Genomic DNA, 55,603 nt, shown 5'->3' with positions numbered 1-55,603 from the left:
ATCGCAGCACTCGCCGCTGCAATTGCCCAGCGAACTGACTCGCCCGGCAACGCGCAGCGAGCAGGGGACGCGCCTCGAACTGAGCATCGACCGGGAGCTGGCCACCGGGTTGCGGCAGTTGGCGCAACAGCACAACGTCACGCTGTTCATGTTGCTGCTGGCCAGTTTCCAGACCCTGCTGCATCGCTACAGCGGCCAGTCGGCGATCCCTGTCGGCGTGCCGAATGCCGGACGCGGACGGATCGAAACCGAAGGCCTGATCGGCTTCTTCATCAACACCCAGGTGCTGCGTGCCGACATCGATGGCCAGCAGTCTTTCGCCAGCCTGTTGCAACAGGTCAAGGCCACCGCGCTGTGGGCACAAGCGCATCAGGATCTGCCCTTCGAGCAACTGGTCGAGGCCCTGCACCCCGAGCGCAGCCTGAGCCATAGTCCGTTATTTCAGGTGCTGTTCAACCACCAGCGAGCGATAGGTGAAAGCGTTGAACGCAGCTTGCCGGGCCTGCGTGTCGAGCGTATGGACTGGCAGCCATCCACGGCCCAGTTCGACCTGGCGCTGGATACCGAAGAGCAGGGCGAGCACCTGCATGCCAGCCTGACCTACGCCAGCGAGGTGTATGACGCCGCGACGATTCAGCGTCTGGCGGGGCATTGGCTGAGCCTGCTGCGCGCCGTGGTGCGTGAGCCGCAACAGCGGATTGCCGGGTTGCCGTTGCTGGAGGCCGATGAGCAACAGGCGCTGATCCGCCAGTGGAACCCGCAGATCCCGCCGCTGGCTGAAGCGTCGCCGCTTAACCTGCATCAATTGTTTGAAGCGCAGGCCGCCCTGCAACCGCAGGCCATCGCCCTGAGTTGTGCCGAGGAGACGCTGAGTTACGCAGCGCTCAATGCCCGGGCCAACCGCTTGGCCTACAAGCTGCGCGAGTTGGGGGTGGGCCCGGAAGTACGGGTCGGGATTGCCACTGAGCGGTCGATTGCGCTGGTGGTCGGGGTGCTGGCGATTCTCAAGGCCGGGGGGGCCTATGTGCCGCTGGACCCGCAGTCGCCGGCCGAGCGCCTGAGCTACCTGATCGAAGACAGCGGCATTCACCTGTTGCTGACCCAGGCACACCTGCTGGAAGCCCTGCCGCCACGGGTCGGGGTGCAGACGCTGTGCCTTGAGCATCTGGCGCTGGACGGCTTCAGCGAGCAGAACCCGGAGAACTTCACCCGGCCCGAAAACCTGGCCTATGTGATTTACACCTCGGGTTCGACCGGGCGGCCCAAGGGCGCGCTGTTGAGTCAGGGCAACGTCACCCGTTTGCTCAGCGCCACGGCGCAAGACTTTGGCTTCGGTCCGGCAGACGTCTGGACCCTGTTCCACTCCTTTGCCTTCGACTTTTCGGTGTGGGAGCTGTTCGGTGCGCTCTGCACGGGCGGGCGCCTGGTCATCGTGCCGTATTACACCAGCCGTGAGCCGCAGGCGTTCCATCAATTGTTGTGCGATGAGCAGGTCACGGTGCTCAACCAGACCCCCACCGCGTTCCGCCAATTGCTGCCAGTTGCTTGCAACAGCCCGCAACCGCTGGCGCTGCGCTGGGTGATCTTCGGCGGCGAGGCGCTGGAGGTGTCGAGCCTGCGCCCGTGGTACGAACGCTTTGGCGAACACCCAACGACCCTGGTCAACATGTACGGCATCACCGAAACCACGGTTCACGTGACGTACCGTGCGCTGAGCCCGGCGGACCTCGACGCCGCGGCCCAAAGCCCCATGGGGCGGCCGATCAGCGACCTCAAGTGGTACTTGCTCGACAGCCAGTTGCAAGCCGTTGCGCCGGGCTGTGCGGGCGAGTTGTACATCGCCGGGGCCGGCCTGGCTCGCGGTTATCACGCTCGCCCCGGACTCAGTGCCGAGCGCTTTGTGCCCAACCCGTTTGCGCCCGGGGAGCGGCTGTACCGCAGCGGCGATCTGGCCCGTCAGCGGGCGGACGGCACGATCGATTACCTGGGGCGTATCGACCAGCAAGTGAAAATCCGCGGCTTGCGCATCGAACTGGGGGAAATCGAGGCCTGCCTCAAGCAGCACGCCGGTGTCGCCGAAGCGGTCTTGAGCGTACACCACAGCGCCAACGGCCCGCAGCTGTGCGCCTATCTGGTGGCAGACGAGACACCGCTGGACCCGCTGGCCTGGCGCGAACACTTGCGCGCTGCGCTCAAGGCCGACCTGCCGGATTACATGGTGCCGAGCCATTGGTTGCTGCTCGATGCCTTGCCGCTGACCGGTAACGGCAAGCTCGACCGCAAGGCCTTGCCGCCTCCCGACGCCGATGCCTGGCAGCGCCCTTACAGCGCGCCGGTGGGTGAGCTGGAAACCCGACTCGCCGAGATCTGGGCCAGCGTGCTGGATATCGAGCGGGTAGGGCGTCACGACAACTTCTTTGAATTGGGCGGGCATTCGCTGCTCGCGGCCCAGGCCAGTGCCCGGGTCGAACTGCAACTGGGCATCGATCTGGCGCTGCGTGCGCTGTTCGAAGCTGCCGACCTTCAAGCCTATGCCGCATTGGCACAGGCACAAACGCCTGCGGATAACGATGTTCGTCTGAGCGCGCTCGAATCGCTGCTCGACGAGATGGAGATCAACTGATGGAAAACTCGACCGCCTGGCGTATTGCCAACCGCTTCGCCAGCCTGGCGCCTGACCAACGCCGCGAGTTCCTGCAAAAAATGCAGGAACAGGGCGTCAGCTTCGGCCAACTGCCGATCCCGGCCACCACTGCGGCGGATGAGCCGTGCGAGCTGTCTTATGCGCAGCAGCGCCAATGGTTTTTGTGGCAACTCGACCCCGAAGGCGCGGCGTATCACATCCCTGCGGCCTTGCGTTTGCACGGCCCACTGCAGGTCGAGGCCTTGCAGCGCAGCTTCGATGCCCTGCTTGAACGCCATCACAGCCTGCGCAGCGTGTTCATTGAAACCGATGGCCAGATTCGCCAACAACGGTGCGCGGGCGAAGGTTCGCCCGCCGTGCAACTGGCTCGCCATGACCTGCGCGACCGGCCTGAGGCCGAGCGCCTGGGTGTGGCTATGCAGCTGCTGGAACAGGACATCGCCCGGCCGTTCGATTTGCAGCACGGTCCGTTGCTGCGGGTGAATCTGATCCAGCTGGACGAAGGCGACCACGTGTTGCTGCTGACCTTGCACCACATCGTCGCCGACGGCTGGTCGATGGGGGTGCTGGTCGACGAGTTCTCGCAGCTGTACGCGGCCCACGCCCAAGGCACGGCCATTGAGCTGCCTGCGTTGCCGATTCAGTACACCGACTACGCATTGTGGCAACGGCGCTGGATGCAGGCCGGCGAGCAGGAACGCCAGCTGGACTGGTGGCGCGAGCAATTGGGCGGCGAACAGCCGGTGCTGGAATTGCCCGGTGACCGCGCGCGTCCGGCCCAGGCTTCGCAACGCGGAGCGCGCCTGGATTTTGCCCTGGACCCGCTGCTGGCCCAGGGATTGATGGCCCTGGCCCGGGAGCGCGGGGTGACCCCGTTCATGTTGCTGCTGGCCAGTTTTCAGGTTTTGCTGCACCGCTACAGCGGGCAAAAGGATCTGCGGATCGGTGTGCCGGTGGCCAACCGTAGCCGCGCCGAAACCCGAGGCCTGATCGGCTTTTTCGTCAACACCCAGGTGCTGCGTGCCGAACTGCACGGGCACCTGCCGTTTGCGCAGCTGTTGACGCAAACCCGCGACCGCTCGCTGGATGCCCAGGGCTATCAGGACTTGCCCTTCGAGCAGGTGGTGCAGGCGTTGCAAGGTGAGCGCAGCCTCAGCCACAGTCCGTTGTTCCAGGTGATGTTCAACCACCAGCAAAGCCGTCCGGGGGCGTTGAGCGGGATGCTCGCCGGGCTCACCGTCGAAAGCCTGGAATTACCGGGGCGCACCACCCAGTTCGACCTGCAACTGGATACCCACGAGGAAGGTCAGCAGCTGATGGCTAGCCTGACCTACGCCACCGATCTGTTTGATGCCGCGCGTATCGACACCCTGGCGCAGCATTGGCGCAACCTGCTGGCGGGCATCGTTGCCAACCCCGAGTGTGCGATCGGCGAGCTGCCGATGCTGGCAGCGGCACACGTCGAGTCGACCTTGCACGGGCTGAATGCTACGCAGCAGACCTATCCCGGCCCAGAGTGCGTACACCTGCATATTGAAGCGCAGGCCCTGGCCACCCCGCAGGCCTGTGCCCTGGTGTTTGGTGAACAACAGCTGAGCTACCGCGAACTGAATCAACGGGCCAATCGCCTGGCGCACCATTTGCGCGCCAGAGGCGTGGGCCCGGAAATACGGGTTGGCGTGGCCTGCGAGCGTTCGCTGGAGCTGGTGATCGGCTTGCTGGCGACGCTCAAGGCCGGCGGTGCTTACGTACCACTGGACCCGCAATACCCGGCGGAGCGTCTGACTTACCTGTTTGAAGACAGCGGTATCAGCCTGTTGCTGACCCAGGCCTCTGTGCAGGAGCGACTGCCGTTGCCCGAGGGGTTGCCGGTGTTGTGCCTTGAGCCAGGGCCGGCGTGGCTGGACGACCAGGGTGATGAGAACCTGATCAACCTGGCCTGCCCGGAGAACCTGGCGTATGTGATCTACACCTCCGGCTCCACCGGCAAGCCCAAGGGCGCGGGCAATAGCCACGGCGCGCTGTACAACCGCCTGGCCTGGATGCAGCAGGCGTACGGCTTGAAGGCGGCGGATCGGGTGCTGCAAAAGACGCCGTTCAGTTTTGACGTGTCGGTGTGGGAGTTTTTCTGGCCGCTGATGCACGGCGCCACATTGGTGGTGGCCGCGCCCGACGTCCATCGTGACCCGCAGCAACTGGCGGCATTGATTGTCGAGCAGGCGATCACCACCCTGCATTTTGTGCCGTCGATGCTGCAAGCGTTTATCCGCGCAGACGAAGCCTCGCAGTGCACGAGCCTGCGCCGGGTGGTCTGCAGCGGCGAAGCGCTGCCGATGCAATTGCAGCGCGAGACCCTGCGCTGCCTGCCGCAGACGGCGCTGTACAACTTGTATGGCCCGACCGAAGCCGCGATCGACGTCACCCATTGGACCTGTGTCGAAGAAGGCCGCGACAGCGTGCCGATCGGGCACCCGATTGCCAACCTGCGCACTTACATCCTCAGCCCCGAACTGCAAGCCTTGCCCACGGGCGCCATGGGTGAACTGTACTTGGCGGGCAGCGGCCTGGCCCGGGGTTATCACGCCCGACCGGGCCTCACCGCAGACCGTTTTGTGGTTGATCCTTTCGGCAGCGGCGAACGCTTGTACCGCACCGGCGACCTGGCCCGTTACCGCACTGACGGGGCCATTGAATACTGCGGGCGGATCGACCATCAGGTGAAGCTGCGCGGCCTGCGGATCGAGCTGGGTGAAATCGAAGCGTGCCTGCACGGTCATCCGCAGGTGCAGGAAACAGTGGTGGTGGCGCTGGACAACCAGTTGGTGGCGTATCTGGTGCCTGCCGAGCCGCAGTGGCTCGAGCAGCCCGAGGCCCAGGCAGCGTTGCGCGAAACCTTGAAGGCGCATGTGCTGCGCAGCCTGCCGGACTACATGCTGCCCACGCACTGGGTGCTGATCGAATGCATGCCCCTGAGTCCCAATGGCAAGCTGGAGCGCAGGCTGTTACCGGCGCCGCAGGTGAGCATCAGCCAGCGTGCCTTCGAGGCTCCGCGCACTGACAACGAGCGGCAATTGGCGGCCATCTGGCAAGACGTGCTGGGCCTGGAACAGGTCGGGCGCCAGGACAACTTCTTCGAGCTGGGCGGCGATTCGATCATTTCTATCCAGGTAGTCAGCCGGGCCCGCCGCGCCGGTCTGCGCTTGCAACCCCGCGACCTGTTTCAACAACCGACCCTGCACGCGCTGGCGGCAGTCGTCAGCCAGCAAACGGTGGCGCCCATTGCCCAGGGCCCGAGTGTCGGCCTTCAGGCCCTGACGCCGGTGCAGCGCTGGTTCTTCGACAACCAGACCGTGCAGCCCGGGCACTGGAACCAGTCGGTTCTGCTTGAGGTGCGCGAACCCCTGGACCTGCTGCGTCTGCAAACCGCTGTCCAGCAGGTATTGGCCCGGCATGACGCGTTGCGCTTGCAGTTCCGGCAGCAGGCCGGGCAATGGACCGCGCGCTATGCGACGCTGGACAGCGTGGCGGCCACCGATTTGTTGTGGACCGCTCAGGTGCAAAGCGCTGAGGCACTGCAAGGTTTGTGCGATGAGGCCCAGCGCAGTCTGTCGCTGCATGACGGCCCGCTGCTGCGGGTGGTGCTGATCGATCATGAAGACGGCGGCCAGCGTTTGTTACTGGTGATTCACCACCTGGTGGTGGACGGCGTGTCATGGCGGGTGCTGCTCGAAGACTTGCAAGCGGCTTACGCCGGGCAGGCGTTGCCGGAAAAAACCATCGCGCTGCAAGACTGGGCCACCCGACTCGATACCTACGCCAAAAGCCCGGAGCTGGCGGCACAGCTGGCGTGGTGGCAGGCCCGGTTGCACGGCGTCAGCGGCGATTTGCCATTGGCTCGGGCCAATGGCAGTCAGGCACTGCGTCATCGGCAGGTGGTCAGCCTGGGGCTGGGCCGCGAGCAGACCCGGCAATTGCTTCAGCAAGCCCCGGCGGCCTATCGCACCCAGATCAACGACCTGCTGCTGACGGCTCTGGCCCGCGCCTTGTGCGACTGGACCGGGGAAGCCGATGCACTGATCCAGCTCGAAGGCCACGGCCGCGAAGAGCTGTTCGACGGCATCGACCTGACCCGCACCGTGGGCTGGTTCACCAGCCTGTTCCCGGTCAAATTGACCCCGGCGGCCGATATCGCCGGCTCGATCAAGGCCATCAAGCAACAGATGCGCGAGGTGCCGGGCAAAGGCCTGGGATTTGGCCTGTTGCGTTATCAGGGGGATGCCGCTGCCCAGGCCAGCCTTGCGGCGCTGGCGCCAGCGCGGGTGACCTTCAATTACCTGGGTCAGTTCGATCAGAGCTTCAGCGAAGATGCGCTGTTTGTCCCGGCCCGTGAGGCCAGTGGCGCGACGCAAAGCCTGGATTCGCCGCTGGCCAACTGGCTTTCGGTGGACGGCCAGGTGTATGGCGGTGAGCTGAAGCTGGACCTGAGCTTTAGCCAGGAGTGTTTTGACACGCAGGCCATTCAAGCGTTGGCCGATGGATTTGCCGCGCAGTTGCAGGCACTGGTCGAACATTGTCTGGCGCCGGACAACAGCGGCGTGACCCCGGCCGATTTTGCCTTGGCCAGCCTGACCCAGGCCCAGCTCGATCAATTGCCAGTGGCGCCACGCCAGATCGAAGACCTGTACCCGCTGTCGCCGATGCAGAGCGGCCTGTTATTCCACAGCCTGTACGAACCCCAGGCCGGGGCTTACGTCAATCAGCTCAGCGTTGAAGTCACGGGGCTGGATGCGGCACGTCTTGCCCGGGCGTGGCAAGCGACGCTGGATGCACACCCGATTTTACGCAGTGGCTTTCATTGGCCTGAAGGCGCTGCGGCGCCGGTGCAACTGGTGCAGCGCGCATTGGCGTTGCCGTTGACCGTGCTCGACTGGCGTGGCCGTGCCGAGCACTCGGCAGAGCTGCAATTGCTGGCGCGCAGCGAACGCTTGCAGTTCGACCCGGCCCAGCCGCCCTTGCTGCGTCTGGCGCTGGTGCGCCTGGATGAGCAGCGTCAGCAACTGATCTACACCCACCACCATCTGCTGCTGGATGGCTGGAGCAATGCCTTGCTGTTGGGGGAAGTCCTGCAACGCTACGCCGGGGTTGACGTGGCGCCTCAACAGGGGCGCTTTGCCGACTACATCGGCTGGCTGCAGGCTCAGGATGCGATGGCTGATGAGGCGTTCTGGCGCGAGCAACTGGCGACACTGGAAAACCCGACCTTGCTGGCCCAGACTCTGGCACCGCATGCCGCCGATGAGACGGCGGACAGCGCGCATGCTGACCACCGCCAGGTGTTCGATGCGCGCAGCAGCGCGGCCTTCGCCGCTTTTGCCCGGCAACATGCGGTCACCCTCAACACCCTGGTCCAGGGCGCATGGGCGCTGTTGTTGCAACGCTACAGCGGCCAGCAGACGGTCGCGTTCGGTGCCACGGTCTCCGGGCGTCCGGTCGACTTGCCGGGGGCGGAGCAGCAACTCGGCCTGTTTATCAATACCTTGCCGGTGATCACCCGGCCGCAAGCCGCCGAAAGTGTGGTGCAGTGGCTGGGCCGTTTGCAGGCGCACAACCTGGAATTGCGCGAGCATGAATTCACCGCCCTGAGTGATGTACAGCGTTGGGCCGGGCGTACGGGCGAGCCGCTGTTCGACAGTCTGCTGGTGTTTGAAAACTTCCCGATTGCCCAGGCCTTGCAGCAGGGCGCACCGGACGGTTTGAGCTTTTCGGTGCCGGACAACCATGAGCGCACCAATTACCCGCTGACCCTGGCAGCCGTCAGTGAAGGGCAGTTGAGCCTGACGTGGAGTTTCTTGCTCAGCCATTTCAGCCCGGTCGCCATTGCCCGCATGAGTGAACATCTGGCGTGCCTGCTGCACGCCATGGTGGCCACGCCGCAGGCCAGTCTGGGTGAGTTGCAACTGCTGAGCGCTGGCGAACAGACCCGGCTCTTGCAGGACTGGAATCCGCCGCCGGGCCCCACGACGCAACACTGCGTGCATCAGTTGATCGAGGCACAGGCGGCCATTCGCCCCGAGGCAACGGCCCTGATTTTTGCCGACACCACGTTCAGTTACGCCGACCTCAACCAGCGCGCCAACCGTCTGGCCCATCGCCTGCGCGAACTGGGGGTTGGCCCGGAGGTCCGTGTCGGGATCGCGGTGGAGCGCTCGCCGCAGATGATCATTGGCCTGCTGGCGATTCTTAAAGCCGGCGGCGCCTACGTGCCGCTGGACCCGGCCTATCCGGCCGAGCGCTTGGGCTATCTGATGCAGGACAGCGGCATTGCGCTGCTACTCAGCCAATCGTGGTTGCGCGCCGCACTGCCGCAGATTGAAGGTCTGCCGGTGCTGGAACTGGACCGCGAGGCCGTGGGCCATCTGCCGGGCGACAACCCGCGCAACCTGACCGATGCGAGCAATCTGGCCTACCTGATTTACACCTCGGGATCCACCGGCCGCCCCAAGGGCGTGAGCGTGGCTCACGGCCCGCTGGCCATGCATTGCCTGTCGATTGGCGCCTTGTACGGCATGACCCCGGACGACCGCGAGCTTCAGTTCGCCTCCATCAGTTTTGACGGTGCCCACGAACGCTGGCTGACCCCGCTGGTGTTCGGCTCGGCACTGATGCCCCGCGATGACGAGGTCTGGAGTGCCCAGCGCACCTGCGAGGAGATCGAGCGACACGGCATCACCATTGCCTGTTTCACGCCGAGTTACTTGCTGCAAATGGCCGATTACATGGGCGAAGCCGGGCGCAAATTGCCCATTCGTTCCTACACCGTGGGCGGCGAAGGCATGCCCAAGCACGCCTTTGATGAAGTGCAGCGGGTGCTGCAGCCGCCGCGCATCATCAACGGCTACGGGCCGACCGAAACGGTGATTACCCCGCTGATCTGGTGCGCGTACCCGGGCAGTCAATTCGAATCGGCGTTTTTGCCCATCGGGCGTCCGGTCGGTGAACGCAGCGCCTATGTGCTGGATGGCAGCCTGCAACCGCTGCCGGTGGGGGTGGCCGGGGAGCTGTACCTGGGCGGTGAAGGGATTGCCCGCGGTTATCACCAGCGCCCGGCCCTGACCGCCGAGCGCTTTGTGCCCGATCCCTTTGTATCGGGGGCACGCCTGTACCGCAGTGGTGACCTGGCGCGGTTGCGCGAGGACGGCGTGGTCGAGTATCTGGGGCGTATCGACCAGCAGGTGAAGATTCGCGGTTTCCGTATCGAACTGGGGGAAATCGAAGCCTGCTTGCTGGAACACCAAGGGGTGCGCGAAGCCTTTGTCGTCGACCGTGAGGGGCCGGTCAGCCGGCAACTGGTGGGCTACGTGGTGGCCCGCGACCCAATGGCCGATGAAGCCGGGTTGCGCGAAGCTTTGCTGGCGCATTTGCGCAGCCGCTTGCCCGCCCATATGTTACCGGCGCACCTGATGTGCCTGGCGGCTCTGCCGCTGACCCCCAATGGCAAACTCGATCGCCAGGCCTTGCCTGCACCCGAGGCCAGTCGTCAGGCCGCGCAGCGGGTGGCGCCGACGACACCGGCGGAGGCCTTGCTGGCCGAGGTCTGGCAAGACGTGCTGGGGCTGGATGCGATTGGCGTGACCGAGAACTTTTTCGACCTGGGTGGCGACTCGATTATTTCGCTGCTGGCGGTGAGCCGTGCCGGACAACGCGGGCTGGCGTTTACCCCCAAGCAATTGTTCGAGGCGCAAACCATTCGCGGGCTGGCGGCGGTGGCCAGCACCACCGGGCGGCAGTCATTGCCGGGGCTCCAAACCCTGGCCTTTGCTCAAGTGCCGGGCGCGGTGCAGGTGGATCGCAGCGTGCTGGACGACCTGTATCCGCTGTCGCCGATGCAGCAGGGCATGTTGTTCCACTGTGTTGAATCGCCGGAGCTGAACCTCTACGTCAACCAGCTCAGCGTGGCGGTGGAAGGCTTGCAGGTGGAGCGTTTCCGGGCGGCATGGCAGGTCTTGCTCGAACGTCACGAAGTGCTGCGCGCAGCCTTTATGTGGCGCGACGGTCTGGCCGACCCGCTGCAGGCGGTCTACCGCCAGGCCCGCTTGCCGATCGTTGAGCTGGACTGGCGCGAACACGCGGCACCCGAGGCCGCCTTGCAGGCCCTGGCGGCGCAGGATCAGGCCCGTGGATTCGACCTGGACTGCCCGCCGCTGATGCGTTTTACCCTGGTGCGCCTGGGCGAGCGTCAGTTCCAGATGATCTGGACCTACCATCACTTGCTGCTGGACGGCTGGAGTGCTTCACGCCTGCTCGGGGAAATGCTGCGCCTTTACGCTGATCAGGCGTTGCCGGCATTGACCGGGCGCTATGCCGATTACATCAGCTGGCTGGCGCAACAGGACGTCAGCGTGGCCGAAGACTTCTGGCGCGAGCGTCTGAGCCCACTGCAAACCCCGACAATACTGGCCAATGCGGCCAACACCGGGGGCAGCGGGCACGGTGTGCTGTACAGCTACCTGGACAGCGACGCGACCCACCGTTTGCAGCGATTTGCCAACCGCCAGCGCGTGACCCTCAACACCCTGGTGCAAGCGGCCTGGCTGTTGCTGTTGCAGCGTCACACCGGGCAGCGCTGCGTGGCCTTCGGCGCCACGGTGGCGGGGCGTCCGACCGAACTGGCCGGGGCCCAAGACATGCTCGGGCTGTTTATCAATACCTTGCCGGTGATTCAGACCCTCGACCCGCAGCAGCCGCTGGGTGACTGGCTGCGCCAATTGCAGGATTACAACCTGGCCATTCGCGACTTTGAACACACACCGCTGGCGGACATTCAGCGCTGGGCCGGGCAGGGCGGGCAAGGACTGTTCGACAGCATCATCGTGTTTGAAAACCATCCGGTGGACCGTGCGTTGCGCGGCGAGCAGGATGGCGAGCTGAAGTTTGCCGAGGTCGGCAGCGGCGGTGTGACCAACTTCCCGATGGACCTGATGGTCAGCGCCACCGACCAAGGGCTTGAAGTGGAATACCTGTACTTGCGCGAGCGTTTTAGCGAGGTTGAAGCGCAACGCATTCGCGCCGGTCTTGAAGGTTTGCTGGCGCAATTACCGAACGATGCGGGGTGCCTGATCGGCGACATCGGCCTACCGCAGGCGCGACTGGAGTTGCCACGCGACGGCGCGCCAGTGACGGATCTGGTGCAGGGCTTCAGTGCGCAGGTGGCGCATCAACCGCTGGCCGTGGCCCTGATCTGTGAGGGGCGAGCGCTGAGCTATGCGCAACTGGAGGCTCAGGCCGATATGTTGGCGGCGCACTTACAGGCCCGTGGCATTGGCCCGGAAGCCTTGGTGGCGGTGGCGTTGCCGCGTTCGGAACAGACCATTGTGGCGTTTTTGGCAGTGCTCAAGACCGGAGCCGCGTACTTGCCGCTGGACCTCGATTACCCGGCGCAACGCCTGGATTTCATGCTGGCCGACTCTGCAGCCAGCCTGTTGTTGTGCAACAGCGATGTGGATCAGCGGGTGGCCTTGAACGTGCAGACACCGCGTTTGTGGCTGGATCAACTGAGCGAAATAGACACCGCCCCGCGTGCGGTCCAATCGCTGCCCGGACACCTGGCGTATCTGATCTACACCTCGGGTTCCACCGGTCAGCCCAAGGGTGTGGCCGTGGCACGCGAGCCGATTGCGCGGCACTGTCAGGGCATTATCGGTCTGTATGAGCTAAGCCCGCAGAGCCGCGAACTGCATTTTATGTCGTTCGCCTTCGATGGCGCCCAAGAGCGCTGGCTCAGTGTGCTGCTGGCCGGTGGCAGCCTGGTGATTCGCGAGGATTCGCTGTGGACCCCGGAGCAGACGTTGCAGGTGCTGCATCAACAGCGGGTGACGGTGGCGTGCTTCCCGCCGGCGTACTTGCAGCAATTGGCGCAAGTGGCGCTGGTGCAGGGCAATCCGCCTGCTGTCCACACCTATTGCTTTGGCGGCGACGCTGTGCCGGATGCCAGTTTTGAACTGGCCAAACGGGCGTTGCAGCCGCAGCGTCTGGTCAACGGTTACGGCCCGACCGAAACCGTGGTTACGCCGCTGCTGTGGCGTGCCGACGTCTCAGCGTGTTGCGATGCGGCTTACGCGCCGATTGGCCGTAGCGTGGCCGGGCGTGGAGTGTACGTGCTGGATGCGGACATGAACCCGTTGCCGGTGGGTGTCAGCGGTGAGTTGTATCTGGGCGGGGAATGTCTGGCCCGGGGTTACCATCGCCAGCCGGGGTTGAGCGCCGAACGTTTCGTCCCGGACCCGTTCCAGGGCGACGGCGGGCGGATGTACCGCACCGGTGATTTGGTGCGCCAGCGCGAGTGCGGGCTGATCGACTATCTGGGCCGCCTCGACCAGCAAGTGAAGATTCGCGGTTTCCGTATCGAACTGGGGGAAATCGAAGCTCGTCTGCGTCAGTGCTCCGGGGTGCAGGATGCGGCGGTCACCGTGATCGACGGGGTGAGCGGCAAACAGCTGGCGGGTTATGTGGTGGCAACCGCCAGCGCCACCCTGGAGCGTGATCTCAAACAGCAATTACACGCGCAACTGCCGGATTACATGGTGCCTGCGCACATCGTAGCGCTGGCGCGTTTCCCGCTGTCGGCCAACGGCAAACTGGACCGTCGCGCACTGCCTGAACCGCAGCTGCGCCAGGGCACTTATCGCGCCCCGCGCAATGCGCTGGAACAGGCCTTGGCAGGGATCTGGCAAGACGTGCTGGGGCTGGAGCGGGTGGGTATCGACGATAACTTCTTCGAGCTGGGCGGTGACTCGTTGCAGGTGCTCAAAGTCATCTCGCGGGTGCGCCATCAGCCTGAACTGGGCTTGAACCTCAAACTGCGCGACCTGATGCAAAAACCTTGCATCGGCGAACTCAGCGGTTTTGAACCCGCTGTTCAAACCGGGGCGCCAGACCCGTTGCTGGCACTTAATAGCCGGGTCAGCTCGGTGCCGCCGTTGTTCTGCCTGCATGCCGGTTTTGGCACGGTGTTCGATTACGAGCCACTGGCCCGTAAATTGGACGGGCGTCGCAGCGTTTATGGTGTGCAGTGCCGCATGTTGCTCGACCCGCACTGGCAGGACGGCTCGTTGCAGGACATGGCGCGGGCGTATGCCGAGCGCATTCGTCAGCAACAGGCGCACGGGCCGTATCACGTGCTGGGTTGGTCGCTGGGTGGCGCATTGACGTTGCTGGTGGCTCAGGCGCTGGAAGCGCAAGGCCAGCAGGTGGCGTTCGCCGGACTGGTGGACAGTTATGTCGCCGGCACGGCCGAGGCCACTGACGGGCGTGAAGACTTGCAAGACTTCTTGCGCTTTGTACTGGGCGTGCCCGACGCCGACGCGCAGACGTTGACGCAGGATCAGACGCTGAACGCGGAGCAGGTGATTGAGGCAGCCATGGCCGAGTCACGGGACAACCAGGCTGAACACGGCCTGCTGGGGTCGGCGGAGTTGAGCCAGATCTTTGCGGTGGGCTCGCGCCTCAAGCAGTTGGCGCTGGAGCAGCGTGCGTTGCCTCGCACCCAGGTGGCTGCTCACCATTGGTGGGTGCCCGGCCGCGAGGACGAGCGCCGGGTGCATGCGGCGCAAACCGGTACCGGGGCCAGTCACACGGTCGTGGCACGCGGTCACTACGAGTTGCTGAATCACGCGGCATTGCTGGCACAGCTCGATGAATTATTGGCGCAGGCACCCGTATGCCTGCTTGCCAGCGACTCCCTGAATTGAAGGAATTGAAATGTCAGTGTTACCCGAACTGGAAGCGTTTTTGGAATTGGTTGAATTGAGCCGCATGACCGGCAAGAGCCAGCCGATGCACGAGATGACACCGGCCCAGGCCCGCGCTGAATTTGACCAAAGCTCACAGGTGTTTGATCTGCCTGTAACCGATGTGGACAGCTACGACCTGCGGATTCCGGCGCGCGATGGGTTCAGCCTGCGGGCGCGGGTGTATCGCCGGCCGGGGCTGGAGGCGGAACTGTTGCCTGTGGTGGTGTATTTTCACGGCGGCGGCTACGTGATTGGCAGCCTCGACAGCCATGACGCGCTGTGCCGCCGGTTGGCTTCGGCGGGGCATTTTGCGCTGCTGGCGGTGGATTACCGGCTGGCGCCGGAGTGGGTGTTCCCCACCGCGGTACACGATGTCTGCGACGCGGCCAACTGGCTGCTGCGCGGCGGCACCGAGCACGGTCTGGATCCTACGCGGGTGGCGTTTGCCGGTGACAGCGCGGGCGGCACCTTGAGCACGGTGCTGTCGATACTGGCAGTCACCGATCCGCAGGAGCTGGCCATTATCCCGCGGGCTCAAGTGCTGCTTTATCCGGTTACGGACGGCAGTCGCAAGCGCGATTCCCATGTGCGATTTGCCGAGGGCTATTTGCTCGAAACCGCGAGCATGGACTGGTTCTACCAGCATTACACCCGCAACGCCGGCGACCTGAGCGATTGGCGCCTTTCGCCGTTGCTGGCGGCCGATGTCAGCGGGCTGGCGCCGGCACTGGTGTACCTGGCCGGCTACGACCCGCTGTATGACGAAGGGTTGGCGTATGCCCAGAGGCTCAAGCAGGCAGGCAATGAGGTCGTGCTGCTGCAAGAGCCGGGCTTGACCCACGATTTCATGCGCATGAGCGGGCTGCTGGAAGAAATCCCCGGCATCCATGTGCGGGTGGCCGCGTGGCTGGATCAGCAGTTGGCGGGCTGATCCAGGCCGTCTTATAGCGCTGGGTGCCGGGTAGCGGCGGGCAACTGCACCGGGGTCAGCACCGGTCGTCCGGCATAAAAGGCCTCGAGATTGTCGAGCACCAGTTGCACGGTGTCCTGTGCGGCCTGGGGCGATTGACCCGCGACGTGCGGCGTGAGCACCACATTGCTCAGTACCTTGAGGGCGTCAGGCACTTGAGGTTCGTCATCGAACACGTCCAGTCCGGCCCCGGCGATGCGGCCGTTGGCCAGCGCTTCAACCAGGGCCTGGGTGTCAACCACGCTGGCGCGAGCAATGTTGATCAGGTAGCCCTGCGGGCCCAGGGCATCAATCACGCTGCGGTCGATCAAGTGCCGGGTGTCGCCTCCACCCGGCGTGGCCACGATCAGAAAATCCACCGTGCTGGCCAGCTCAAGCGCGCTGGCGCAGTAGGTGTACGGCGTACCGGGACGGGGCTGGCGATTGTGGTAGCTGATGCTCATGTCAAAACCGTGGGCGGCTCGCCTGGCGATGGCCAGGCCTACGGCACCGAGGCCGAGGATACCCATGCGCTTGCCTTCCAGGGTTGGCAGCATGGGCTTGTTCCATTCACTGCGCCGCACACTGGCGTCCAGTTGGGGAATGCTGCGCACCAGTGACAGCAACAGCGCCATCGCGTGATCGGCGACCGTCGGGGCGTTGGCACCGGCACCGTTGGTCACGGTAATCGCTCGATTGCTTGCCGCCTGCAAATCCACCTGCTCATAACCGGCGCCGATCACGCAGATGATCTGGAGCGAGGGCAGGGCGTCAATTTCATCCGCTCTCAGGCCCAATGGGCCGCGCGTCAATACGGCCTGGATGCGGCCGCCATGTTCGGCAATCGCTTCGGCGCGGCTGGCCGGTGTCGGCGCTCGAATCAGTTCAAATCCCGCCTGCTCCAGCAGCGGCAAGTAATCGTTTACCGCTTCAACCAGCACCAGCACTACATGGGGCATCTGTGTCTCCAGCCTTGGAATGTCGAGAGGGCACGAGGTTAGCACCTCTGGTACAGGGGTTTGCGTGGGGCGGGTCGAGGAAAAGTGTGTTTTTTCGGTTTTTTCGGCTGTGCGGCAGGGGATCTGGGCTCACCGGGCCGTCCTGTGCTGGAGCCGGGCCGGGTCGGCCTGTTACCATTCGCCCTTTGTTTTATCTCCACTTCGAGACCGCCCATGACCACCGTTCGCACGCGCATCGCGCCATCGCCCACCGGCGACCCCCACGTCGGCACCGCTTACATCGCTTTGTTCAACTACTGCTTTGCCAAGCAGCATGGCGGCGAGTTCATCCTGCGGATCGAAGACACCGACCAGTTGCGTTCGACCCGCGAGTCCGAAGAGCAGATCTACGACGCCCTGCGCTGGTTGGGTATTACCTGGAGCGAAGGCCCTGACGTTGGCGGCCCGCATGGCCCTTATCGTCAAAGCGAGCGCAGCGAGATCTACAAGAAGTACACCCAGCAACTGGTCGACATGGGCCATGCGTTCCCGTGCTTCTGTACCGCTGAAGAGCTGGACCAGATGCGCGCCGAGCAAATGGCCAAGGGTGAAACCCCGCGCTATGACGGCCGTGCATTGCTGCTGTCGAAAGAAGAAGTCGCGAGCCGCCTGGCCGCTGGCGAGCCCCACGTGATCCGCATGAAAGTGCCGACCGAGGGTGTGTGCGTGGTGCCGGACCTGCTGCGGGGCGATGTCGAGATCCCGTGGGACCGCATGGACATGCAAGTCCTGATGAAGACCGACGGCCTGCCGACGTACTTCCTGGCCAACGTGGTCGATGATCACTTGATGGGCATCACCCACGTCCTGCGTGGCGAAGAATGGTTGCCTTCGGCGCCGAAGCTGATCCTGCTGTACGAATACTTCGGTTGGGAACAGCCGCAGCTGTGCTACATGCCGCTGCTGCGTAACCCGGACAAGAGCAAGCTGTCCAAGCGCAAGAACCCGACGTCGGTGACGTTCTACGAGCGCATGGGCTTCATGCCTGAAGCGATGCTCAACTACCTGGGCCGCATGGGCTGGTCGATGCCGGACGAGCGCGAGAAGTTCTCGTTGCAGGAGATGGTCGACAACTTTGACCTGTCCCGCGTTTCGCTGGGCGGACCGATCTTTGACGTCGAGAAGCTGTCCTGGCTCAACGGCCAGTGGCTGCGTGATCTGCCGCTGGAAGAGTTCGCCAGTCGCGTTCAGCAATGGGCGCTGAACCCAGAATACATGATGAAGATCGCGCCGCTGGTCCAGGGCCGGGTTGAAACCTTCAGCCAGATCGCGCCATTGGCCGGATTCTTCTTCGCAGGCGGCCTGCAGCTGGATGCCAAGCTGTTCGAACACAAGAAACTGTCCAATGATCAAGTGCGCCAACTGATGCAACTGATCCTGTGGAAGCTCGAGAGCCTGCGCCAGTGGGAAAAAGAGCCAATTACCGCCTGCATTCAGACGGTGGTTGAGTCCCTTGAATTGAAACTGCGCGATGCCATGCCGCTGATGTTCGCTTCGATCACGGGCCAGGCCAGCTCGGTCTCGGTTCTGGACGCGATGGAGATCTTGGGGCCGGACCTGACCCGTTTCCGTCTGCGCCAGGCGCTGGATCTGCTGGGCGGCGTGTCCAAGAAAGAAAATAAAGAGTGGGAAAAGCTGTTCAGCGCGATGAATTGATCCGCGTTTAATAATCCGTAGCGGCTGGCGAAGGCTGGTTTTGGGGCGTAGCCTTCGTAAAGGCTGAGTGCAGGGTTGACTGAAAAATCGCGCATTCAGGTTTTACGATGGCTTTGCAATCGAACGCAGCCGCGTTCCTTCGGCAGCTGCTACGGCATTGCGGTTGAGACTTGGGCCCGTATTTACGGGGGCAGGAGGGTAAGTGGTTGTTCTCACGGCAAATTTTTTTAAAAAACTTTTAAAATAAGTTTGACAGCCTCCCGAACCGGTCTTAATATGCGCCCCGTCCACACAGCAACACGCAATACTGACTGTTTGGGGCTATAGCTCAGCTGGGAGAGCGCTTGCATGGCATGCAAGAGGTCAACGGTTCGATCCCGTTTAGCTCCACCAAATTTACAGTTCAAGGTCTGGCCACACCGGCCTTGAATTGATCAGCGCTCAGCACTGGTCAGTTGTATAGAAGGGTTACGTCCCCTTCGTCTAGTGGCCTAGGACACCGCCCTTTCACGGCGGTAACAGGGGTTCGAGTCCCCTAGGGGACGCCAGTTTTACAGAAGCAGCACTTCGGTGATGCTCCGCCGCCAGGCGATAAATCGGGGCTATAGCTCAGCTGGGAGAGCGCTTGCATGGCATGCAAGAGGTCAACGGTTCGATCCCGTTTAGCTCCACCAATTTACAGTTCAACGTCGGGCCACACTGGCGTTGAATCGATCAGGCCAAACGCCTGATCACTGTTAGAAGGGTTTGTGTCCCCTTCGTCTAGTGGCCTAGGACACCGCCCTTTCACGGCGGTAACAGGGGTTCGAGTCCCCTAGGGGACGCCACGATTACCCGCTCTGCGGGATTTTTAAGGGTCATTCAATTATTGAATGGCCCTTTTGTTTGTCTGGCGTTTGCCCGATCCTGACCTTTTACACCCGTCTCAGCCCACCCCATGCCTTTGCGCAGGCGGGGTGCGTTACACTGCGCCCTTTATGTGTGCACACGGAGACAAGGCATGAGTTGGGATTTGGCGACACCGTTCATCATTGATCTGCAAGTGCAGGCCGAAGACATCGACGGGTTTGGCCATGCCAATAACGCCGCCTATGTCGTCTGGCTGGAACGTTGCGCCTGGCGTCATTCGCAACGACTGGGGCTCGACCTTGCCGAGTACCGCAGGCTTGACCGGGCAATGGCCGTGGGCCGGCACGAGATTGATTACCTCGCCAGCGCCTATGAAGGCGACGAGTTGCAACTGGCGACCTGGATTGTCGATTGTGACCAGCGCCTGCGCATGACGCGTCGCTTCCAGTTGGTGCGCCCGAGCGACGGCAAGACCTTGCTGCGCGCTCAAACCACGTTTGTCTGTATCGAGCTGTCCAGCGGCAAGGCCAAGCGCTTGCCTGCGGAGTTTCTCGAAGGTTATAGCCCGGTGGTCGTGACGAGCTGAACGAAGCCCCGTAAACTGCCGCACGTTTTTTATGAGAGTCACCCATGCAAATTGCTTTGGCGCCGATGGAGGGGTTGGTCGACAACATCCTGCGTGATGTTTTGACCCGCACCGGCGGTATTGATTGGTGCGTGACCGAATTTATTCGGGTCACCGAGCGGCTGCTGCCCGAAGCCTACTTCCACAAGCTTGCTCCTGAACTCCAGCACGGCGCCAAAACCCGTGCCGGTGTGCCCTTGCGCGTGCAATTGCTGGGGTCGGATCCGGCCTGCCTGGCGGACAACGCGGCCTTGGCCTGCCAGCTGGGCTCTGAAGTGATTGATCTGAACTTTGGTTGCCCGGCCAAAACCGTGAACAAGTCCCGTGGCGGTGCGGTGCTGCTCAAGGAGCCCGAACTGTTGCACGCCATCCTGCTGCAAGTGCGCCGTACGGTACCTGCGCATATCCCGGTGACGGCCAAGATGCGTCTGGGTTTTGACACGCCTGACAGTGCCAATGAATGCGCCATTGCCCTTGCCGAAGGCGGCGCCAGCCAGATTGTGGTGCATGCGCGGACCAAGATGGACGGTTACAAGCCTCCGGCGCACTGGGAGTACATCGCTCAGGTGCAAGAGGCGGTCAAGGTGCCGGTGTTTGCCAACGGTGACATCTGGTCGGTAGAAGACTGGCGCCGTTGTCGCGAAATCAGTGGCGCGCAAGACATCATGCTGGGTCGCGGGCTGGTGTCACGTCCGGATCTGGCCCGGCAAATCGCCGCGGCACAGGCGGGCGAAGAGGGGGTGGAAATGACCTGGGCGGACTTGCAGCCCATGATCCGTGACTTTTGGGCCCAGGCAGAGGCTCAGTTGACTCCGCGTTCGGCTCCGGGGCGTCTCAAGCAGTGGCTGGCCATGCTGACACGCAATTACCCTGAGGCGGCAGTGCTGTTCAACGCCATGCGTCGCGAGACCGACTGTGAGAAGGTCCGTCATCTGGTTAACAGCTCAGATTTTCAAGCGGTTTGAGCAGGGCGAATTTTTTTCAAAAAAGCCCCTTGAAATGACATTGCCGATCCTTATTTAGCGAGTACGCGATGCCGAAACCGGGTCGCGGAGACAAAATCTCGCTGAAATCAGGAGGCTAAATGATGAGCAACGCATTTTCCATGGCGCCACTGTTCCGTAATTCTGTCGGTTTTGACCGTTTTAGTGATTTGTTTGAAACAGCATTGCGCAATGAGTCGAGTGGTGGCTACCCACCTTACAACGTCGAGAAACGCGGCGAAGATCAATACCGCATCGTTGTAGCGGCAGCAGGCTTCCAGCAAGAAGACCTGGACCTGCAAGTCGAGAAAGGTGTGCTGACGGTGAGCGGCAGCAAGCGTGAAACCGCTAACGACGAAGGCCTGACCTATCTGCATCAGGGCATTGCCCAGCGGGCCTTCAAGTTGTCCTTCCGTCTGGATGACCACATCGAGATCAAAGGCGCAGGCTTGAGCAATGGCTTGCTGAGCATCGACCTGCAGCGGGTCGTACCGGAAGAGGCAAAAGCCAAACGCATCCCGATCAACGGGGAGCAACAGCCTGCACTGCAGCACTGATCCGGACCGCGTGGAACCCCGTCGTCACGGCGGGGTTCTTTTGACGGTCCGGGAGAGCAGGGAGCCTGCAGGCATGTGCCTGGACGGGCAGTACGCAGGCATTTGCTTTTGACCCTCTCCCCGGAGCAAGTGCCTGCATTTTCCTTCATGTCCTCGACCCTGCCACCGGGCGGTTACTTGGCGGCCTGTCTGGCAGTGCCCTGGCGGTTCTGCAGGTTTTTGTCGGCTTTGTAGCGCAACGCGACTTCCGGCACACTGCCGCTTTTACCGGTTTCGATCCATTTGCGAATGCGCCCGGCATCGGCAAAGTGCGTGTATTTGCCGAAAGCATCGAGGATCACCAGCGACACCGGACGATTCCCCATCTCGGTCACCAGCACCAGGCAATGTCCGGCCTGGTTGGTGAAGCCGGTTTTGGTCAGATGGATATTCCACTTCTCCTTGTTCACCAGATGGTCGGTATTGCGAAAGCCCAGGGTGTAGTTGGGCTTGCGGAATGCGACGGTCTTTTCCTTGGTGGTACTGAGCTGGCTGAGCACCGGGTAATGGCGTGCGGCGGCCAGCAGTTTGCTCAAGTCCCGGGCAGTCGAGACGTTGTGGGTCGACAGGCCGGTCGGCTCGACATAATGGGTGCTCATCATGCCCAGGCTCTTGGCCTTGGCGTTCATCGCGGCAATAAAGGCCACGTAGCCGCCCGGATAATGATGGGCAAGGCTGGCTGCGGCGCGGTTCTCCGATGACATCAGGGTGATCAGCATCATCTCCCGGCGGGACAGCTCGCTGTTGAGTTTTACTCGGGAAAACACACCTTTCATCTCTGGTGTGTCGCTGATGTTGACCGAGATGAATTCATCCATTGGCAACTTGGCGTCCAGCACCACCATGGCTGTCATCAGTTTGGTCACCGAGGCGATCGGGACAATCACGTCCGGGTTGCTGGCATAAATGATCTTGTTGGTTTTCAGATCGATCAACATCGCGCTGCCTGAGGCGATGTGCAGTTGTGAGGTATCCCGGGGGGCAGAAATGCTTTCAGCCGCTGCGGCGGTTGAAGAGGCGCCAGTGCCTGTCAGAACGAAAAGCAGGCTTAAGATGGAGAGATGAATTTTCACGCAGATTGACTCAAGGAGGGTTGGGAAGTGCCGTGTTGCAATGGGTGTTATACACATTGCGTTACATTTAGAGAGTATGGATCAATAACGTTCAAAATGCCTGACATTGCAGGGGCTTGGAGCGTGTTTTTCATGTGAATCATTGTTCGCGGATTTTCCTGCCTGCGGCAGAAGCCGCAAACGCTTGAAGGGCCGGCAATTGTGTAAAATGCCGGCCCTTGAAAATGACCGGCCCGCCCGATGACCCCTGAAGCCTTAAGTATCCTGCAACTCCATTTATTGACTGCGCTGCAGACTGCGCCAGACGAAACCCGGCGCTTGTTTCATGGTCGCGGACGTTGCTGGCCGGGCCTTGAGCAACTGACAGTCGATTGGCTGCAAGGCGTGGTACTGGTCTCGCTTTTCAAGGCGCCGGATGCAGAGCAACTGAGCGCACTGAAAGCGTTGCTGCTGGAGGTTGCGCAATCATCCGCGTGGCAAGCCAGTGGTGCCCACACGCTGGTGCTGCAGCATCGTTATACGCTGCAGAGCGATACCGAATGGCTGGTGGGTGAGGCAATCGATGAATGGACCCTGACCGAAGGCGGTTTACGCTACCGCGTGGACCTGGGCCGCAAGCAGAACAACGGCCTGTTTCTGGATATGCGCTACGGCCGCGACTGGGTGCGGGCCAACGCCGAAGGCAAGCGAGTCTTGAACCTGTTTGCCTATACGTGCGGGTTCTCGGTGGCCGCGATTGCAGGGGGTGCCGAGCATGTGGTCAATCTCGACATGTCCCGTGCGGCCCTGAGCCGGGGTCGCGATAATCATCGGCTGAACGGGCATGACATGACCCGGGTGACATTCCTGGGGCATGAGTTGTTCAAGTCCTGGGGCAAGGTCAAAAGTACCGGGCCTTACGATCTGGTGATTATCGATCCGCCGTCCTTTCAGAAAGGCAGTTTCTTGCTGACCAAGGATTATCAGCGAGTGGTGCGGCGCTTGCCGGAGTTGCTGAGCGAGAACGGCACAGTGCTGGCGTGCATGAACGACCCGTCATTGGGTTCGGACTTTTTGATCGACGGTGTGACCCGGGATGCGCCGGGCCTGCGATTTGAGCAGCGGCTTGAAAATCCGCCGGAGTTTCCTGACGCCGATGCGGAGTGCGGCTTGAAGGCGCTGGTATTCAGGCAGGGCGCCTGACAGGCAAAAAAAAGCCCGCGGGGGGAGGGTGCGGGCGAAGGGTTCAATAAATGAGCCTCCCGACTCTATAACCTGCAGCCGGCGATTTCAGTGAAATAAAATTCATCTCGACCGTAGCCGCTGTCGCAGGCTGCGATGGGTTGCGAAGCGACCCTGAACGCTTGAAGTCTCTTCGGATCTTATCGCAGCCTTCGGCAGCGGCTACAAAAGCGCCCCGGTTCGTAGCAGTTGACGAGTGCAACGAGGCTACGTGGGTTTTTGATCCCGATATCCCAGCGGCTGCTGCGCAGCCCGACGCGGCCTCGTTGTACTCGGTCATCGCCACAGATTGTGGTTACGGGAATCAGGTGCGCGACGATTCAAACAGGAACCACACGCGGCGTTCGGCTTCGTCGATCCAGTTTTCCAGCAGGCTGGAGGTGGCAACGTCTCCCAGTTCCGAGCACATGTCGTGGGTTTCGCGCATGTAGGCCGCGAGCTGGATGTTGTCTTCCCGCAGTTCAGCCAGCATGTCTGCCGGGGTGACGAAGTCGGCGTCGTTATCCAGCAGTCGCTGGAGCTTCTTGATATGGCCAATGGAGCGGATCGTGGTGCGCCCCAGCTTGCGCACGCGCTCGGCAATGGCGTCGACGGTGGCATAAATCTGGTCTGCCTGCTCGTCCAGCAGCAGGTGGAAGTCGCGGAAGTGCGGGCCGGACATGTGCCAGTGGAAATTCTTGGTCTTCAGGTAGATGGCAAAGGTGTCCGCCAGCAGCGCGTTCAGTTCGGCGGCGATATTGATGCACGCTTCTTCACTTAGCGCTGAAGGGGTCCGCAGATCGGCCTTTCTGCTTTCCTTGGCGGATTTCAGGTCTTTCATGATGGTTCCTCATGCAGTCAGTTGAAGGGGACACACCGTGTCATTGCGGCTGACTTAAGACCAGGAACAGGCTTTCGTCAAACCCGCGGCGCGGGACCAAATCCATGCCGGCGGGACAAAGAGCAAGATCATTCAAGACTTGCGCGGGTGTTGTTGCGACCCTTTGCCGCTGCTTACTGCCGGGATGTTTTTGATGCCTACTTCACTTCCTCGCGTCGCCTTCATTCGCGGCACGATCGCTTGTCTTCCACTGACGCTGGCATGTGCACCCTGGGGGTTGCTGGCGGGCTCGACCGCCATTGATGCGCAGTTGACTCCGATGCAAGCCCAGGGGTTGTCGATGTTCGTGTTTGCCGGAGCCGCCCAGCTGGTGGCGATTGGCATGATCAAGGGCGGGGCCAGCGTGCTGTCGATTTTGCTCACGACCCTGCTGCTCACATCGCAGCACCTGCTGTACGCCATGCACTTGCGTCCGGTGCTGTCGCCGTTGGCACCCAAGTGGCGATGCGGGCTGGGTTTCTTGCTCACCGATGAGTTCTTTGCGCTGGTCAGTCCGTTTGACCGGCAGACGTTCAACCGCTGGTATGCGCTGGGTGTCGGGCTATGCATGTACGTGGGCTGGAACCTCTTCACTTGCCTCGGCGTGGTGCTGGGCAAAAGCATTCCCGGGCTCGATCAACTGGGGCTGGAATTCTCGATTGCCGCGACCTTCATCGCCCTGATCACCCCCGTGGTGCGCTCCGTGCCCACGGTCGTCTGCGTCGCAATTTCACTGTTGAGCGTGGTGCTGTTCAGTTACTGGCAATGGGAGTCGGCCATTGTGCTGGCCGGGCTGGCGGGCATGACCGCCGGGTACCTGTGCAAGCGACTGGGAGGGTTCTTGGCATGATGTGGGTGATTATCGGGGGGATGACGCTGATTCTGTTTTTCAACCGCTACCTGTTTTTGGAGCCGCGGTTACCGATTCGCTTGAATCGCGGGGTCCGGGAGTTCCTGGGGTTTGCCGTGCCGGGCATGCTCACTGCGATTTGCGGGCCGATCATTTTCGTCAAGGATCATGCGCTGGATTTGAGCCCGACCAATCCGTATCTGCTGGCCGGCCTGTGCGCGATAGGGTTGATGCTCTGGAGCCGTAACGTCTTGCTCAGTGTTGCGTCCAGTGTTGCGCTGTTTTATCTGTTTCGCGGCTGGCTTTGACCTGTGCGGCGGCCCGTGACGTAAACGGGCCGCTGACGGCAACACCTTCGCTGACCACATACCAGCAGGCCAGAAGTCCGTCGGCGCGAAGCGGAGCGGGTACTGCGCTACCTACGACAGACATCACCTGAAGCTTTGACATAGACACCTCCTGTAAACAATGGCATCACTTTACGGTCTGGGCCGTCGCACAAAAAATCATTGCGCGTGATAGTCGCCATCGATAACGGTGAAGGTGTTTGGGTCGGTGGTTTAATCGACCACCTGGTCGAGCATGTGCATGACGTCCTGGTCGCTCATCAAGCCCTTGGCCACCAGATGCTGGGCCAGTAGCGAAACCAGTTTGGCGCTGCGATGGCCTTCAAGCTGCTTGAGCTCGGTCAAGGTGTTGTACACCTTGACCGACGTGCACAGGCCAGCGGTGCGATGGGGGTTTTGTGTAGGCATTGCTGTCGTCCTTGTTGTTATGTGCCGATATTCCCTGTTTCTATCAGACCTGCTATCCGCTGTACAAGCCTGCCGGCATGGCCCCGGCGACGATCAGCGGTGCCACCGGTATCCCGGGAGTAGCGCAAGGCGTGTTCACGGGCTCCTTTGGCAAGCGGGCTGGCCGGGGGTGGAACTGCAGCCTCTGCTGCGTGGTGAATCGGTGCAGTGCAGGGGGGATCAATTTAAACAGAGTGTCACCGAAGCCTGGAATTTGTGTAAGGTCTGATTCCGCTGACGCGTTTCAGCACGCGCGCGGTAACAACATCGACAAGAAACCATGACGGCGTGCGCCGTTTATCCAACAGCCTTTTGCAAGGAGATGAGCATGCAAATGAATCCGGACAAAGATACCCAGCTGTGCATGTCATTGTCGGCTCGACCGGGGAACTTCGGACTGCGTTTTCATAATCATCTGTACGAACAGCTGGGCCTGAATTTTTATTACAAGGCCTTCAGCAGCCAGGATCTTGCGGGTGCGGTCGCAGGGATCCGCGCCCTGGGCATTCGGGGTTGCGGGGTATCGATGCCCTTCAAGGAGGCCTGCATTGCACTGGTTGACGAGCTGGATGCGTCTGCCCGGGCCATTCAGTCGATCAATACGATTGTGAACACCGGCGGCTACCTCAAGGCGTTTAACACGGACTACATCGCCATTGCGCAGTTGCTCGATAGCCACGCCGTGCCCAAGGACACGACGTTTGCGCTGCGGGGCAGCGGTGGCATGGCCAAAGCCGTGGCCTCGGCGTTGCGCGATGGCGGTTACAACAACGGTGTGATTGTGGCGCGCAATGAGACCACGGGTGCTGCCCTGGCCAAAAGCTGTGGCTATGACTGGCAACCAGCGCTGGGTGCGCACAGGCCGCAGATGCTGATCAATGTGACCCCCGTGGGCATGACAGGCGGGGCGGAGGCCGATTTACTGGCGTTCGAGGCTGATGCGGTTGATCGTGCCGAGATTATCTTCGATGTCGTGGCGATCCCGTCAGAAACCCCCTTGATTGTGCGTGGTCGCGATCAGGGCAAAAAGGTCATCACCGGCCTTGAGGTCATTGCGATCCAGGCCCTGGAGCAGTTTGTGCTCTACACCGGCGTTCGACCGACGCAGGCACAGTTCCAGGCGGCAGTGGCGTTTGCCCGGGGGTAAGGCGGTGCCGGGCGAGCAGGGTCTCGCCCGGCTACGGGGTTATTCGAGTTCGGCGAGGCGGGCTTCGAGCGCTGCGATCCGGGCTTCAAGGGCCTCGAAGCGCTCCAGGGTGTCTGCTGACCCCGGGCTGCGTTCGGCAGGCTGCTGGCGAGCGGCGAGGATGGCCTCGATGTCGGCCGGGTCGCCCAGGGCATGCATGTAGCGGTCTTCGCGCTGGCCGCTCTGGCGCGGTAGCAACAGCGCCAGATCCCGGGCGATCAAGCGTTCGAGCTGATGCTGAACCTGAGCGCTGTCTTCAAAGTCGTGCATGCGTGCGCTGCGGGTCAGTAGCTCGTTCAGCGTTTGCGGTCCTCGCAAAAACAGCAATCCCATCAACACCACTTGGGCGGGCACCAGTTCCAGCGCCTTGTCGACCTTGTGCTCCCAGCGGTCGGCACGGCTACCCATCACCAGACGGGTAAAGCCACGCCCCTCAAGGGCCCGCAGACTTTGACCGACCTGACCCTGGTTGAGATTCATCACGGGCTCGCGGCTGGTTTTCTGGTTACAGGCCAGCACCAGGGCATTCAGGGTCAGCGGGTAAGTGTCAGGATGAGTGGCCTGTTTTTCAATCAGGGAACCGAGGACGCGCAGCTCGACCGTGTTCAAACGGGGCTCGCTGCCGGATTCGGCGGGTGTGGTTTCTGGAAACTGACTCACGGGGACATCCATTCTCTTCTCCATTTTCAGCAACTGTTGTCAGCGGCCATTGTGGAGTTTTTTCGCAAGCAGGGCGACTTTTGTGAGATCAGCTCATTGGTGGTGTGATCTTCCGCCGGGACTGGATACACCGCCTGCGTGATTAACCCCAGATCGATGCCTTCTTGATACGCCTGAAAATGCCGGGCAGGTCTATAATCGCCGCACATTTACTTCCCGCCCACAGACTGTCGAGACTTTCATGACTATCTCTCTGTACGCTGCTTCCATTCCCGTGTTCAAACAAATGCTCAACGCCATGAGCGGTGTCCTGACCAAGGCTGAAGCGCATGCTACGGCCAAGAACATTGACCCGAGTGTGTTCCTGCAGGCGCGTCTGGCGCCGGACATGTTCCCGCTGGTGCGTCAGGTGCAAATCGCGGTTGATTTTGCCAAGGGTGTTTCGGGCCGTCTGGCTGAAATCGAATTGCCGAAGTACGACGAAAGCGAAACCACATTTGCCGACCTGCAAGCGCTGATCAGCAAGGTGCTGGCCTTTGTTGACACCATCAAGCCCGAGCAGGTCGATGGCAAGGAAGGGATTGAAATCGTGACCCGTCCAGGGACACCCAAAGAAAAACGCTTCAGTGGCCAGTCTTACCTGCTGACCTACGGCCTGCCGCAGTTCTTCTTCCACGTCACGACCACCTACGCGATCCTGCGCCACAATGGCGTTGAAGTCGGCAAGCGCGATTATATGGGTGCGTTCTGACTGAGTGAGCATGGGCGCTGACTAGCGCCCTGCCAGCGGTTCAGGAGTCGCCCTTGCGGGCGCTCCTGGATACGCCCTGATTCAGGCGGTCTGGTCTTCTTTGGCCAGGCAGGCCGCAGCGGTAAACAACACGTCGGTGGAGGAGTTGAGTGCGGTTTCGGCAGAATCCTGCAGGATGCCGATGATGAAGCCCACTGCCACCACTTGCATGGCAATTTCGCTCGGGATGCCGAACAGGCTGCACGCCAGCGGAATCAGCAGCAACGACCCTCCCGCCACCCCGGAAGCACCGCAGGCACACACCGCTGCCACCACGCTCAGCAGGAATGCTGTGGGCAGATCGACCTGAATCCCCAAGGTGTGCACCGCGGCCAGTGTCAGCACGGTAATGGTGATCGCCGCTCCGGCCATGTTGATCGTGGCGCCCAGCGGAATCGATACCGAGTAAGTATCTTCATGCAGGCCCAGACGCTCGCTCAACGCCATGTTCACGGGAATGTTGGCCGCCGAACTGCGGGTGAAAAATGCCGTGATGCCACTTTCGCGCAGGCACAGGAACACCAGCGGATACGGATTGCGCCGCAGCTTCCAGAAAACGATCAGGGGATTGACCACCAGTGCTACGAACAGCATGCAGCCAATCAGCACTGCGAGCAGGTGCAGGTAGCCCAGCAGCGCGCTGAAGCCGGCGGTGGCGAGTGTAGAGGCCACCAGGCCGAAAATGCCCAGCGGGGCAAAGCGGATCACGACGCGGACGATCAAGGTCACGCCGTTCGACAGGTCGTTAAGTACCGTGCGGGTGGTGTCGCCGGCATGGCGAATGGCGATGCCCATGCCGATGGCCCACGCCAGAATGCCGATAAAGTTGGCGTTCATCAGGGCGCTGACCGGGTTGTCGACCACGCTCAGCAGCAGGCTTTGCAGGACTTCGCTGATGCCGCCGGGGGCTGATACCGGAATGTCCTGCGTGACCAGTACCAGAGAGGACGGAAATGTCATGCTGGCAACCACGGCCACAGCCGCTGCCGCAAAAGTGCCGAACAGGTAGAGCACCAGGATCGGGCGGATGTGGGTTTCTTGTCCGTGCTTGTGGTTGGCAATGGAGGCCATGACCAGGACAAACACCAGAATCGGGGCCACGGCCTTCAAGGCGCTGACGAACAGTTTGCCAATGAAGGCCACGGAAAGTGCCCCGGCAGGCGCGAGCCAGGCCAGCAGAATCCCGGCAATCAGTCCGATGACAATCTGGGTCACCAGGCTGGTGTGTTTTAGCCTGTAAAACAGGGAAGGGGGAGTGTCGGTCATAAAGGCGTCTCTAGTTGTTTTGGGTGGCGCATACGAAAACGTGTGGCCGGTCAGCAACAAGTGGGCAGGCTGATCGACGAGAACCAGTAAGCATAAACGTTTTGTTTAAGTAGCTGCAGCGGCCGAGTTTAGTCGTGCGTGCCGGGCACGTCTGTCTGACCAAGCTCATGGCGGGCGGCGGACTTTATCATAGAGATGCAGGAGGATTCCCGGGTAAGGGGCAATCTGCCACACCCGATGTGTATCCACGGCCCGGTCACGGATCCCTGCCGGATACTCATTCTGTTACTATTGCCCATCCTCATATTTCTTCAAGTCAGTGGGCCTTTTGGTCGTCACTGGCGTCGCTGTTTCTGGAGTTATTCATGCTGTTGCCCATCCTGCTGCTGTCTGCGGCCGGTTTTACCGTGCTTACGACCGAGTTCATTATTGTCGGGCTGCTGCCTGCGATTGCCCGGGACCTTGACGTGAGCGTGCCCCAGGCCGGGTTGCTGGTCACGCTGTTCGCCTTCACGGTGGCAGCCTTGGGGCCGTTTTTGACCGCCTACTTTGCGCGGTTCGAGCGCAAGCGCCTGTTTATCGTCATTTTGTTGATGTTCGCCTTTGCCAATACCGTGGCCGCGCTGGCGCCCAACATCTGGGTGATGGGTTTTGCGCGTTTGTTGCCAGCGTTGGGTTTGCCGGTGTTCTGGGCGCTGGCCAGTGAAACGGCAGTGGGTATCGCAGGGCCTGAATACGCCGGCCGGGCGATTGCCAAGATAGGCTTTGGCATCGTCTGTGCGACGGTGTTCGGTATCCCTGTCGGTACGCTGATCTCGGATGCGTGGGGCTGGCGCAGTGCGTTCGGTATTCTGGCGGTGGTGGCGCTGGCCAAGGCCGCGCTGTTGTGGGTGTATCTGCCGGCGATCCGGGTGGTCAATGAGCAGTCCAGCCTGAGTTCACAATTTGTCATGCTGCGCAGCCCGCTGGTCATTGGCCATATCCTGCTCTCGGTGCTGGTGTTTAGCGGCATGTTTACCGCCTACACCTATCTGGCCGACATACTCGAGCGGTTGGCGGGGTTCGATGGCACGGTGGTCGGTTGGTGCCTCATGGGCTTTGGCGCGGTGGGGTTGGTTGGCAATTCGCTGGGCGGACGCATGGTCGATCGCCATCCGCTGATTGCCTCGATCGTGTTCTGTACCTTTATGATCTGCGGCCTGCTGGCGCTGGTACCGAGCATCCATTCCACTTTGGGGCTGGCGGCGGCGATGGGGGTTTGGGGCGTGACCCAGGCGGCCATGTTCCTGATCAGCCATGTGCGGTTGATGAAAGTCGCGGCCCATGCGCCTGCGTTCGGTGCCTCATTGAACATTGCCGGTGGCAATCTGGGCATTGGCCTGGGGGCAATGATCGGTGGACGAGTGATCGACAACTACGGCCTGGGCAGTCTCGGGCTGGCGGCGGCCGGGTTCATCCTGCTGTCGATCGTGCTCGCGCTGTGGTTGATGAAGTGCAAGCCCGTGTCGCCCGCGATCAACTGCCCGGACCGGTAAACAACTCGCGCCGGGCACTCTCGGTGATGGCCACGATGCCGGGGTGCCGGATCTTGCGCTCAACGGTAATGGCGTAAAAGGATTCGGTGACCGCTTCAGTGTGCCCGATCAGCTCTACGTCGAACTGGCGCATCACTTCCTGGGCAATCACGCTGGGTGCGATAAAAACCCCGATTCCGGATTGGCCAAAAGCCTGCATCAGGGCGCTGTCATCGAACTCGCCAACAATTCGCGGCTGTATTTGCTGCTCGGCCAGCCAGCGTAGCAGGCGGCTGCGAAGCACGGTTTCGGGGCCGGGGATCAGCAGCGGGGCACCTTGCAGGCACTGCGGGAAGTTCTCGGCATAGTCTTTGGCCAGGCTGCGGGCGGCAAAAAAACTGATGCCGCACTCGCCGAGCTTCTGGCTGAATCCCTTGATGTCCAGGTGAGAGGGCATCGGGCTGTCGGAAATCACCAGGTCAAGGCGCTGGATGGCCAGGTCTGCCAGCAACCGGTCCAGCTTGTCTTCGCGGCAGGTGATGCGGATCGGTTCATCAAGCTCCATGGTCGGAGCGATCAGGCGATAGACAATCGATTTGGGCACCACGTCGGCAACCCCGACCTTGAACAGTACCTGCTGTTCTTTGGGGGACATGCGCAGCATGCTCTCCAGTTCGCTGCCGACCTGGAAAATCTGTTCTGCATAGGGCAAGACCTGGCGCCCGGTTTCGGTCAGTTCCAGTTGCCGGCCGACGCGACGAAACAACGGCAGGCCATAGGTTTGCTCCAGCAGGCTGATTTGCCCGCTGATGGTTTGTGGCGTGAGATTCAATTGCTCGCAGGCGCGGACAATGCTGCCGGTTTTGGCTACGACCCAGAAGTAGTGGAGCTGGCGGTAATTAAGCATTGGGCGCTTTCCACTTCGTAAAAACCGAAGTATAACCCTTGAAAATACGAATTTTACTGAAGTGTTGGAGTCTTTAGAATCCCGCGCTATTCACGGGTCATGTTGTTGACTGCTGATTTATAGAAGGAAATCACGATGAAGATTAAGCACGCAGGTGTTGCTGTACTGTTGGCGACGGCTCTTTTCGTCATCAGTGGCTGTGATCAGGCTGAAAAGGCTGCACAACAGATGCTGGATAAAACCGCCGAGTCGGCCAAACAGGCGATTGATGACACCCACAAGGCGGCTGAACAGGCGCTGCACGATGCCACAGGCCGGCCGGTCGAAAAGGAACAGCCTGAGCAAGAGCGTCAAGAGTCGTCGTCACACACCATTTAATTTGTCTTACCGCAGAGTCTGAGTACACCTATGGAATATCTTTTAGAGCTGGCGGTCAGTCCCGCCGCTTGGGTCGCGTTGGCCACCTTGATCGTGATGGAAGTCGTACTGGGTATCGACAACCTGATCTTCATCTCGATTTTGACCAACAAATTGCCGGCGCAATTCCGCACCAAGGCGCGGCGCATCGGCATCGGCATGGCGCTCATCTTGCGTCTGGGCCTGCTCAGCACCATCGCCTACATCGTGCAGCTGACCACGCCGGTGTTTGAGGTATTGGGGCAAGCGTTCTCGTGGAAGGACATGATCCTGATCGCCGGTGGCCTGTTCCTGGTGTGGAAGGCTACCAGTGAAATGCACCACAGCATGCAGCCGGTGGTGGAGGATGAGTCTGCCATCAAGACGTCTACGGTGACGTTGGGCTTTGCCGCGGCCATCGGGCAGATTCTGATGCTGGACATGGTGTTTTCCATTGACAGCATCATTACCGCGGTCGGCATGACCGAGCATTTGCCGATCATGGTGGTGGCCGTTGTGGTAGCGGTGTTGGTGATGCTGCTGGCCTCCGAGCCTCTGGCCAAGTTCATCAATGAGAACCCGACCGTCGTCATGCTGGCCCTGGCCTTCCTGATCATGATCGGCATGACCCTGATCGCTGAAGGTTTCGGCTTCCATGTGCCTAAAGGCTATGTGTATGCGGCGATGGCGTTCTCGGCCACGGTTGAGACACTGAACATCGTGGCACGAAAGATTCGCGAAAAACGCCAGGCTGCTCTGGTGAAATAATCTCGGGTCGAACATCAAAAGCCGCCCTCCTGCATAAGGATGGCGGCTTTTTACATTGGGGTGTTTGCCGCGCCAACTGCCGATTTGGCAGGGGGGCTTTGTGGAGCAGGTTCTACGTGAGGTTCAGGGTGATGGTGGCGACGGCTGATGCGCATCACGCCCCACAGCATGGCGGCGGCAACGGCCAGCCAGCCGGTAAACAGCAGAAAAACAGTCAATGCCGGGCTCATCAGTGCCTCCCTTGCCCACAACGGGCACAACACATGTCTAAGCAGTGGACAGTCTAGCCTGAGCAGCGTTGCAGTCTATTGACCAAAGGTCGCGTGGGACTAACTGATTTGCTCTATATGAACAGTCCTGCTGTGGGGTAAGGGTATACCTCTTTCGGCTCGCGTCCTATGATCCACCACCAGGCCGGACCTGAAGGTCCGGGGTTCATTCAAGCGAGGGAACATGCAGGGAGTGATTGGTTTGAGAACTGCGCGGCAGTGGTTGGTGGCCGTCTGTGCCGTGGCGGTGGTGGGGTGCGCCAGTGTCGAGCCGCCGCAAATCCGGGGCTTGCCGGAAAGGGTCGAACTCAATGGGGTGCCATTTTTCCGTGGAAACGCGCATCAAAGTGCCCCGCATGTATTGGCCAGCATGTTCGGCGAGCAACGGATCAGAACAACCCCGGGTTTGCTGGTCAAACCCTTGAAGCTGCCAGGTGCAGAGGCTTCATTGCAAGGCAATATGGAGCGCCTGGCCGCCGAGTACGGCTTGATGGTGTATCCGCTGGACACCTCCATGCCGGCGTTGCTGACCCAAGTGGCGGCGGGATACCCGGTGATGCTGCGATTCAGCGAAGGCAGAATCTGGTCCGAGCCGCGCTACGCCATGCTGGTGGGCTACAACCGTGACAAGCAGACGGTGTTGTTGCGGGCCGGTATGGATCGGCGTCGATTGATGGACTTCAAGGCATTTGAAGCCGCCTGGGCAGATGCCGGCAATTGGGCGGTGCTGATCATGTCGCCGGATCAGTTGCCGGCCAATGTCGATAAGGCACGCTGGCTGACAGCCGCCAGCGAATTGTCCCGTGCAGGCCAGGAGCAGGCTGCGGCCCGGGCTATTCGGACCCTTGAGGCACGCCCCTGACGGTCGCCGTGATTGGCGCGGTGACCGCGAGGGTGCGAAGGCGCTTAGCTTAAAAGCCGAACTTGTCGCGCAGGCTGTAGTACCACGCACCTAGCGCAGTCAGCGGCGTACGCAACAGTTGTCCGCCGGGGAAAGGGTAGTGCGGCAGGTCAGCAAAGGCATCGAAACGTTCCGCCTGACCCCGCAAGGCCTCGGCCAGCACCTTGCCTGCCAGATGGGTGTACGTCACGCCATGGCCACTGCAGCCTTGCGAGTAATAGATGTTGTCACCGATGCGCCCGACCTGAGGCAGGCGTGACAATGTCAGCAGGAAGTTGCCCGTCCATGCGTAGTCAATTTTCACGTCCTTGAGTTGCGGGAATGCCTTGAGCATTTTCGGGCGAATAATCGCCTCGATATTGGCCGGGTCCCGCGCGCCGTACACCACCCCGCCGCCAAAGATCAGGCGCTTGTCACCGGACAGGCGATAGTAATCGAGCAGGTAGTTACAGTCTTCGACGCAATAGTCCTGTGGCAGCAGGGTGCTGGCCAGCTCTTCGCCCAGCGGTTCGGTGGTGATCACCTGTGTGCCGCACGGCATGGATTTGGAGGCCAGCTCAGGGACCAGATTGCCCAGATACGCATTGCCCGCCACGATGATGAACTTGGCCCGGACCTTGCCCTGCGGCGTGTGTACCACCGGGTTGGCGCCGCGCTCAATGCGAATGGCCGGTGACTGCTCGTAAATCGTACCACCCAGGGATTCAACCGCCGCCGCCTCGCCCAGCGCCAGATTGAGCGGGTGAATATGCCCGCCACTCATGTCCAGCAGCCCGCCCTGATATTGATCACAGGCGACGACCTCACGAATCCGGCGCTGATCCAGCAGCTCCAGGTGAGTATTGCCATAACGCTCCCAGAGCTTCTTCTGCGCTTCCAGGTGCCCCATCTGCTTGCTGGTGATGGCTGCAAACACACCGCCGTCTTTCAGGTCGCACTGGATCTGATACTTGGCGACGCGATCGCGAATGATCTTCCCGCCCTCAAAAGCCATCTGCCCCAACAACTGCGCTTGCCTGGCCCCCACCGTACGCTCGATCACATCGATGTCGCGGCTATAGCTGTTAACGATCTGCCCGCCATTACGACCCGACGCGCCAAACCCCACTTTGGCCGCTTCCAGTACCGTCACCTTGAAACCGCTCTCCAGCAAAAACAGCGCGCTCGACAGCCCGGTATAACCGGCACCGATCACACAAACGTCCGTCTCGACATCATTTTGCAGGGCAGGGCGCTCAGGAACCGGATTGGCCGAAGCTGCATAGTAGGACTGGGGGTAGGGAGTGTTCGACATTCTGCAGCCTCTGTTTTATATTTTTTACGAGTGCCGCCGATGCTACCTGAGTTGAAATCCCCCCGCCAGCCACCCCGGACGACGCTTTTTTGCCTATCAAATAAAAAATTCGACTATTCATAGGGTTAGCTGCAAAAAAGGTGTTGACACCCCTCTGCAAATCTATAGAATGCGACCCCACAGCAGGCACGTAGCTCAGTTGGTTAGAGCACCACCTTGACATGGTGGGGGTCGTTGGTTCGAGTCCAATCGCGCCTACCAAACAAAATCCGCTCTGCTGGGCGGTCTAGAAGGGCTCACCGAAAGGTGGGCCCTTTTTTGTTGTCTGCGATTTGCAAAACCCCTATTTCAGAGCGCCAACGCCCAATCAGCCCCCACCTCCAGGTACTCGATACCTTTCTCTGAATGCCCATCCTGATAGTGTTTGGTCATCTTCGCGTCGGCGTGGCCCGTCTCAACCGGATCGGCGTAATGTCGGGGTCCACAATCGTCATCAGGCCCGCTTTGTGCGGGCTTTTTTGTGAGGGCAACGTCTACTGTCTTTCAAGCTTTCGTTTCAGTCGCCTGAGATTGCTATTGATGATCAGCTTATGGGCGGGACCTACCGGTAACATGTAGGCGCGCCCAAAGGCGTTATGGGTGACGACAGATGATGTGATCGTGAACACGTGAGCTGTTATCGAAAGGCAAATCATGACATCCAGGTGCCGGTCACGTTCGGTTAGAACCAGGATGTCGGGGGCACTATGCTCTACCAGAAAGAAGTCCAGCCGTTCGCCAGCATGTATTGTCTCTCGCCTGGCACCGGAGAACCCGCCGATCCGTTTCACGCCGAATAACGAGGAAATGGCGTCCCTCATCCGGAAAGCTAGCCGCATGAACAGCCCCGTTTCGGCGGTCATGATGTTCCAGGCGTCAAGAGGTGTGATGTCAACCGGAAGCGGAACCGACCTGCAATCATAGTAATCAAGATCGGACAGTGCGCGCAGAGTGTGAGCAGGTGATGTGGTATCCAAAGATTGTCCCTTTTAGTGGCCCGGTTTCCATTCCCGATAAAATCTGAAGCGGATCATTATGTCGCCATACGATGCCGAATAACTACTGGCTGCAGACCGATATGGGCCGGCTTCTGCGGGTTACCACAGGTCAGATTCGAGCTGGAGCTGTCCTTGATGTCTATTTGGCGTTGCCATATGTTATCGGCATTCATGGAGGAATCTGACTGATGGCACGCGTAGGTTTGATATTGAGCCCCGGTTTTGCGGACTGGGAATATGCTTTCATTGCTGGAACCGGGTCCCCGTTTTACGGGATCGACGTCAGGTTTTTTGCTGCTGCTACGGGACAGATCCACTCGCAGGGCGGGTTGGCTGTCACGATCGATAGCAGCTTGCAACAATGTCTGGACTGGAAACCGGATGTTGTTGTCGTTATCGGAGCAATGGTCTGGGAAAGTGCAGAAGCCCCGGATATTCGAGATTTTCTGCATGCTTGCCGTTCACGTGGAGCGACACTTGCCGGTATCTGCGGGGGAACGTTGGCGCTTGCGAGGGCCGGTCTTCTCGACACGATTCCTCATACCTCGAACAGCGCTGATTTCTTACAAGAGAATGCCGCAGGCTATGCAGGGCACGCGTTTTATCGAAACAGTTCAGTAGCGGTGGTTGCAGACCGCATCATAACTGCTCCAGGCCCTGCACCCGTTAGCTTCACCTGCGCAGTATTCGAAGCTGCCGGGTTGTCTTCAGAAACCATTTCTCAGTTCAGGTCAATGTTGGCAGCGGAACATGTGTAACTGCTTGCTCCCGTAAAATAGCCGATCAGGTGATGCTCACCGCAAGGTGGGCCATTTTTTATCTGGCCAAACTCTCCGGTGACATTGATCCGCAGCCAGGCCTTGCACTGCACAAATCGTCGGCACGTTGTGATGGCCGCTTGCCGGCGTTAAAGGCCTCGGCGCTCCTCTCGTCGTAATCTCTGACAGAAATATTGACCAGAATCTTCCTACGCCGTTAACTGTATATTCATACAGTTTAATGAAGGCGTGCGTCATGAGCTTCACACTTTTGGGTCCTCTTGCTGAAGGCGGGATAGGCTTGCCGCTTTGCTCGTTCAAGATTCCGGCCGGTTTCCCGTCTCCCGCTGCGGATCACATTGAGAAGGTCATTTCTCTGGATCAGGTGTTTAACGTGCGTGCGCCGCATGTCTATCTCGCGTCAATTGACGGCGACAGCATGCAAGGGATCGGGATTTTCTCAGGTGATCTGGCGGTCATTGATCGTTCTATTGAGCCCGCCCACGGTCATGTTGTGGTGGCGCTGTTGAACAATGATCCGATCTGCAAGCGTCTGTGCATGCGCGGGAAGGATGTGATCCTCAAGTCTGAAAACGCCCAATACCCGGACAGGCACATCATGGAAGGCGACGATCTGTCGATCTGGGGTGTGGTGACTTACAGCGTGCGCAGCCATGGTCATTAAGCCCAAGCCGGTTTTCGCACTGATTGACTGCAACTGCTTCTATGCCAGCTGCGAGCGTGTCTTCCGGCCTGATTTGGCCAAAGTCCCGATCGTGGTGCTGAGTAACAATGACGGCTGTGTGATCGCGCGCAGTTATGACGCCAAGCAGCATATCAAAATGGGCGAACCCTATTTTCAGATCAAGCATCGTCTAGAGGCGTTGGGGATCGTTGCGTTTTCATCGAACTATGCGCTGTATGGGGACATGAGCGAGCGCGTCATGAGCCTGATTGAGTCAATGGTGCCGGCGGTTGAGGTTTACAGCATCGATGAAGCGTTTGCTGACCTGACCGGGATTGCGGATGTCGGTGCAATGGGTCGGCAGTTACGCGCCAACATTATCAAGTGCACCGGCATTCCTGTGGGGGTCGGTATCGGCCACACCAAGACGCTGGCCAAACTCGCCAATTACACTGCCAAGCGTCTCCAGGTTCATACGGGAGGGGTGGTGAACCTCTGCGGCGACCATGAGCGCGACTGGGTGTTGCGCAATACGGCGGTGTCCGAGGTGTGGGGGGTAGGGCGGCGCATGGTGGTTCACTTTGAAAACATGGGCATCCGCACCGCCATGGACCTGGCCAAAACGGATCCGTGGACACTGCGCAAGAAGTTCAGCGTGGTAGTGGAGAAAACGGCACGAGAATTATCAGGGACGCCATGCCTGGAGCTGGACGAACCTGATCCGCCGAAGCAGGAGATCTGCTGCAGCCGCATGTTTGGCAAGCGACTGACCGAGCTGGCGCCGATCAAAGAGGCGGTGGCCACCTACATGATGCGTGCCTCCGAGAAGCTGCGGGCGCAGAAGTCCTACTGCAAGAAGATAAGGGTCAGCATCCGCACCGGCATGTTCAACCCGGACGAAGCCAAATACGCCAAAGGGGTGGTGGTGACGTTGCCGTATCCGACGGACGACGTGCGGCTGCTGACCAAGGCTGCGGTCGATGCGCTGGACCATGTCTTTCAACAGGGGTTCAGGTACAGCAAGGCAGAGGTCCTGCTCCTGGACCTCAGGCAGCCAGGCGAATTTTCGGATGATCTGTTTGCCGTAAACCAGCCCGCTGAAGCTTCACGGGTGATGGCGGTGCTGGACGAGATCAATGGCCGCTGGGGAAGAGGGACGCTGCGCGCCGCCAGCGTTCCGGACAAACCGGACTGGGGCATGCGCAGGGAGATGATGAGCCAGGGCTATACCACCAGGCTTGACCAGTTGTGGACGGTGTCGTGCAGGTAGAGTTCGGCAGTGTGAAGGGAGATTCCATTGGCCGATCAAACAACCTCCGCTTTGCTGGCTGCATTGATTAGGTTCGACGCCCTGATCAGAGGCCATAGATTTCGGCGCGCCGCGATGGGTGGTGATCGTCTTGCGACTCACGCCTACGCAGCAGGCTTTAACCGTCGCTCCAGGCAATAGGCTGCCATCAGGACGCCTGTGCGAGCACTTGATAACGACTCTGTAGAAATCCGTTATCAGGCACTGCTGAGTCAATCAGGCGTAAGTCACGCTCGTCACCCGGCTGGCTGAACAATGGAATCCCTTTGCCCAATAACACTGGAATACGTCAGGTATGTACCGGGTGTGGTGACAGGGATTGCGAATCGGCCAGACAGCTCCTTTCGGCCCTTGGATGTCAACGCCAGTGCCCGGCTATCGAGGTCCTGAATAACCCACTTGCGGCTTATGAGTGTCTGTAGAAGCGCCGCGCCGAGTGCGCCGGCAAGATGAGGGCGCCGCATGCTCCAGTCCAGGCATGAACACGCGAAACGACGTCGCTGGGCCTTTGCCTCGCCAATCTCGATGCCGAGAGCGGTCATTGCTTTTTCGCCGCTCTGCGTAAGGTCATACAGGCCACTTCCAGCGTCGGGGACGGTTAGCCATCCTGAGGCCATGAAATGATCGTGCAACTGTACGGCCAATGTGCCTGCCATGTGGTCATAACAGGTGCGTGCGAACTGCAGTCGGGTTGGGGTCGTTGAAACATAGCGTGTGTCGGTGTTTTGGCTGATCACCATGAGGGCTTCGATCGCCCGGGCCACTTGCGCGTCCGCCAGACTGTAGTAGCGATGCCTGCCCTGCGTATGCAGTTTTACCAATCCGTCCTCTTTCAGTCGGGCCAAATGCGCACTCGCCGTCGATGCACTCACGTCGGCGATGATGGCCATTTCGGTGCTGGTGCGGGCATGGCCATCCATCAGCGAACACAGCATTTTCGTTCTCGCCGGTTCGGCAATAGCGCCGGCGACCCGAGAAATTGCGCTGTCATTGCTTTGAGCGTCCATAGTTCGTTCCTGAGCGAATCGTCGGCATGAAGGATGTTCGATAGTAGCCGTTCTTTATGGACAGGACGTGTGCAATGACGCCTTTTGAAGCCGCTACCCATGCTGATCCCTACGGTTATTACTCAGGCCTCAGGCGGCAAAGCGGCCTGTTATTCGATGCAGAACTTGGTTTATGGATTGCAAGTGATGCGCGCGCCGTAGAGGCCATTCTGGGGCACGCCGATTGTCGGGTGCGCCCGCTAAACGAGCCGGTTCCTCCGGCCCTTGCGCAAGGTGCCGCAGGCCGGATTTTCGGTCGTCTGATGCGCATGAACGAAGGCCCGCAGCACCTGTTGCCCCGGGTGGCAATCGCGCCGGCCCTGGCTGCTGTCGGGACAGAAAGCATCGCAGACAGGGTGTCACGGGTGGTCGAGACCCTCGATAACCCGTTCGAAAACCTGGATGAGTTGATGTTCACGTTACCGGTTTGCGTCATTGCAGCCTTGATCGGCTTCCCGTCCGGCCGGCTACAGGACGTTGCGCGGCTGACGCGGGATTTTGTCGCGTGCTTGTCGCCGTTAAGCGACGAAGCTCAACTCGGTAAAGCCAATACCGGGGGCGCTCGGCTGAGCGAATTATTCAGTGCGTTGCTGAGTGACGAGGGGGGCAGTAGCGGCTTTTTGCGTCATATCCGGAACGGATGCGAAGCCATGGCCGGGGACGATCATGAGACGTTGGTCGCTAACCTGATCGGCCTGTTGTCGCAGACCTGCGAAGCCACCGCAGGCCTGATCGGCAATAGCCTCGTAGCGCTGCATCGAAATCCGCAGCTGTTTGAAGACCTGCAATCTGAGCCAATGTACGTTGCAGATCTGGTGGCAGAGGTTGCCCGCTACGACTCGCCCGTGCAAAACACCCGGCGATTCGTCGCGAAGCGGTGCACCATCGGGGGCTACGTCCTGGAGGCGGGCGATACGGTACTAGTGTTGCTCGCGTCTGCCAACAGGGACCCTTGCGCGAACCCGGATCCCGATAGTTTTTTGCTCAACCGGGCTCAACGACGCACCTTCAGTTTTGGCTCGGGAAGGCATGCATGCCCCGGCCAGCAGCTTGCCTTGGCGATTGCCTCAGAGGCGATTCTGGCATGGCTGCATCGACAGCCGGCCTCATTGGCGAGTCCTTGTCGATGGCGTTATTTGCCTTCCCTGAATGGTCGCATTCCCCGGTTCTATCCTGATCAGGAGACAGCGCAATGATCGCAGTCATTTTTGAAGCATGGCCGCACGAGGAGCAGTATCAGCACTATCTTGATCTTGCGGCTGAACTGAAACCCCTGCTGGAAGAACTGGATGGGTTCATTTCGGTTGAACGTTTCCAGAGCCTCAGCGAACCCGGAAAGGTGCTGTCACTGTCATTCTGGCGTGACGAGGAGGCGATCAAACGATGGCGCGGCCTTGAGCTGCACCGCGCGGCTCAATCAGCAGGCCGCAAGCAGGTGTTTGATGACTATCACCTGCGCATTGCGCAGGTCGTACGAGATTACAGCCTTGAGGATCGCGCTCAGGCGCCGAGCGATAGCAAGCAAGCGCATGAATGAAAGAACGGCTTCGTGAACTTTTCCACTGCCAAGGCCGTGTGCTGGCGGATGACTTTTTGGCGGGCGTGAAAAAGCCCGCGCAGGCGGGCTTTTTCAATGGCCGGGAGCAGGTGACGGCCGGGCTGCCCCGGGTCAGGTTACCGGCTGGCTGTTACTGAAACTTGTCGAGGTGAGTCTCCGGGCCATCCTTGACCACCGCCTGAGCCTTGCCAAAGCTTTCCATCAGGCATTTGTATTCAGGGCACACATGGTCCGCAAGGATTTGAGCGAAACGCGAGCCTTCTGGGCGGTTCCACGTTTGCATCAGTTCAGCGACGATGGCGAAGGTATCGGTCGGAATCGCTCCAGCCTGCGTGACTCGGGCGATAGTGGTGTCAGTTGCCAACTTGCTCCAGTTGCCTGATGCATCGACAACGCAATAGGCTTTGTAACCCGCCTGCACTGCGCTTACGGCTGGAAAGGCCATGCATACGCTGGTCAGGGTGCCGGCGATGATCAGCGTTTTGCGCCCTGTCTTTTCAATCTCCTTCACAAATAAAGGGTTGTCCCAGGTGTTGATCTGCCCGGTGCGAGGCACGTACACCGCGTGAGGCGCGTGCTCATGGATTTCTGGAATCAGTGGGCCGTTGGGCCCGTCCGGAACGGATGCTGTAGTGATCACTGGAATGTTCAGCAGCGTCGCGGTTTTGGCGATGGCTATAACGTAGTTACGAAGATCGGGGATGGAGACATCGCGAACGGTGTTGAACAATCCGCTCTGATGATCGATAAGCAAAATGACTGCATCATTCGGGTCCAGCATTCCATTGGTAGTAGCCATGTAGTTGCCTCGTAAGTGCAGGGTTGACGCCGATGTGCCCCACCCATGCGGTGAGGCGCCTTAACCAATCGATTACAAAGTAGATGCCGGATGTCCAAACCACAAGTACGCACATGTAGGATACTTACTTCCCAAAAGATACTGAGAGGTTGCGATGTCTACCGGTAAAAAAGATGCAAGTTGCCCCGTCGAAACCACGCTGAAAGTCATTGGCGGGAAATGGAAAGTACTGATCATTCATTTCCTGCTGGAGGACACCAAGAGATTTGGTGAACTGGCGAAATGTCTGGGGCGCATATCGCCCAAAACGCTCGCTCAGCAACTGCGTGAACTGGAGGAGGACGGCGTGATTGCTCGTGAGGTTTTTGCGCAGGTTCCCCCGAAGGTTGAGTACACGATTACTTCGCTGGGGATCACCCTGTCGCCTATCCTGCATGCGATGGCGGACTGGGGAACGTTTCTGGAGGCAAGGCAAGAAAAAACCAAAAGAACATCCCGGAATTCGAGCCCGGCAGATTGATAGCGCTAACACGTGTCCAGGGCATTAACGCAATCGAACGACGACCAGATTCAGGGGTGAAAGCATGACAGAGGTCTATCAGGGAAGCTGCCTTTGCAAGGCGGTCAGTTACGAGCTGCTCACGGCCCCCAAAGCCGTGAGTCATTGCCATTGCGGCCAGTGTCGAAAAGGTCACGGTGCGGCATTCGCGTCCTATGCAAGCGTACCCCGTAGCGCGCTGCGAATACTCAGCGGCATCGACAGCATCACCGTCTACTCCGCCTCCGAATCAGTGCTGCGCGAGTTCTGCTCACGCTGTGGTTCGACCTTGTTCTGGTCACGCACGCAAGGCGAATTTTCCGGTTGGGTTTCTATAGCGCTCGGCACACTGGACACGCCCTTCACGCCTCGTGAACAAAAACACGTGTATGTCGGATCCAGCGTTGACTGGTACACGCCACTCGATCCCTTTCACCCTCAAGGCTGATGGCGTTGGCACGGCACAGACAGCCAAGGTGAGGCCTGTAGCGCTGCCCGAATTCAGCGGAGTGCCGGATTTTTTTGGGGATGATGAAGCGCCTTGCTCACGAAGTCAGTGACCGGCATGGGTTTCGCGTAGAAATAACCTTGCATGAAATCGACACCGCACGCGCCCAGGTAATCACGTTGCTCTTCCGTTTCAACCCCTTCAGCCAACACCTGCAAATCGAGTTTCAGTGCGAGATCCAGAATGGAATCGAGGATATGAACGGACAATGCATTGGCCCCGATCATTGAAACAAAACTCTTGTCGATTTTAATGTAGTCAACCTTGAAGAGCTGGAGGTAATTCAGGCTGGAATGACCTGTGCCAAAATCGTCGAGCGCAATTTTTACGCCCAGGGCATGAAGCTTTTCAATGAGTCGGGTTGCGGTCTGGGTAGGCTGAATGAGTTCTCGCTCAGTCAGTTCCAGCACCAGGATGATTTGACCGGGCTTGAATGACTTGAGAAATGAAATACAGTCATCCACCAATTCAAAACTCTCGAAATGTTTGGCGGAAATATTGAAACCAATGTGGAAGGGCGCCTCAAGTTTCGACGCATAAGGCACAAGCTCTTGCGCTGTTTTTTCCATGAGCCGTTTGGTAATGGAGAGGATGAGGTTGGACCGTTCAGCCAGAGGAATAAAACTATTGGGCGATATGCTGCCCTCTTGCGGGTGATGCCACCTGGCCAGGACTTCGCACCCGACACACTTGCCCGAGGTAGACGAAATGACGGGTTGGAGGTACGGCGTGAATTCATCGGCTGAAAGTGCGCGTTGAAGTTCGAGGCTGGGTGCAAGTACGCGACCTAACATCCAATAGGTGAACACGCCGGCAAACAGGCCAAGTGCCAATAATAGCGCGAGCAGCAGCAAGTAAGTGTTGAGCATATACGTCAACAGGGTGCCCGACGGATAGGCCGCATAAAGGGTATAGCCGTATTTTTCAGAGGGCAGGGTGGTTGAGGCGATGGGGTAATTTTCGAATGATCCGTTATGAATGACACCGTCCTGGCTCATCCAGTGGCGACCTATCTTGAGTACCAGGTTGCTATGCCTGTCAATCAGGTGCAGAGCATCCTGAATATGTCGGCCGTCAATTTCCACCAGGGAACTTGTATTGTTCAATGAAGAACGCAAAGTCAGTACCGAACTGCTGGGTCCGGCCAGTGACTGGTGGAAAAGATGCAGCCTTCCGTGCAAGTAATTGTTCGCGGGGGTAACAAGGCTGGCATCCGAGGGCGGCAAGGAACTGCAATAAATTTTATCGTTAATGGCGAGGTGGGTCGTTCGCAGAAAGCGATAAGTAGCGACCAGTTCCTGGAGCTGCCTGGACAGGTTTTCTGTGCAGGGAAGTCCTGCGCGAGTCAATAATATTGCGGATGCTTTTTCTGCTTCTTCAAGCATCACGTTTATCTGCCTGTCGGCTTCCTGTACAGCATTGGCGGAGAGGCTGGAGAGGTCGGCACTGGACTTCAGATACACTAAAGTGCCTCCCAGGATCGAAGGGATCATGCCGATGACAAGCGCGATCAGCAGCGCTTTTTTCGAGGAATAACGAATGGCTCGATTCATGGGTCAGCTCTACAAGATAGCGGTCAGTGCATATGTGCAGGCGAGAAACAACGTCATGCAGTGGTCAGATTTCAGGGGGGGCATAATAGGTGGTATTGATTGTCAGCAACACCCGGCGAGGCTGTTTTCAACGTAAAGTAAGAAAGAGTAAGGGGGCGAAAGTTTATATAAGGCTGCGGGTGGGGGAACCAGGAAGGGGCTGTGGGAATATAAACGCTGAGGTCAGTAGAAGGTGTTGATATATGCGCAGACTCAAAATGATCCCGATGGTGGGTAGAGATTTTGCGTTCAGGGCGACCGTCGACGTTAACGCGTCTGATGAGAGGCGGTGTATTGATTTTCGTAATGCATTGCGTTTTCTCGATGTGCTGTCTCGGCAAGGTCGCTTGATGACAACTCACGAGGTTAACGAAGTCGTGCATCAGATAAGTGCGCATCTCAGTCGGTGTGGCAGTTATCGGCCGTTGAGCATGTTTCCGCAATACAGTCTTGCCTTGGCGAAGGCGGTTGAACTTGTACGCTGTTCAAGTAAGCGTTCGTTGAGCGTCGGGGAAGCAGTACATCGCTTGTTGTGGGCGCTGTATAAAGCGAAAAGTGAGGACGTCAGCGTGTACGACCGAGGGGCACTAACGTGTTTTTCATTATTTGTGCAGCGTGAGTTTCAGCGGGAGATCACGGTGGGCGCCTTGACTATTAAAAGACGAGGGTTGGCGGCTGCTTACGGCACTTGAACGTTTATCATGACTAACTCGGCACGTGGCAAACACCCATTAGTATATTGTTGATGTTGTAGAAGTACTCGACATCGGAGAAGCGCGAATACGTAATCAGTCCACCTTCCAGACCGCGGCGCATAAACGGCGCGTTCTTTGCGCTGGTATCACCTTCGAAGGTGACGGTGTTCAATGTATTGAATAAAAATCTGGAGCTGTCCAGATTGTCAAATTCCACGTCGAGCCGACGGTTGTAAATAAATTGATTGTCGGCAGGGTCCAACAGACTGAAGTACAGGTAAATAGCCCCCGACTTCATATTGATGGACATGTCGCCCTTGCCGACCCAGCGCTGCTCGTTATCTGGCGAATACACGAAGTCAATGGAGGCGTAGCACGGCGCCTGGGGCGTGTCCTTGTAAGAGGTATAGGACTGCCCCGCGATGAGTGAACCAAAAACGAGAGTTGATACAAGACCGAGAAGCAGGATTACTTTTTTTGTTCGATGATAAGGTAGTTGGTACACAGCGCTTCTCCTTTGCTGTCGGGCTTTTCGCAGCTGATCAAAAGCTCGGATAAGGTTTTCTTGACGTAGTAATTCACCCCTGTAGTGCCCACGGAGGCGTTGAACACTGACAGGGAGGCCAGGATGTCATCTTTTGACGACTTCTCGCCCAGTTCAACATGGAGTTGCGTATTACCGGACTGCCAGAGCACTCGCCATTCTTCAAGTTCGACGGGCCGGGTAAAAGTGATATACGCATAGTAGAGCGGTAACGCAGCGCCCAGGAGAAGGATCAGCGCGTACGCTGTTCGATGCAGGTGCCTGCGAATACTGCTCTCGGGTGAAGTGTTGATCATGTCAGCATGGACTGCCGGTGTGTCCGGTATGTCCGCCAGATGAAAGTCTTGACGGGCGGGTGACTCAAAGGGGGTGTGAACCGGTGAGGGCACTGCTTCATATGAGCTGCTGACAATGTCGGGCTCATGAACGTTTATATCGTGCTCAATGGGTGCGGGAGCGTCATCACTGCTTGTCTCGCCAGAGACCTTTTCGATCTTTAAAAGCAATACCACGCCACGCCGGGGGAGTGTTTTTAATATGGACCTGTCCAGGCCAACTTCCGAGAGGTAATGCCTTAAGGTATGAAGTGCCTTGTAGTAACTGCTGTCCGATACAATAAGCCCTCGGTCACCCCAGACACGGCTGATTAAATCTTCTTTGTCGGTAGCCCCTTCAATCAAGGCCAGCAATAGATGCCCTTCATTGCTCGACAGTGTAACTTCCAGTGGGGGGCAGCGCAGCAGAAGTTTGTCATGGTCATAGGTGCATTTAACCGCAGTACATTCAGTTGAAGTGTTACGGTCGTCCAGCATCTTGCATACCCTTGGCGCAGCTTGATTAATTCTTGTGCAAATAGAACATAAAGGGCTGTTATCAGTCAAGCTTGACGTGAGGCGGGAGTTGATTTTGCTGGCTAAGTATCGATGGGTGCCAATAATTGGCTCTGCGAAAGGGCCGGTAAGATTTTTTAAGATTGAATCATTCCGCGAGTAAGGCGGCGTGCGGTATGAGCGCGTGAGGGCAGTATACTGCGGGCAGTAATTCACTCATGGGTTTCAATTATGCAAAGCAGAGGCGTATCAACATTCAGGCTTTTTTTAGGTGTGGGATGTTGTTTAATGGGCGGATATACGAACGCTCAACAGGGTGATACCTGCGAAGAACAGCGTGCGGCCATTATGAGTAAAATCGAGCACGCGAGCGCCGAGGGGAACACCCATAAACAATCAGGTCTGGAGACGGCGCTTCGTTATGTGAATCGGTACTGCAGTGACAGGGTCTCTGATAAACACGAAGACAGAATTTCCCGTGCCGAGTCTGAAGTAGAGCTCAGAAGCAATCAACTCGATGCTGCCATTGAAACCGATTCGCCGGCCCTGATCAAAAAATACCACGCCAAGTTGGAGTTGGCGCTCAGGAAGTTGGAGATTGCGCACGGCTCAACAGCGCAGTAACTGCAAAGAATCGCAGTATTGAATTAGAACATTGTCAGCGTCGTAGAGGTCACTGGATAAAAGGTGGCAGGGGTGAGGCGTGCCATTTGGTTGTCTGGCAGGTATATCTTTAATAGTCGAGCAGGATGGAGCATGTACAAGGTTTTTGCTGCGGTCATATCGTTTCATGTGTTTTTGCTCTTCTCTGGTTCGGCGATGGCCATCAATAAGTTTTGGCTTGAAACGGTATTTTCGAGCACGACGGTAGGGACTTCATATTTATCGTCGCGGGATAATAAGCGGGTATTGGCTGTTCAAGATGAGGCGGCTGGTTTTATTGCCAGTGACGGTGAAATACAAGGTCCTTATTTATTGGCGTCACTGAAACAGTATCGTGCCTCTTATCCGCAGAGCACGGTCAGCGATAGGGAACTGGCCATTCAGCTATTGCTAGTAAGTTGTTGTGAGTAGCGCAGTCAATGCGGTTTTTTTCAGGTTTAGGGTGCAGCGGGTAAATAAGGAGTGCAGCGATGAAAGGCTCATTGTCTTGGGTGTTTATGATTATCTCCGCCCTGTGCGTGTCTGGATGTACGACCAGTGACTGGATTCAGGCGGCGGGTGGCGTCATGCAAGCGCGTGACAGTTACGATAAAAAAGCGCGTGGCGAGAAGATAAAAAGAGCCAATGCGGCGGCGGCACGTGTCAAAAAATAAATGAGTTTTTCTCATCGCTGTCCAGGCGATATCATGCCGTTTGCAGAGGCTTTCGCAATGGCGCTGTACCAAAGTGGGTCTAGACTTAATACCCCAGTACCCATTTTGGAGAGCCAAGATGACCAGCAAAAACACGATTTGCCTTTGGTACAACGGCGGTGCGCTGGAAGCTGCGAAGTTCTATGCCGATACGTTTGCGGACAGCTCGGTGGGATCGATCTTCCATGCGCCAAGCGATTACCCCTCGGGGAAGGAGGGGGACGTCCTTACGGTCGAATTCACGGTGATGGGCATCCCGTGTCTAGGCCTGAATGGAGGGGCCGAGTTCAAACAGAGTGAAGCCTTTTCGTTCCAGGTCGCGACCGACGACCAGGCTGAGACCGACCGATTATGGAATGCGATTGTCGGCAACGGAGGACAGGAGAGTGTTTGCGGCTGGTGCAAGGACAAGTGGGGACTGTCCTGGCAAATCACGCCGCGTGCCCTGACGACCGCGATCAACCATCCAGATCGAACAGTGGCCAAGCGTGCATTCGAGGCCATGATGACGATGGGCAAGATTGATATTGCAGCGCTCGAAGCGGCCCTTAAGGGCTGACCACGCTGAATGGCTTTTTGACGGTTTCACCGGGCCCCTGCAGGGGCAAGGCCTGCTGATAAATGTCATCAGCAGGCAGGTCAGCGTCGCGTTGGCTGTCAGCCCTTGGCAGCCATCGCGGTGACTTCCACACGCATGCCTTCGACCGCCAGGGCGGCGACGCCAACGGCCGCACGAACCGGCCAGGGTTTGGCGAACATCCGCTGGTAAACCTCATTGAACGCTGCACGGTCGGCCATGTCGGTGAGGTAGATGGTCAGGTGCAGGACGCGATCCATGGAACTGCCGGCACGTTCCAGTGCCACCTTGAGCGCCTGCAGCGTGCATTCGCTTTGCTCGATGATTCCGCCCAGCTCCAGGCTGCCATCGGCGCGGGTCGGGATTTGCGTGGAAACCAGCAGGCCACCGAAGCCGGCGACATCGGAAGAGATGGATTCCGGGTCAGGATCCGGAACGAAGGTAAGGTCGTGGTTAGCCATGTGAATGCTTGCCTGAGTGGTAAAAAAACGCGAGTTTACGTGATTGACTGGCGGCTCCCAAGGACTGCAGAAAGGTGTTCCAGCGCGTGTGTTTCGGCGCTGCCCTGATCATCGCTTTCAGCGAAGACCGCGCAGGTCGCCGTATTGTCTCCCACCACACACCGGTAAACGGCCAGCACGCTGCCCGGGCCGGCCCCTGTGTGTCCGCTGAGTGTCAGGCCACGGTCTACGCCCCCAACCATCAGGCCCAGTGCGTAACCCGGGGTATTCCAGGGCCGGCCGGGAATAGGGCCGCCAAGGGGAAGCGGTATCTGCATTTCGCGTAACAGCGCAACCGGCAACAGCGTCCCGCCCAAGACGTGATCCAGCAACAGGCTGGCCTGCGCCAGAGGGCCGACCAGCAAGCCATGGTAGACCCAGCCCGGATCATAGGCAGGCGCGCTGCCCAGGCACACGCCTTTCAAATCCTCGCGGGTGCGGGCGAGCCGTACCTGCGTCAGGCCGAGCGGTGCAAACACGCGCTGGGTCAGCGCTTGCTCAAGTGTCAGGCCGGTGATCCGTTGAATCAGTCGGGCCACGAACAGGTAGCCGACATTGGAATAGTGCCAGTGCGTACCGGGTTCGTAACGCAACCGGGCAGCATCGAGACGTTGCAGCATGTCGTCTGCCGACCAGGGTGTTTCGTGCCCGCAGACGGCTGTGTGGTAATGCTCAAGCTCGCTGTAATCCGCGAGCCCGGCTTGATGACGCAGGAGTTGGCGCAGAGTGAACGGGCCTTCACTCACACTATCATCCAGCCCGATCAGTCCATCGCGGACCAGTGTCAAAGAAGCTGCCGCCAGCACCGTCTTGGTAAAACTCCACCAGGGCACCACGACATCGGGTTGTCCAGGTGTCAGCGGCTTACTGTTCGAGACAAGGGAAACAAGCATGGACAAAGGCTCTGCGTCAGGAGTTGGGGGGATTCTACGCTATGCCGCGAGCGTTAATGCGCACGCGGCCTCGCTCTGCTCGGCTACATGCGGTCTTTGTAGCCGCTGCCGCAGGCTGCGATAAGGGCCGATGAGTCCCCCAAAACCCGCAAATGACGCGTGGAATGACGCCGTGTCCGGCTGCGCAGCAGTCGTAATCCTGTGTACCTGATCCAGCAGACCGTAGCCTGGCTCTACTCGTCAACGGCTACGGTAATCACGGCGCACCATCTGGTTTTCCCCAGGGCGCACTCGAACTTTCCACGGGTCAGACGCTTTCTGGAGTGGATGCAGCAAGAGCTGGGGCACGACTTTACGTATTAGGCGATTGTTGTCGGCAGCGCCATGACCATCTCATGCCAGGCCATGCCAGGCCATGCCGCCATGCTCAGAGGGCGAAGGCTGTACGTAGCGATAGCCCATTCGCTCATACAGGCCGACATGGTGTGCCTTGCACATCAAATGAATGTGGGTCTTGCCCAGACCCTGCATGCGTTGCACGAACTCGCGCATCATCAGGCTGGCGTAACCCTTGCCCTGCTGTGCCGGGTCCACCACCACCGACATGATCACCACGTTGGGTGCATCTGCGGCATGGCCCACCAACTCCTTGAAGGCTTCATCCGACATCACCACCTGATGGGCGCAGCCGCTGTTGATGAATCCAATGATTGCCCCGGCCTGTTCCAGAATCAGAAAGCCCTGCGGGTACCGGGCTATGCGAGTCGAAATTTTCTCCAGCGTCGCGGCTTCGTCACCTTCATAGGCGCACGACTCGATTTGATAGCAGCGAGCGGCGTCTGAGGGCTTGGCATTACGAAAGTGCAGGGCAGACATTGAATATTCCAGATATTTAGACGGGTGCATTGTGTCGTAAAACCCGTGGGTTGACCGGGGTCCATTGACCCGTGATGCGGGAGGCGTGCAGTGGCATTGCCACGTCACCCTGTTCAGGCGATGATCGGTTGGCCTCTTAGCTTCTTTGTAGTGGATAACCGGGTGCGGTAGTGTGCTGTTGCAGCTTCTGCCTCGATGGCTGATCCGCCGGGTCAGGAACCACCGATCCTGGAGGGAGGCTCATCTTAATCCTGCCAAGCGAGGCGAACGTTGATCGAGCGACGTCAGTTCAGTGGTGCAATGAAGGGCAAGAACCTTCGTTATCTGAAAGAGCATGAAGGCCAGGCGGCCTTGGGCGCCCGGGCAGGTTTTTTACTGCTGGAGCACTTTTCGTTGCCGGCATTTACCCAGGCGCTCGATACGATCATTACGGCGAACCTGCTTAGGCCGGAGCTGTTCACGAGCAAGACCTTTGGCCTGACCAAAGGGGAAGTGATCAGCGATCTGGGGCTGGTGATCCGTCCCGATGACCAGCTTTCCCACGCGCAGATACAAGAGCTGGATCTATTGGTGATCTGCGGCGGGTACCGCACAGAGCTCAAGGCCGATGAGCGGCTGCTGGGTTTGCTGCAGGGAGCATGTGACCTGGGCGTTAGCCTGGCGGGGATATGGAATGGCGCCTGGTTCCTGGGGCGGGCGGGGCTACTCGACGGGTATCGGTGCGCGATTCATCCCGAACATCGTCCCGCGTTGGCAGAGCTTGCCCGGCTGGCACAGGTCACCAGTGAAGCGTACGTGGTGGATCGCGACCGCCTTACGGCCTCCAGCCCGACGGGCTCGTTCTACATGGCTCTGGAATGGATCAGGACCTTGTACGACAAGGGCCTTACAGACGGGATAGAAGACATCCTGGCATTTGAGGCGTCCCGTTACCGGCGGATAAAGCCGTCGTTGAATGCGTCGGTGAGCGGCCCTTTGCGCGAAGTGGTCAACTTGATGGACGCCAATCTGGAGGAGCCGCTTGAGCTGGAAACACTGTGCCTCTATGCCGGGCGTTCACGCCGGCAGATCGAGCGCCTGTTTAAAGATCAGCTCGGGACCACCCCCCAGCGCTACTACATGGATTTGCGCATCACTGAAGCCCGCCGCTTGCTGCAGCACACATCATTGAATATCGTCGACGTTTCGGTGGCGTGCGGCTTTGTATCACCCAGCCATTTCAGCAAGTGTTACTGCGCCTACTTCGGTTATCGACCGTCCAAGGAAGCGAGGTTGATCAAATAGCCGTTAACCCCAGCAGCGGGCGTGGTGCTTCTCCAGGCGCTCGATGTCCCGCAGATGATGAGTGTTCCTGATCAGGTACTTTCCATGTCGATAGAGGCCACGCCGGCTACCCCCCGATTCTGGCGAGACGCACAGCTGCCCTTCATCGAGGCCCGCTCGATAGAGGATGGCCGTGAGGTCTGCTACGCCCCGCATTCCCACGAGATTTTCTCCATTGGTGCGATCACCTCGGGGCGTTGCCTCTACCTGCACGAAAAGACCCGGCACATCATCCGTCGCGGTACGGTGGTGCTGATGAACCCGGGGGAAGTCCACGCCTGCAACCCGATTGAGGATCAACCCTGGTCCTACGTGATGATGTATGTGGATGCGCACTGGCTGGCCAGCCTTCAGCAGGGTTGTGACAAAGGAGCGGCGCAGGGTTTCGAGCCGCTCGCGGCGACGCACACGACATCCCCCGCATTGTTCGAAGGGCTGATGGGGCTGTACACACAGCTGATTGATCCGAGCCTCGACGCACTGGTCAAATACGAAGCCGCCGTGGCTTTTTTCATGCGGATGCAGCAGACGCTGGGCGGTCCGGTGCCGCCGTTGAAGAAGGTCAATCCGAAGGTGGAGCGCGCTGCCGAGTACATCAACGCGCATTTCCTGCATGCAGTCCGCCTGCACGATATCTGCGAGGCGGCGAGTTTGTCGGAGGCTTATCTGATCCGCGCTTTCGAGCAGCGCTACCACATGACACCGCATGCCTACCTGATTAACCGGCGGATCCAGCACGCCCAGGCACAACTGCGCGAAGGTGCACAGATCGCCGATATCGCCCAGGCCACCGGGTTCGCGGACCAGGCGCATTTTCAGCGGGTATTCAAAAAACATCTGGCGGCCACGCCGGGCCAGTACAAGCTTTAAACGAACAGCAAGGACACCGCACATCCCGCGAGCATGGCAGCCATGCAGCGGTTGAACAGGCGGATGCGGGCCGCGCTGCGCAGGTATTGCCCCAGGAACGCCCCGGCGAAGGCCCAGCAGGCTACCGACAGGTAGCAGACCACAAAGTAGATCAGTGCGAATGACCAGATCAGGGTGGTTTCTGCGCTGGCGACGAAGGCTCCCATCCCGGCAACTGCAGCCAGCCAGGCCTTGGGGTTGAGCCATTGCATGACGGCGCCGCGCAGGTATGACGGCTGCTGTGTGGCCCGGTCAACCTTCAGTTCTCCATCATCGGCTGCCAGTTTCCAGGCCAGATACAGCAGGAAGGCAACGCCCGCCCAGCGAATCAGTTCGGTGAGGATTGGCCACTGTTTCAGAACTTCATGCAGTCCGAAGCCGGTAAACAGCAGCAGCACCACAAAGCCGGCCGTTGCTCCGAACACATGGCGCAAGCTGGGGACCAGCCCGAACTGCATCCCGGAACTCAGGGCCACGACGTTAACCGGGCCCGGAGAAATGGATGCCGCCAGGGCAAACGCTGCCATAGAGATCAACACGCTCATCGCTGTTCTAATCCTTGTTGTGAGTGAGCGTACAAGGTAGACACTGGAGTGAATGGCGTATTGAACAAAACTCCCTTGCTGGCGTTTTATCCGGACATTGATCCCGAGGCCCGCTGACATGGCAAGCCGTTGACCAGGCGCGGGATACCCAAAGGGTTAGCGTCTTTCAGGGCATCGGGCAGCAAGCTGTCCGGGTAGTTCTGAAAGCACACCGGGCGCAGGAAACGATCGATGGCCAGGCTGCCGACTGACGTCCCGCGGGCGTCCGAGGTGGCAGGGTAGGGGCCACCGTGAACCATCGCATCGCATACCTCGACACCTGTCGGGTAACCATTGAGCAGCAGACGCCCGGCCTTGTGCTCCAGCAATGGCACGACTTCAGCGAAGGCATGCAGGTCGGCGGGCTGCGCAATCAAGGTGGCGGTCAGTTGGCCGTGCAGGCTGTGCACGGCTTGAATCAGCTGCGCCTTGTCCGCCACTTCGACCACCAGCGTGGTCGGGCCGAACACCTCCTCTTGCAGCACCTCTGCGCCGTCGAGCAACAGGCGGATGTCGGCCTGGAACAGCTGCGGGCTGGCCTGGCGACCCTGTTGCGGCTGGCCGGCGATATGACGGATACCGGGCTGCGCAGCGAGGCGGCTGATGCCCTGGACATAGCTGCTCAACCCGCCGGCATTGAGCAGGGTCTGGGCGGGCTGGGCGTTGAAAAACTGCCCAAGTGCGTCGACAAAACCGCTGAAAGCCGGTGAGCGGATGCCCAGCACCAGCCCCGGGCTGGTGCAGAACTGGCCGGCACCCAGCATCACCGAGGCCCCCAGTTCCTGGGCAATCTGTTGCCCGCGTTCGTTCAAGGCATCCGGCAATACCAGCACCGGGTTGATACTCGACA

52 protein-coding genes, 5 tRNA genes and 1 pseudogene (2 of these 58 only partly in view) are annotated in these 55,603 nt (G+C 59.5%); 37 read left to right on the top strand and 21 right to left on the bottom strand.

The window, feature by feature from the left end; translation table 11 throughout:
• The 3 genes in view from AWM69_RS07635 to AWM69_RS07625 are tightly spaced (at most 10 nt apart) and all read left to right on the top strand, a layout consistent with a single transcriptional unit that may run on beyond the window.
• Positions 1 to 2,623, top strand: partial view of a non-ribosomal peptide synthase/polyketide synthase gene (locus tag AWM69_RS07635; protein ID WP_218726148.1) — the final stretch only. It extends 8,441 nt beyond the left edge of the window; the window shows 2,623 of its 11,064 coding nt (coding positions 8,442-11,064); its start codon lies off the left edge, out of view; it ends in the stop codon at positions 2,621 to 2,623.
• Entirely contained in the window at positions 2,623 to 14,391 is an 11,769-nt protein-coding gene (locus AWM69_RS07630; RefSeq protein WP_218726147.1) for an amino acid adenylation domain-containing protein, read from the top strand. The genes AWM69_RS07635 and AWM69_RS07630 overlap by 1 nt, the downstream gene beginning before the upstream one ends.
• A gap of 10 nt (positions 14,392 to 14,401) precedes the next feature.
• Complete coding sequence (locus AWM69_RS07625) at positions 14,402 to 15,364, top strand: alpha/beta hydrolase (protein ID WP_218726146.1); 963 nt, start codon at positions 14,402 to 14,404, stop codon at positions 15,362 to 15,364.
• A gap of 11 nt (positions 15,365 to 15,375) precedes the next feature.
• Here AWM69_RS07625 and AWM69_RS07620 read toward each other — a convergent pair whose 3' ends face one another.
• Positions 15,376 to 16,341, bottom strand: coding sequence for a 2-hydroxyacid dehydrogenase (locus AWM69_RS07620; protein WP_218726145.1), 966 nt, complete (start codon positions 16,339 to 16,341; stop codon positions 15,376 to 15,378).
• Positions 16,342 to 16,554: 213 nt separating this feature from the next.
• Between AWM69_RS07620 and gltX the strand changes: the two genes are divergently transcribed.
• The 8 genes from gltX to AWM69_RS07580 all read left to right on the top strand — a co-directional run bounded on the left by gltX (position 16,555) and on the right by AWM69_RS07580 (position 21,050).
• Entirely contained in the window at positions 16,555 to 18,036 is a 1,482-nt protein-coding gene (gene gltX / locus AWM69_RS07615) for a glutamate--tRNA ligase (protein ID WP_131653040.1), read from the top strand.
• A gap of 317 nt (positions 18,037 to 18,353) precedes the next feature.
• Positions 18,354 to 18,429 (top strand) — tRNA-Ala (locus tag AWM69_RS07610).
• A 79-nt stretch (positions 18,430 to 18,508) separates the two neighbouring features.
• A tRNA-Glu gene (locus AWM69_RS07605) sits at positions 18,509 to 18,584 on the top strand.
• 50 nt (positions 18,585 to 18,634) lie between these two features.
• Positions 18,635 to 18,710 (top strand) — tRNA-Ala (locus tag AWM69_RS07600).
• Between the two features lie 77 nt (positions 18,711 to 18,787).
• Positions 18,788 to 18,863, top strand: a tRNA-Glu gene (locus AWM69_RS07595).
• Positions 18,864 to 19,036: 173 nt separating this feature from the next.
• On the top strand, positions 19,037 to 19,471 hold the full coding sequence (locus AWM69_RS07590; RefSeq protein WP_131653039.1) for a thioesterase family protein: 435 nt from the start codon (positions 19,037 to 19,039) through the stop codon (positions 19,469 to 19,471).
• Between the two features lie 44 nt (positions 19,472 to 19,515).
• Complete coding sequence (locus AWM69_RS07585; RefSeq protein WP_218726144.1) at positions 19,516 to 20,475, top strand: tRNA-dihydrouridine synthase; 960 nt, start codon at positions 19,516 to 19,518, stop codon at positions 20,473 to 20,475.
• Between the two features lie 122 nt (positions 20,476 to 20,597).
• Positions 20,598 to 21,050 (top strand): Hsp20 family protein, encoded by a 453-nt coding sequence (locus tag AWM69_RS07580; protein ID WP_048383428.1) that lies wholly within the window; start codon positions 20,598 to 20,600, stop codon positions 21,048 to 21,050.
• Positions 21,051 to 21,223: 173 nt separating this feature from the next.
• Here AWM69_RS07580 and pbpG read toward each other — a convergent pair whose 3' ends face one another.
• Positions 21,224 to 22,162 (bottom strand): D-alanyl-D-alanine endopeptidase, encoded by a 939-nt coding sequence (gene pbpG / locus AWM69_RS07575; RefSeq protein WP_131653037.1) that lies wholly within the window; start codon positions 22,160 to 22,162, stop codon positions 21,224 to 21,226.
• A 240-nt stretch (positions 22,163 to 22,402) separates the two neighbouring features.
• Here pbpG and AWM69_RS07570 point away from each other — a divergent pair, with 240 nt between their 5' ends.
• Positions 22,403 to 23,344 (top strand): class I SAM-dependent methyltransferase, encoded by a 942-nt coding sequence (locus AWM69_RS07570; protein ID WP_131653036.1) that lies wholly within the window; start codon positions 22,403 to 22,405, stop codon positions 23,342 to 23,344.
• A 343-nt stretch (positions 23,345 to 23,687) separates the two neighbouring features.
• On the opposite strand, the gene AWM69_RS07565 is transcribed toward AWM69_RS07570, so the two are convergent.
• On the bottom strand, positions 23,688 to 24,203 hold the full coding sequence (locus tag AWM69_RS07565; protein WP_131653035.1) for a Dps family protein: 516 nt from the start codon (positions 24,201 to 24,203) through the stop codon (positions 23,688 to 23,690).
• A gap of 193 nt (positions 24,204 to 24,396) precedes the next feature.
• Between AWM69_RS07565 and AWM69_RS07560 the strand changes: the two genes are divergently transcribed.
• Together AWM69_RS07560 and AWM69_RS07555 are read left to right on the top strand one after the other, a co-directional pair.
• Entirely contained in the window at positions 24,397 to 25,092 is a 696-nt protein-coding gene (locus tag AWM69_RS07560; protein ID WP_218726143.1) for an AzlC family ABC transporter permease, read from the top strand.
• On the top strand, positions 25,089 to 25,400 hold the full coding sequence (locus AWM69_RS07555) for an AzlD domain-containing protein (protein WP_048383255.1): 312 nt from the start codon (positions 25,089 to 25,091) through the stop codon (positions 25,398 to 25,400). The genes AWM69_RS07560 and AWM69_RS07555 overlap by 4 nt, the downstream gene beginning before the upstream one ends.
• On the opposite strand, the gene AWM69_RS22810 is transcribed toward AWM69_RS07555, so the two are convergent.
• Both AWM69_RS22810 and AWM69_RS07550 read right to left on the bottom strand, forming a co-directional pair.
• Positions 25,348 to 25,542 (bottom strand): hypothetical protein, encoded by a 195-nt coding sequence (locus tag AWM69_RS22810; protein ID WP_074702897.1) that lies wholly within the window; start codon positions 25,540 to 25,542, stop codon positions 25,348 to 25,350. The genes AWM69_RS07555 and AWM69_RS22810 overlap by 53 nt on opposite strands.
• Before the next feature lie 110 nt (positions 25,543 to 25,652).
• Complete coding sequence (locus AWM69_RS07550; protein WP_218726142.1) at positions 25,653 to 25,847, bottom strand: hypothetical protein; 195 nt, start codon at positions 25,845 to 25,847, stop codon at positions 25,653 to 25,655.
• 367 nt (positions 25,848 to 26,214) lie between these two features.
• On the opposite strand from AWM69_RS07550, the gene AWM69_RS07545 reads away from it, so the two are divergent.
• Positions 26,215 to 27,033 carry a shikimate 5-dehydrogenase gene (locus AWM69_RS07545; RefSeq protein ID WP_131653032.1) on the top strand — a complete coding sequence of 273 codons (819 nt, stop codon included), beginning with the start codon at positions 26,215 to 26,217 and terminating at the stop codon, positions 27,031 to 27,033.
• 39 nt (positions 27,034 to 27,072) lie between these two features.
• Here AWM69_RS07545 and AWM69_RS07540 read toward each other — a convergent pair whose 3' ends face one another.
• Positions 27,073 to 27,744, bottom strand: a complete 672-nt coding sequence (locus AWM69_RS07540) for a YceH family protein (protein ID WP_218726141.1) — start codon at positions 27,742 to 27,744, stop codon at positions 27,073 to 27,075.
• Between the two features lie 229 nt (positions 27,745 to 27,973).
• Here AWM69_RS07540 and AWM69_RS07535 point away from each other — a divergent pair, with 229 nt between their 5' ends.
• Positions 27,974 to 28,483 (top strand): DUF1993 family protein, encoded by a 510-nt coding sequence (locus AWM69_RS07535; protein ID WP_048383269.1) that lies wholly within the window; start codon positions 27,974 to 27,976, stop codon positions 28,481 to 28,483.
• 81 nt (positions 28,484 to 28,564) lie between these two features.
• Here AWM69_RS07535 and sstT read toward each other — a convergent pair whose 3' ends face one another.
• The gene (gene sstT, locus AWM69_RS07530) at positions 28,565 to 29,788 is read right to left on the bottom strand and encodes a serine/threonine transporter SstT (protein WP_218726140.1); all 1,224 of its coding nucleotides are present in this window, start codon (positions 29,786 to 29,788) and stop codon (positions 28,565 to 28,567) included.
• Between the two features lie 365 nt (positions 29,789 to 30,153).
• Here sstT and AWM69_RS07525 point away from each other — a divergent pair, with 365 nt between their 5' ends.
• Positions 30,154 to 31,323 (top strand): MFS transporter, encoded by a 1,170-nt coding sequence (locus AWM69_RS07525; RefSeq protein ID WP_218726139.1) that lies wholly within the window; start codon positions 30,154 to 30,156, stop codon positions 31,321 to 31,323.
• Here the strand turns inward: AWM69_RS07525 and nhaR are convergent.
• Positions 31,304 to 32,209: a transcriptional activator NhaR gene (gene nhaR, locus AWM69_RS07520; RefSeq protein ID WP_048383272.1), complete on the bottom strand. Its 906-nt coding sequence runs from the start codon at positions 32,207 to 32,209 to the stop codon at positions 31,304 to 31,306. The genes AWM69_RS07525 and nhaR overlap by 20 nt on opposite strands.
• A 135-nt stretch (positions 32,210 to 32,344) precedes the next feature.
• Between nhaR and AWM69_RS07515 the strand changes: the two genes are divergently transcribed.
• Both AWM69_RS07515 and AWM69_RS07510 read left to right on the top strand, forming a co-directional pair.
• Positions 32,345 to 32,587, top strand: a complete 243-nt coding sequence (locus AWM69_RS07515) for a lipoprotein (RefSeq protein WP_048383273.1) — start codon at positions 32,345 to 32,347, stop codon at positions 32,585 to 32,587.
• A gap of 30 nt (positions 32,588 to 32,617) precedes the next feature.
• Positions 32,618 to 33,373 (top strand): TerC family protein, encoded by a 756-nt coding sequence (locus AWM69_RS07510; protein ID WP_131653029.1) that lies wholly within the window; start codon positions 32,618 to 32,620, stop codon positions 33,371 to 33,373.
• Between the two features lie 50 nt (positions 33,374 to 33,423).
• On the opposite strand, the gene AWM69_RS07505 is transcribed toward AWM69_RS07510, so the two are convergent.
• The gene (locus AWM69_RS07505; protein WP_218726138.1) at positions 33,424 to 33,603 is read right to left on the bottom strand and encodes a hypothetical protein; all 180 of its coding nucleotides are present in this window, start codon (positions 33,601 to 33,603) and stop codon (positions 33,424 to 33,426) included.
• Positions 33,604 to 33,826: 223 nt separating this feature from the next.
• On the opposite strand from AWM69_RS07505, the gene AWM69_RS07500 reads away from it, so the two are divergent.
• A complete protein-coding gene (locus tag AWM69_RS07500; protein WP_218726137.1) occupies positions 33,827 to 34,504 on the top strand; it encodes a peptidase C39 family protein in 678 nt (225 codons plus the stop codon).
• A gap of 49 nt (positions 34,505 to 34,553) precedes the next feature.
• Here AWM69_RS07500 and AWM69_RS07495 read toward each other — a convergent pair whose 3' ends face one another.
• Positions 34,554 to 35,837 (bottom strand): FAD-binding oxidoreductase, encoded by a 1,284-nt coding sequence (locus AWM69_RS07495; protein WP_131653028.1) that lies wholly within the window; start codon positions 35,835 to 35,837, stop codon positions 34,554 to 34,556.
• A 184-nt stretch (positions 35,838 to 36,021) separates the two neighbouring features.
• Between AWM69_RS07495 and AWM69_RS07490 the strand changes: the two genes are divergently transcribed.
• A tRNA-Val gene (locus tag AWM69_RS07490) sits at positions 36,022 to 36,098 on the top strand.
• A 272-nt stretch (positions 36,099 to 36,370) separates the two neighbouring features.
• Here AWM69_RS07490 and AWM69_RS07485 read toward each other — a convergent pair.
• Positions 36,371 to 36,853 carry a DUF2867 domain-containing protein gene (locus AWM69_RS07485; protein WP_131653027.1) on the bottom strand — a complete coding sequence of 161 codons (483 nt, stop codon included), beginning with the start codon at positions 36,851 to 36,853 and terminating at the stop codon, positions 36,371 to 36,373.
• A 209-nt stretch (positions 36,854 to 37,062) separates the two neighbouring features.
• Here AWM69_RS07485 and AWM69_RS07480 point away from each other — a divergent pair, with 209 nt between their 5' ends.
• From AWM69_RS07480 to umuC, 3 genes are all read left to right on the top strand, one after another.
• Entirely contained in the window at positions 37,063 to 37,632 is a 570-nt protein-coding gene (locus AWM69_RS07480; RefSeq protein WP_218726136.1) for a DJ-1/PfpI family protein, read from the top strand.
• Positions 37,633 to 37,888: 256 nt separating this feature from the next.
• Complete coding sequence (locus AWM69_RS07475; RefSeq protein WP_131653025.1) at positions 37,889 to 38,317, top strand: LexA family transcriptional regulator; 429 nt, start codon at positions 37,889 to 37,891, stop codon at positions 38,315 to 38,317.
• Positions 38,307 to 39,587, top strand: coding sequence for a translesion error-prone DNA polymerase V subunit UmuC (gene umuC / locus AWM69_RS07470; protein WP_218726135.1), 1,281 nt, complete (start codon positions 38,307 to 38,309; stop codon positions 39,585 to 39,587). The genes AWM69_RS07475 and umuC overlap by 11 nt, the downstream gene beginning before the upstream one ends.
• Before the next feature lie 275 nt (positions 39,588 to 39,862).
• Here the strand turns inward: umuC and AWM69_RS07465 are convergent, their stop codons facing one another.
• Positions 39,863 to 40,633 (bottom strand): helix-turn-helix transcriptional regulator, encoded by a 771-nt coding sequence (locus AWM69_RS07465; RefSeq protein WP_131653022.1) that lies wholly within the window; start codon positions 40,631 to 40,633, stop codon positions 39,863 to 39,865.
• 74 nt (positions 40,634 to 40,707) lie between these two features.
• On the opposite strand from AWM69_RS07465, the gene AWM69_RS07460 reads away from it, so the two are divergent.
• The 3 genes from AWM69_RS07460 to AWM69_RS07450 are packed head-to-tail and all read left to right on the top strand — an operon-like array spanning position 40,708 to position 42,367.
• Positions 40,708 to 41,868, top strand: coding sequence for a cytochrome P450 (locus tag AWM69_RS07460; protein ID WP_218726134.1), 1,161 nt, complete (start codon positions 40,708 to 40,710; stop codon positions 41,866 to 41,868).
• Positions 41,865 to 42,209, top strand: coding sequence for an antibiotic biosynthesis monooxygenase (locus AWM69_RS07455; protein ID WP_131653020.1), 345 nt, complete (start codon positions 41,865 to 41,867; stop codon positions 42,207 to 42,209). Before AWM69_RS07460 ends, AWM69_RS07455 begins: the two co-directional genes overlap by 4 nt.
• Entirely contained in the window at positions 42,206 to 42,367 is a 162-nt protein-coding gene (locus AWM69_RS07450; protein WP_218726133.1) for a hypothetical protein, read from the top strand. Before AWM69_RS07455 ends, AWM69_RS07450 begins: the two co-directional genes overlap by 4 nt.
• Here AWM69_RS07450 and AWM69_RS07445 read toward each other — a convergent pair.
• Positions 42,361 to 43,029: an isochorismatase family protein gene (locus AWM69_RS07445; RefSeq protein WP_218726132.1), complete on the bottom strand. Its 669-nt coding sequence runs from the start codon at positions 43,027 to 43,029 to the stop codon at positions 42,361 to 42,363. The genes AWM69_RS07450 and AWM69_RS07445 overlap by 7 nt on opposite strands.
• A gap of 154 nt (positions 43,030 to 43,183) precedes the next feature.
• Between AWM69_RS07445 and AWM69_RS07440 the strand changes: the two genes are divergently transcribed.
• The gene (locus tag AWM69_RS07440) at positions 43,184 to 43,549 is read left to right on the top strand and encodes a helix-turn-helix domain-containing protein (protein WP_218726131.1); all 366 of its coding nucleotides are present in this window, start codon (positions 43,184 to 43,186) and stop codon (positions 43,547 to 43,549) included.
• A 64-nt stretch (positions 43,550 to 43,613) separates the two neighbouring features.
• Positions 43,614 to 44,015 carry a GFA family protein gene (locus AWM69_RS07435; protein ID WP_218726130.1) on the top strand — a complete coding sequence of 134 codons (402 nt, stop codon included), beginning with the start codon at positions 43,614 to 43,616 and terminating at the stop codon, positions 44,013 to 44,015.
• A 53-nt stretch (positions 44,016 to 44,068) separates the two neighbouring features.
• Here the strand turns inward: AWM69_RS07435 and AWM69_RS07430 are convergent, their stop codons facing one another.
• Positions 44,069 to 45,628: a cyclic diguanylate phosphodiesterase gene (locus tag AWM69_RS07430; RefSeq protein WP_218726129.1), complete on the bottom strand. Its 1,560-nt coding sequence runs from the start codon at positions 45,626 to 45,628 to the stop codon at positions 44,069 to 44,071.
• 242 nt (positions 45,629 to 45,870) lie between these two features.
• Between AWM69_RS07430 and AWM69_RS07425 the strand changes: the two genes are divergently transcribed.
• On the top strand, positions 45,871 to 46,359 hold the full coding sequence (locus AWM69_RS07425) for a hypothetical protein (RefSeq protein WP_218726128.1): 489 nt from the start codon (positions 45,871 to 45,873) through the stop codon (positions 46,357 to 46,359).
• Between the two features lie 13 nt (positions 46,360 to 46,372).
• Here the strand turns inward: AWM69_RS07425 and AWM69_RS07420 are convergent, their stop codons facing one another.
• Both AWM69_RS07420 and AWM69_RS07415 read right to left on the bottom strand, forming a co-directional pair.
• On the bottom strand, positions 46,373 to 46,867 hold the full coding sequence (locus AWM69_RS07420) for a hypothetical protein (RefSeq protein WP_373274291.1): 495 nt from the start codon (positions 46,865 to 46,867) through the stop codon (positions 46,373 to 46,375).
• Positions 46,831 to 47,718, bottom strand: coding sequence for a hypothetical protein (locus AWM69_RS07415; RefSeq protein ID WP_218726127.1), 888 nt, complete (start codon positions 47,716 to 47,718; stop codon positions 46,831 to 46,833). The genes AWM69_RS07420 and AWM69_RS07415 overlap by 37 nt, the downstream gene beginning before the upstream one ends.
• Before the next feature lie 306 nt (positions 47,719 to 48,024).
• Between AWM69_RS07415 and AWM69_RS07410 the strand changes: the two genes are divergently transcribed.
• From AWM69_RS07410 to AWM69_RS07395, 4 genes are all read left to right on the top strand, one after another.
• Positions 48,025 to 48,360, top strand: a complete 336-nt coding sequence (locus tag AWM69_RS07410; RefSeq protein WP_218726126.1) for a DUF1090 domain-containing protein — start codon at positions 48,025 to 48,027, stop codon at positions 48,358 to 48,360.
• Between the two features lie 132 nt (positions 48,361 to 48,492).
• Positions 48,493 to 48,810: a DUF2388 domain-containing protein gene (locus AWM69_RS07405; RefSeq protein ID WP_218726125.1), complete on the top strand. Its 318-nt coding sequence runs from the start codon at positions 48,493 to 48,495 to the stop codon at positions 48,808 to 48,810.
• 59 nt (positions 48,811 to 48,869) lie between these two features.
• Positions 48,870 to 49,052, top strand: coding sequence for a hypothetical protein (locus tag AWM69_RS07400; RefSeq protein ID WP_218726124.1), 183 nt, complete (start codon positions 48,870 to 48,872; stop codon positions 49,050 to 49,052).
• A 118-nt stretch (positions 49,053 to 49,170) separates the two neighbouring features.
• Complete coding sequence (locus AWM69_RS07395) at positions 49,171 to 49,650, top strand: VOC family protein (RefSeq protein ID WP_131653011.1); 480 nt, start codon at positions 49,171 to 49,173, stop codon at positions 49,648 to 49,650.
• A 98-nt stretch (positions 49,651 to 49,748) separates the two neighbouring features.
• Here the strand turns inward: AWM69_RS07395 and AWM69_RS07390 are convergent, their stop codons facing one another.
• Positions 49,749 to 50,129: a RidA family protein gene (locus AWM69_RS07390; RefSeq protein ID WP_131653010.1), complete on the bottom strand. Its 381-nt coding sequence runs from the start codon at positions 50,127 to 50,129 to the stop codon at positions 49,749 to 49,751.
• 35 nt (positions 50,130 to 50,164) lie between these two features.
• Complete coding sequence (locus AWM69_RS07385) at positions 50,165 to 51,061, bottom strand: serine hydrolase (protein WP_131653009.1); 897 nt, start codon at positions 51,059 to 51,061, stop codon at positions 50,165 to 50,167.
• 252 nt (positions 51,062 to 51,313) lie between these two features.
• Here AWM69_RS07385 and AWM69_RS22805 point away from each other — a divergent pair.
• Positions 51,314 to 51,424: pseudogene (locus AWM69_RS22805) on the top strand (LysR family transcriptional regulator); the annotation flags it as partial.
• Positions 51,425 to 51,454: 30 nt separating this feature from the next.
• On the opposite strand, the gene AWM69_RS07380 reads toward AWM69_RS22805, so the two are convergent.
• Entirely contained in the window at positions 51,455 to 51,937 is a 483-nt protein-coding gene (locus tag AWM69_RS07380) for a GNAT family N-acetyltransferase (RefSeq protein WP_218726123.1), read from the bottom strand.
• Between the two features lie 270 nt (positions 51,938 to 52,207).
• On the opposite strand from AWM69_RS07380, the gene AWM69_RS07375 reads away from it, so the two are divergent.
• Both AWM69_RS07375 and AWM69_RS07370 read left to right on the top strand, forming a co-directional pair.
• Positions 52,208 to 53,221, top strand: a complete 1,014-nt coding sequence (locus AWM69_RS07375; protein WP_218726122.1) for a GlxA family transcriptional regulator — start codon at positions 52,208 to 52,210, stop codon at positions 53,219 to 53,221.
• Between the two features lie 84 nt (positions 53,222 to 53,305).
• Complete coding sequence (locus tag AWM69_RS07370; RefSeq protein WP_218726153.1) at positions 53,306 to 54,130, top strand: AraC family transcriptional regulator; 825 nt, start codon at positions 53,306 to 53,308, stop codon at positions 54,128 to 54,130.
• Here AWM69_RS07370 and AWM69_RS07365 read toward each other — a convergent pair.
• Both AWM69_RS07365 and AWM69_RS07360 read right to left on the bottom strand, forming a co-directional pair.
• Entirely contained in the window at positions 54,127 to 54,714 is a 588-nt protein-coding gene (locus AWM69_RS07365; protein ID WP_131653003.1) for a LysE family translocator, read from the bottom strand. The genes AWM69_RS07370 and AWM69_RS07365 overlap by 4 nt on opposite strands.
• A gap of 86 nt (positions 54,715 to 54,800) precedes the next feature.
• Positions 54,801 to 55,603, bottom strand: partial view of an aldehyde dehydrogenase (NADP(+)) gene (locus tag AWM69_RS07360; protein ID WP_218726121.1) — the 3' portion only. Its footprint extends 793 nt past the window's final position; 803 of the gene's 1,596 nt are visible here — the last part of the coding sequence; its start codon lies beyond the right edge, outside the window; it ends in the stop codon at positions 54,801 to 54,803.

This window comes from Pseudomonas sp. D1HM (assembly GCF_019266105.1).
GTDB lineage: Bacteria > Pseudomonadota > Gammaproteobacteria > Pseudomonadales > Pseudomonadaceae > Aquipseudomonas > Aquipseudomonas taetrolens.
Note: the sequence above shows the minus strand (reverse complement) of the source record. Positions and strands in the feature narration are given on the sequence as shown.

Bases quoted from the DNA above. Each gene is read 5' to 3' on its own strand.
- AWM69_RS07460 (WP_218726134.1), top strand. From the start codon at position 40,708: ATGACGCCTTTTGAAGCCGCTACCCATGCTGATCCCTACGGTTATTAC.
- AWM69_RS07505 (WP_218726138.1), bottom strand. From the start codon at position 33,603: ATGAGCCCGGCATTGACTGTTTTTCTGCTGTTTACCGGCTGGCTGGCC.
- AWM69_RS07380 (WP_218726123.1), bottom strand. From the start codon at position 51,937: ATGTCTGCCCTGCACTTTCGTAATGCCAAGCCCTCAGACGCCGCTCGC.
- sstT (WP_218726140.1), bottom strand. From the start codon at position 29,788: ATGACCGACACTCCCCCTTCCCTGTTTTACAGGCTAAAACACACCAGC.
- AWM69_RS22810 (WP_074702897.1), bottom strand. From the start codon at position 25,542: ATGTCAAAGCTTCAGGTGATGTCTGTCGTAGGTAGCGCAGTACCCGCT.
- AWM69_RS07580 (WP_048383428.1), top strand. From the start codon at position 20,598: ATGAGCAACGCATTTTCCATGGCGCCACTGTTCCGTAATTCTGTCGGT.
- AWM69_RS07465 (WP_131653022.1), bottom strand. From the start codon at position 40,633: ATGGACGCTCAAAGCAATGACAGCGCAATTTCTCGGGTCGCCGGCGCT.
- AWM69_RS07560 (WP_218726143.1), top strand. From the start codon at position 24,397: ATGCCTACTTCACTTCCTCGCGTCGCCTTCATTCGCGGCACGATCGCT.
- AWM69_RS07410 (WP_218726126.1), top strand. From the start codon at position 48,025: ATGGGCGGATATACGAACGCTCAACAGGGTGATACCTGCGAAGAACAG.
- AWM69_RS07390 (WP_131653010.1), bottom strand. From the start codon at position 50,129: ATGGCTAACCACGACCTTACCTTCGTTCCGGATCCTGACCCGGAATCC.
- AWM69_RS07535 (WP_048383269.1), top strand. From the start codon at position 27,974: ATGACTATCTCTCTGTACGCTGCTTCCATTCCCGTGTTCAAACAAATG.
- AWM69_RS07495 (WP_131653028.1), bottom strand. From the start codon at position 35,837: ATGTCGAACACTCCCTACCCCCAGTCCTACTATGCAGCTTCGGCCAAT.
- AWM69_RS07590 (WP_131653039.1), top strand. From the start codon at position 19,037: ATGAGTTGGGATTTGGCGACACCGTTCATCATTGATCTGCAAGTGCAG.
- AWM69_RS07395 (WP_131653011.1), top strand. From the start codon at position 49,171: ATGACCAGCAAAAACACGATTTGCCTTTGGTACAACGGCGGTGCGCTG.
- AWM69_RS07405 (WP_218726125.1), top strand. From the start codon at position 48,493: ATGTACAAGGTTTTTGCTGCGGTCATATCGTTTCATGTGTTTTTGCTC.
- AWM69_RS07370 (WP_218726153.1), top strand. From the start codon at position 53,306: ATGTCGATAGAGGCCACGCCGGCTACCCCCCGATTCTGGCGAGACGCA.
- AWM69_RS07425 (WP_218726128.1), top strand. From the start codon at position 45,871: ATGCGCAGACTCAAAATGATCCCGATGGTGGGTAGAGATTTTGCGTTC.
- AWM69_RS07625 (WP_218726146.1), top strand. From the start codon at position 14,402: ATGTCAGTGTTACCCGAACTGGAAGCGTTTTTGGAATTGGTTGAATTG.
- nhaR (WP_048383272.1), bottom strand. From the start codon at position 32,209: ATGCTTAATTACCGCCAGCTCCACTACTTCTGGGTCGTAGCCAAAACC.
- AWM69_RS07430 (WP_218726129.1), bottom strand. From the start codon at position 45,628: ATGAATCGAGCCATTCGTTATTCCTCGAAAAAAGCGCTGCTGATCGCG.
- AWM69_RS07475 (WP_131653025.1), top strand. From the start codon at position 37,889: ATGAGCTTCACACTTTTGGGTCCTCTTGCTGAAGGCGGGATAGGCTTG.
- umuC (WP_218726135.1), top strand. From the start codon at position 38,307: ATGGTCATTAAGCCCAAGCCGGTTTTCGCACTGATTGACTGCAACTGC.
- AWM69_RS07365 (WP_131653003.1), bottom strand. From the start codon at position 54,714: ATGAGCGTGTTGATCTCTATGGCAGCGTTTGCCCTGGCGGCATCCATT.
- AWM69_RS07450 (WP_218726133.1), top strand. From the start codon at position 42,206: ATGAAAGAACGGCTTCGTGAACTTTTCCACTGCCAAGGCCGTGTGCTG.
- AWM69_RS07570 (WP_131653036.1), top strand. From the start codon at position 22,403: ATGACCCCTGAAGCCTTAAGTATCCTGCAACTCCATTTATTGACTGCG.
- AWM69_RS07630 (WP_218726147.1), top strand. From the start codon at position 2,623: ATGGAAAACTCGACCGCCTGGCGTATTGCCAACCGCTTCGCCAGCCTG.
- AWM69_RS07620 (WP_218726145.1), bottom strand. From the start codon at position 16,341: ATGCCCCATGTAGTGCTGGTGCTGGTTGAAGCGGTAAACGATTACTTG.
- AWM69_RS07385 (WP_131653009.1), bottom strand. From the start codon at position 51,061: ATGCTTGTTTCCCTTGTCTCGAACAGTAAGCCGCTGACACCTGGACAA.
- AWM69_RS07400 (WP_218726124.1), top strand. From the start codon at position 48,870: ATGAAAGGCTCATTGTCTTGGGTGTTTATGATTATCTCCGCCCTGTGC.
- gltX (WP_131653040.1), top strand. From the start codon at position 16,555: ATGACCACCGTTCGCACGCGCATCGCGCCATCGCCCACCGGCGACCCC.
- AWM69_RS07480 (WP_218726136.1), top strand. From the start codon at position 37,063: ATGGCACGCGTAGGTTTGATATTGAGCCCCGGTTTTGCGGACTGGGAA.
- AWM69_RS07440 (WP_218726131.1), top strand. From the start codon at position 43,184: ATGTCTACCGGTAAAAAAGATGCAAGTTGCCCCGTCGAAACCACGCTG.
- AWM69_RS07415 (WP_218726127.1), bottom strand. From the start codon at position 47,718: ATGCTGGACGACCGTAACACTTCAACTGAATGTACTGCGGTTAAATGC.
- AWM69_RS07550 (WP_218726142.1), bottom strand. From the start codon at position 25,847: ATGCCTACACAAAACCCCCATCGCACCGCTGGCCTGTGCACGTCGGTC.
- AWM69_RS07545 (WP_131653032.1), top strand. From the start codon at position 26,215: ATGCAAATGAATCCGGACAAAGATACCCAGCTGTGCATGTCATTGTCG.
- AWM69_RS07515 (WP_048383273.1), top strand. From the start codon at position 32,345: ATGAAGATTAAGCACGCAGGTGTTGCTGTACTGTTGGCGACGGCTCTT.
- AWM69_RS07540 (WP_218726141.1), bottom strand. From the start codon at position 27,744: ATGGATGTCCCCGTGAGTCAGTTTCCAGAAACCACACCCGCCGAATCC.
- AWM69_RS07555 (WP_048383255.1), top strand. From the start codon at position 25,089: ATGATGTGGGTGATTATCGGGGGGATGACGCTGATTCTGTTTTTCAAC.
- AWM69_RS07455 (WP_131653020.1), top strand. From the start codon at position 41,865: ATGATCGCAGTCATTTTTGAAGCATGGCCGCACGAGGAGCAGTATCAG.
- AWM69_RS07585 (WP_218726144.1), top strand. From the start codon at position 19,516: ATGCAAATTGCTTTGGCGCCGATGGAGGGGTTGGTCGACAACATCCTG.
- AWM69_RS07565 (WP_131653035.1), bottom strand. From the start codon at position 24,203: ATGAAAGACCTGAAATCCGCCAAGGAAAGCAGAAAGGCCGATCTGCGG.
- AWM69_RS07500 (WP_218726137.1), top strand. From the start codon at position 33,827: ATGCAGGGAGTGATTGGTTTGAGAACTGCGCGGCAGTGGTTGGTGGCC.
- AWM69_RS07510 (WP_131653029.1), top strand. From the start codon at position 32,618: ATGGAATATCTTTTAGAGCTGGCGGTCAGTCCCGCCGCTTGGGTCGCG.
- AWM69_RS07445 (WP_218726132.1), bottom strand. From the start codon at position 43,029: ATGGCTACTACCAATGGAATGCTGGACCCGAATGATGCAGTCATTTTG.
- AWM69_RS07435 (WP_218726130.1), top strand. From the start codon at position 43,614: ATGACAGAGGTCTATCAGGGAAGCTGCCTTTGCAAGGCGGTCAGTTAC.
- AWM69_RS07525 (WP_218726139.1), top strand. From the start codon at position 30,154: ATGCTGTTGCCCATCCTGCTGCTGTCTGCGGCCGGTTTTACCGTGCTT.